The following is a 55,545-nucleotide window of genomic DNA, read 5'->3' as shown; positions in this document are numbered from 1 at the left end:
TCCTGACGCCAACAGTATGTCAATCGCTCATGTATTGGCGCTCTGGAAAGGAATCGAACCGAGAACCCGCGACGCAAGTCTGCTAAGTCGTTGCGAAGTCTCGAGACTAAGCCTTCCGACCCTTCAAGAATGAGACGAGCTGATGAGTAATCCCTATGAGGCCCTGCAGTTGGTCAACTGAGGGCTCAAGATCCACATTCCCATGGATGACTTGGTTGCGTATCGTGGCGAGATTTCGCAAAGTTTCTGCTTGGCTTGGAGTCACAAACCCGCCAGTCGCCAGCAGTTCAACCACACGTCCAGGGGTTTGTGCTTTTAGGGTTTCACTAGGCTCCAAGTGTCGAGCGATGGCTTCGAGAGATGCCCATGCGAGTAAAATTGAGGCTCGCGGATCAGTCAATTTGTCCAACGCTTCAACAGTACGTTCAATGGCGGCGACGCTTGCAATTGGGACCTGCCGTTCAGCTTGCCCACCATAAACGACCTCAAGCCTCCAGTCGGGGTGATCCGCCAATATTTCCCGCAATCTTCGAATCTTTGCTTGTGCAGTCGGGCTGCCTTTCGCCACAACTTCCACAATGATATTGCCCTTTGGACCAATCGCAACAGCGTCAGCTTTATAGTCGGCCAGAAACGCCGGAAGGTCTGATCTCGTGGGACTCCGCACGACCCTGTAACCCTGCGCACCAAGACGGGGCAGATAATCATCCAGCGCGTTTCTTTCGACTGCGGCAAAGTCAATCATTAGAAGCTTGGTTCCCCAGGGACTGCATCTACTCGAATATAGAGGATTGGGCCTTCCGATCCTAGTGCCTCCACCAACTTGTTGGACGGGTTGGCGAAAGCTGCGTTTGCATCCGGCCCGAACCTTTGAACCACAACCCGATCAATAAGGCTATCATCGAGATAAACCGATGGGATCATGGCGTCGAGAGTTAGCTTGATGATATTATCGACGTCGCCAATCATTGGCGCTTGAGGAAAATAAAATAATGTGACCGAGAGCCGAGTTTCGTCGAAGGACCACGCTCCCTCCGGCAATGCGGCCAAGGCCGCGTTTGCAACCCTGGCTTTCCATTCCTGGCGCGGTGCGGAAAGCTCGCTTTGAGAGCTGACCGGAGTTCCCATTACGTTAAACTCAAACGGCAAATCTGGCCACATGGCTCCTCGAGTCTTCGGTCAATAAAATATGCTCACTTTAGAACAGATACCTGCGCAATTTTCCACGCTTGAGTTTTCGAGGTAAGCGCCTTCCGCTACTGCTGCGCCAGTTGCCAGTCGTCCGGAATTCGCGCTCGCTTTTCAGCAAACGGCCATACGCTCATAATTGGCTCGAGCTCCGACAACACACATTCAAGTACATTACTAGCCGAATACAGAATTCGACGCGTGTGTGAAAGGTTGCCGTATCAAGAACGTTCCTTTGAGTGAGTTTTATAGCCCCTTCGGCAAATTCAGGATGTGTATCAAAACGGATTTTGAAATATTTTCTCTTTGATTTTTTGAAATATTTCGATCGAACCAAGACGCAGTATTCCACCGGCGCCCGTCCAAAGATATGGATTGGTGAAGCGAAAGCCCTGTATCTCCTGGTAATCTTTGGTCCCTTCGATCTGCTCACACAATCTGGCAGCGAACAAGTCCAGCGAGCCAGGAGGAAGGCGGCAGCAGTTGAGTCTAGGCGAGTGTTTTCGACAAGACGAGCATTCTCGGAATTAGTCGAAAAATAAAAAATCCCTTCGAAGCTATACAAATATAACTTGCATCGGAAGAGTAATTATACAATCTTGATCGCAAGGGCCCACTCATAATCAATGTTCAAACGCGCCGTCCTGTCGGCTCGCGTGTTCAATAGCTTTGTTATCGTCTTACGCATCCGGAGGGGTCTGATGCGGGCTTTGTTTGTTGCTTTAGTGGGCGCGGTTTTACTTTCATCATGCGCTGGAGTGCAGGTTAAGCGGGTTGTCTCGGATAATCAGTCAGGGCTGCGTTATTGGCGGCCAGCACCGTATTTGGCGTACGTGCGGACGACGACCGACAAGGGGTCAAGCTGTGAGTTGAAGGCGTTCTATCTTCCGGATAAGAGCGAGGAATATGCCATCACATTCACGGCTGGGATGGGCACAGCGAAAGTCAATCCGACTCTAGCTGATGGATGGAACCTCACGAGCCTCGACAGCGACGTGGATAGCAAGACCGCCGAGAACATCACCGCAATAGCAAGCCTCGTGGAGAAAACTGCCGCAGCCGTCGCCCCGACTGGAACACGCGGCACTGGGTCCGGCGGCACGGCTGGGCGAGCACCTGAACGTTGTGAAGGTGTGTTCCGCGTCACGTACGATGGGTCCGGCCATTTCGCGGGGTTGGCGCCGGTTTCTCTAAGCAAGTTATGAGGAACTCTCCCATGCGCAGGTTCGCCACGGTGAAAGCAATTTGGCTAAGCGTACTTCTCGCATTGTGCGCTGGGTCCTATGCGTTTGCCGCAAGCAATCCGTCCACGCCGCGCCGGTCTTGGACGATTATGATCTTCATGAATGGCAAGAATAATCTGGAGCGAGACGCACTCAACAATTTCCATGCGATGGCTTCCGTCGGAAGTACGGACGAGGTTGCAATTGTGGCTGAGCTCGGACGACCGAAGAACCCCTCGTCATCTGACGGCGGCTGGTCTGGCGTATACCGGTTCCTCGTCGGCAAAGATACACAACCGCGGCCGAAGAATGCAGTAGAGAAAGTTCCCGCCGGCAAATCAAGCGACATGGGCCGGGTCGATACCCTCACAGACTTTGTCGGATGGTCGAAGGCGAAATATCCTGCCGACCATTACATGCTCATCGTTTGGAACCATGGTCAGGGATATCGGCTGCAAATGTCGGCCGTGTTATCGCGAGCGTTGGGCGGAACTAGCGCTGCTCGGTTGAACAATGCGCCAAACGCCGTTTCTTTGGGCGGCTTCCGAGCCGTGTCGAGCGACAGCGACACCGGTTCGATTCTCTATAACTCGGAGGTGCAGCAGGCGATTGCGACACATTTCAAAAACGGCGAGAAGCTTGATGTTCTTGGCTTCGATGCCTGCCTCATGGCGATGCTGGAGACAGCCTATGCCTTCGAGACATCTACTCGGCTGATGGTGGCCAGCGAAGACCTAGAGCCCGGCGATGGATGGCAATACGCTGACTGGTTGGACAAAATTGTTGCCAATCCGGCAATGTCCGGCGAGGAAATCGGCAAAGCGGTGGTCAAAAGTTACGCCGATCACTATGGCGACAGCTACTTCACCACGCTTTCGCTCCTCGATCTTTCTCACGCACGGGACGCGGCAGCCGCTCTAACGACGTTTTCTGACGCTGTGCGAAAGGGAGGCAAGAGCGAACTCGAGGCGATGCAAAAGGCGAGGAAGGAACTTTCCTCATACGGAGACTGGGATACACCGCCCAGTCATCTTTCGGTTGATCTGACGACGCTGCTTGAGCGTTTCGCGGCATCTTCGTCGAGCGAGCCGCTCCGGCAGTTGGCGGCGCGTGCGGTTGAGAGCACTCAACTGATGGTTCTCGCCAACTATGCCAGCGCTCGGGCTCAGGGAGAACCTGGTGAAGATCTTTACGGCTCTAAAGGCGTCGCGATATACTATCCTCGATCAAGCCGCGACTACAAACAGGACCCGTTCCGCCAAGGCTATCAAAAAGACAATCGGGACCGGCCCATCACCTTTGTTCGCGATGAACGTTGGGCTGAGCTTCTCCATGTGCTCCTTGGCATTTAGGAGGTGGGCGATCGCCACCTTGCTCCTGGGGTGTATCGGGGCCCCAGCGTTCTCGCAGCTTCGCATTTCGCCTAATCTTGGCGGACCGACCCCGGCCCCCACCTGTCTGTTCAAAGCTGGGCCGTCGCATCAAAACGATCGTCTCGCCACGACGATCGTGGCACCCCCGGCGGATCGTGGAGTTGTCTTGGTTCGGACGGTAGAGGCAGGTGCTTCGGTTTTGCTGCGAGGTGATTCGGGAGACACGCGACAATATTCAGTATCGATCGCTTCGAAGTTTGCCCATGATGAAGATGCAGCATCTGCGGTCTGTCGTGACATGCGGTGGTCCCCGCGAAGAGGCGCGCTCCTCGCCAAGGATCTCCATCGGCTTGAAGGTTCAATCTGGATCATCGAGATACGAATACCGGCATCAAAGCGCGGACACCGAATCGAGATATGGTCCGACGACAGACCACGGTTCTCTGACGCTCAATCGGGACCCGGCAACATCGCGTTTGGTCTGCTTTGCGAGAGTTGGCAGCCCGACGGTCAGACGCAGCATCGCGCGGAAGGATTCTCAGAGAAGGTGCTTTTAGATGTCTTCATTCCATCCGCAGATCTCGGTGCGACTGGCCTTTCCGACCTGCGCGATACTGTGTTTGACGCTGCCGCGATCTGGGTTGAAGCATGCCGCGAATGTCGCCCAGAAAATCTTGCGGTTATTCGCTACAACGACGAAGTATTTGTCAGGCCACCGCTAGCGGACTGGCTGCTCGAAACAAAAGCGAACAGAAGCGCAAAGTCAGCAGTTGAGGCTGAAAAAGATCTGGCGGCGAGGCTCGAAGATAAAGTCTTTTTGAGCGCGGGAAATGAAGATCCGGCGGTGAAGGCACTTTCACGTTACGTACCGTTACCAGATCAGTCGCATTTCTGTAGCTTGCAAGGCACGGAGGCCACTCCAATCGTGTTCTCAATTCAGGGCGCTGTTTGTAGGCCCGGTTCAATGCCGCAGGAAAGGCGAGCCAGAATCGAGGTGGCAGTCCGAATGTCGGGGGCGACTCGTTGTGGGACAGACCCGGAAATTATTGCCTGCCGCGCCGACAACGTCCTGACGGAGCTGAACGGGAAAGACTATCGGTTTTTGTTCCAATCCGGAGCCACTCCTATTGGCGGCGGAAGCCTGGAGCTCGAAATCCTTCCGGTTTTCGCCCATGAGATGGGCCATTGGATCGGATTGGGCCATATAGACGGCGGAAACAGCCTGATGGCGTCGAGCGCCGAGCGGGCTCGATGCATCGACGAGAAAACGATTGCGTCCCTAAGCTCACAGTTAGGACAGGAAAGTGGAGCGGCGGAGGCATTTCGCTTACATGACGCGCCTTAGTCTTTGTCGAACCTGAAACGTTGGCACGAGGTCGCGCCGGAATGTCGCTAAGCCAGAACAAGTGAAGGCATGAGATGCAGACGCAGGGTTGTTCATTTTATGGAATACTGCATGGTGCTCTCCTCTTCGTTTTTTGTATTCGCGATTCAACATTAGCGGCCTGCTAACCTGCGACTTGCAAACCCCATGAGATTGGACGCATCTCATGGAAGAAGCTGGCCGGTTTCGACTTCGACTGACTTTTTTCGGTCGTGTGTCAGATGAGTTCTTGCTTAGGCTGCGGCCTTATCTGGGAAGAGAAAGTACTTTTCTTTTTTGACAAGCCGGGAGGCTTGCTCGATCGCCCCGAGAACACTCGCTCTGTCCGTCAATGCCGACGGCTGGATTTCGACCGGAAATGGGACCAGAGACGCGATGCGCTTACCGAGATCACCGACGAAATCGCCACCCGCGCGAACAAGTCCGCCCCCCACAATGATCTTGGCTGGATTAAGAACGCAGCACACAGCCGCAAGGCCGCGTGCGGTACGATCTAGCAGAACAGATACGATCTCTTGCGCTGCGTTGTCACCAGAACGGGCCGCAACGAAGACCATCTCCGCGTTGAGTCTGGAAAGATCACCTCCACACGCAGCCTTCAAGGAGGGAGACCGATCCTGCTCGACGACTTTCCTCGCGAGGCGCGCGAATGCAAGACCTCCCGCCGACCACTCAAACGACCCTAGACCGTCTGGAAAATCTTGGTCATCCGACGGCATGCTTCCAATTTCTCCGGCAAAACCCGAAGAACCTTCATATACCTCTCCCCGGACCAACATCCCCATGCCGATCCCATTTCCAAGATGAACATAGACAGCATCGTCAATGTCCCTCGCCGCGCCATGACGATGTTCCGCAAGCATTCCGAATTGGGCGCGACCACCCGCCATTACCGGACGACCAAAAGCATTTTCGAATTTCCGGAAAAGAACGTCGCGGAAGGGGAATCCCACCCAATGCTCGAAGCCGGGCGCGAGTTGGATCGTCCCGTTGGTGCGGTCGAGGAAGCCAGGAAGACCCAAAGCACCCGCCCAGATCCGAGCGTTTCCGACCGGAACGAGAGCGCACAACTTCGATGCGACTTCGATGAGTAAATCAAGAAAGACGTCCGCCTCAGGCGCCCTTTCAAAATGAATCTCTTCAGAAGCAAGAACTGTCCCTCGCAGGTCCGACAAAGACGCGCGCAAACGACTTTTGCTCAGGTCGTACCCGACTAATAGACCGGCAGTGGGATTAAACGAGATATGATTCGCCTGCGGTCCTGGGTTCACTCTCGCGATTTGCGGCGCGACGGTTTCGCGGAAATATTCCCGGGCAACAAGGTCGGCAACTATGGCGTTGACGGTCGGCTTGGACAGGCCGGTCATCCTGCCAATCTCTACTCGCGACAGACCATCATGCATCTCAACCGTCCTCAACACCGTCAGGGCGTTGGCTTCCCGCATAATTCCGGCAGAGGTCGCAACTGTCATAGCAATACTCCATAATTGTAAATGCTCTTAACTGTTAAGAGTGTTTACAGTCAAGCAAAATTTTGTAAGGTGCTCCAGAGGCCCTGAAACCGGCTTCGGGCGAGATGGATCGAGATGGAAAAGCTGCAACTGTTGTCGGATGAGCTACTCGTAGAGCCGCGCTGCGGAGCAATCTACGCGTGGCGGGTTTGCAGGAACAACAAGTCCAAGGACCTTTTTCGCACCCCGAGGGCCGACGCGACGGTTGAAGCCGATCCTCTTACTATGGGCTGCTTTCCATTGGTCCCCTATTCAGGCCCGGTCGTTGGTGGCAGCTTCCGATTTGGTGGCGAGAGTTTTGAGCTCGCGCGCACCCACTCTATGCTGCGTGAGCCGATCCACGGAAACGGATGGGTTAATGAGTGGGAAATCGTCGAACGGTCGGCGACGATGCTTGATCTTCGACTGCAATATCGCTGTAGGGATGGATTCCCATTTAAGTTTGATGCTCGACAAAAACTGCGACTAGTGCCGAGCGGCCTAGAAGCGGAGCTCTCGGTAACGAACGCTGATAATAAGGTGATGCCCGCGGGAATTGGTTTTCACCCATTCTTCCCGAAAGACAGCGACACGACATTGAAGGCTAAGAATCCTTACATTTGGCCTTGTGCTCTTGACGATGCCAATGGAGAGGCGCAATCGACCCCGCCAGATAAGGATTTCTCCGCTGGGCGCGTTCTTACTGGTCTGGTGGCCGATGACTGTTATTCTGGTTGGAACCGGCGAGCGACGCTGACTTGGCCAAGCCGTGGCTATCAAATCATCATTCGCGCGCACGGCCTCTTTGACAAACTGGTTGTCTTCGCGCCGAAAGACGAAGACTATTTTTGCGTCGAACCCGTCAGCAATATAGATAACGGGTACAACAAAATGGCCGCGGGTGTCCCAGGTCACGGAATCAGAGAGCTCGGGGTCGGCGGCACCATAGTCGGCCGGGTGCGCTTCGACGTGGGCGCGGCGTCGCCAACTTAATAGCAAGCAGGCGAAGCGGTGGCCGAACTCTTTTCCTGCTCTGTAGGAGGTACAGCTTCAGGCTTGAATACATCACGCGACATCGAGACGCTCGCCCGAAGCACGGTCAAACACATGCAGCTGGTGCATGACGGGCTTCAGCCGAATATAGTCTCCCGAACGGACGCGTCGTCCGCCGGTTTCGATACTGACAAGATGGTTGCCGTCTTCGGTGGAGGCATGGACAAAGGTCTGCGCCCCGGTAGGCTCGACTAGCGTTACCCTCGCCTGAAGGCCGCCCTCGTCGTCGAGGAGAAGATCTTCGGGACGGATTCCGACAACGACTTCGTTCGCCTTGCCCGATAAGGCAGCGTCTGAGCGAAATGCCACGTCAGGGCCTAGTGAAATGCTGCCGGTCCCATCACGCCGGGCATCGATGAAATTCATCTGCGGAGACCCGATGAAGCCCGCGACAAAGGTATTGCGCGGCCTGCGATAGAGTTCCATCGGGGAGTCGACCTGCACGATTTCTCCCTTGTCCATAATCACGATCCGATCAGCCATGGTCATAGCCTCGATCTGGTCATGTGTGACGTAAATTGTTGTCGTTTTGAAGCGCTGCTGCACCTCTTTGATCTCTGCGCGCATAATAACGCGAAGCTTCGCGTCGAGGTTGGAAAGCGGCTCGTCAAACAGAAAGACCTGCGGATCACGAACAATCGCCCGACCCATCGCAACGCGCTGTCGCTGCCCTCCCGACAGTTCCTTGGGTCGCCGCTCGAGCAGTGCTTCGAGATGCAGCGTGTTCGCCGCCTCCAGAACCTTCGACCTGATCTCGCCTTCCGGCCGCTTCTGCATGCGCAGGCAGAAGCCCAAATTTTCCGCCACAGTCATATGCGGGTAGAGCGCGTAGCTCTGGAAGACCATCGCAATGTCCCGCGCCTTGGAGGGCAGATGGGTAACATCGCGTCCGCCGATCCTGATCGAGCCGCCGTCGGCGCTCTCGAGGCCGGCGATGATCCGTAGCAGCGTGGACTTGCCACAGCCCGAGGGGCCGACCAGGGCGACGAACTCGCCGTCCTCGACATGCAGGTTGATATTCTTGAGTGTGTGGATGGCGCCGAAATGCTTGTTCAGGCCTTCGATGCTGACTGCCGTCATCGTGTACTCCCATGCGGCGCGAGAAGCCCCTGATAAAGTTCGGGCCGCCTGTTGCGCTCAAAGTTGAATTCCTCCGCCTTGCCGTTCAGGCAATCGTCGAGATCACAATCCGCGACCGCGATCTCGTCGCCCAGGCCGCCGGTCTCGGCGATAACGCGGCCGTCCGGATGGATGATGCACGATCCGCCCATGAGGTCGACGCCATCTTCCCTGCCCGCCTTGGCGACGCCGACGACAAAGGTGGAGTTCTGGTACGCTCCCGCCTGCATGCACAACCGGCTCTGGAACATGCGCAGCTCCGCCGACTGGTCGGCGCGGGGATTGTGGAGCGGGGTCGTGTAGCCGAGCACGATCAGCTCGACACCTTTCAGCCCCATCATCCGATAGGTTTCCGGCCACCGACGGTCGTTGCAAATGCACATGCCGACCCGACCGTCGAAGGCATCCACCACCGGAAAGCCAAGATTGCCGACCTCGAAATAGTATTTCTCCAGATTTTGAAACGGATCGGCAGGCCGATGATCCGTATGGCCGGGCAGGTGAACCTTGCGATACCTGGACACGATCCCGCCGTCTCCACCCACGAGGATCTGGGTGTTGTAGCGGTGGACGACCGCGTTCTCGACCGCAATCTCGGCATAGCCCAGGCTGAAGCCGATACCGCGGCCACGTGCGAGATCGAAGAGTGGCTGCACGTCAGCATTCGGCATCGCATGCTCATAGAAGCCGTCCGCTTCGACGAGATCGGCCAGATAGGCCCGGGGGAAAAAGGTGGTCAGGGCAAGCTCGGGAAAGACTGCAAGATCGCAGCCTTCATCCGCCGCCCGCTCGAGAAGCTGCATCATGCGCTCAACCGTTACCCGCTTCGGCTCGCCGGAATTCACCGGTCCCATCTGCGCCGCTGCGATCCTCACGACACGGGTCATCATGCCTTCTCCGTTATGGCGCCATAAGCGCGAACATGGGCGATCAACTCTGCAATGCCCTGTTCCATGGATATGCGGGGCACATAGCCCAGGTCGTTTTCGGCCGCCGCGATCGAGAATGGCGGATGGCGGTCTTCGCCGGGGTCGGTGCTCTCACCGATCTCGTAGTCGAAACCGGGAACGAGGCGGGAGACCAGCCCGGCTATGCTGTCGAGATCCCGGCGCTCGCCACCGGTGATCGTGTAGCTCGATCGCAAGGGCCGCTCGGCCTCGAGCGCCAGAACGATCGACGCGGCGGCATCGCCGACATGCACATATTGCCGGAAGTCGTGGAGCCCATGATCGAGCAGGCCCCTACGCCCTTGCACGGCCGCATCGACAAGGGTGCGGATGGCGCAGAAATGCCTGCGATCGGGGCCATAGACCGTGCTGATCCGAAGTGCGATCGTGCTGAACCCGAACTGCTGGCCGTAGCCGGCCACGACGAGTTCGCCGGCAGCCTTCGAGGCGCCATAGAGGCTCTTGGGCCTGAGCAAGACATCCTCGGCGACGGGACCGTCGCCGGAAATGTCGCCATAGACGCTGGTGGAGGAACAATAGACGAAGCGGCGAATGCCAGCTCTACGCCCAAGCTCCAGCAGGTTCATCGTGCCTCCGACATTGACGGGCGCGATCAACTCCGGATTGTTCCTGGCATCGGCGGGACCGGAAATCGCGCCACAGTGAACGATGGCATCGATACCGCTGTCGATGAGAGCGTCGGTCGCCCGCCTGTCGGTGAAATCGAGTGCCTGGCAATCGGCTGATGTGGTCCGGTCGGTCGCCAGGACCAGGTGGCCTTCGCGGCGCAGCGCGTGCGCGGCAGCCTTGCCGATGAGGCCCGCCGCACCGGTGACCAGCACGCGCAGACGCTTCGCGTCGGATTTCGGCTCGCTCATTTCACTGCTCCGAATGTGAGGCCGCGGACGAGATGACGCTGGCCTATCCAGCCCATGATCAGCACGGGTCCGATCGCGAGGACGGCGGCGGCCGACAACTTAGCCCAGAACAGGCCTTGGGGCGCAGAATAGGTGGCGATGAACGCCGCGAGCGTCGCGGCCTTGGTCGTCGTGAGATTGATGCTCCAGAATGCTTCGTTCCAGCAGAGAATGATGGACAGCAGCGCGGTGGAGGCGAGCGCCGGACCGGAGAGCGGAATGAGGACATATCGAAACTCCTCCCACAACCCAGCGCCGTCGATGCGGGCGGCTTCGAGGATATCGCGCGGGATATCGCGAAAGAACGAGTAGAGCATCCAGACCACGATCGGCAGATTGGCGAAGGTGAAGAGCACGACGAGCCCGACATGGGTGTCGATCAGTTTCATGTCGCGGTAGAGAATATATATTGGGACCAGGACCCCTACAGGCGGCATCATCTTGGTCGAGAGCAGCCAGAGCAGCGTGCCCCTGGTCTTCGCGGTCGGAAAGAACGCCATGCTGTAGGCCGCGGGAAAGCCGATCACCAGCGCCAGCACGGTCGCGGCGACCGAGGTGTAGATGCTATTGAGCGCGAAGCTCAGATAATGAGAACGGGCGAGAACCGTGCGGTAATTGTCGAGCGTCGGCCGGAAGATGAGCGACGCTTCGGGCGACAGTGCGTCGATCTCGGTCTTGAAGCTGGTCAGGAACATCCAAAGAATGGGGAAGATAAGAAGGATCACCGCGGCCCACCCGGCGATGAAGTTCAGGCTTGTCGAAGATGAAGATCCGGGCGTTGCCATTGGTCAAATCTCCAGCGAACGGGACACGGTCTTCGCCAGGAAATAGGCGACGATATTGGCGAGAATGATCGAGATCACGCCGCCGGCGGACGCGAGGCCGACATCGAAGCGCAACAGCGCCTGCACGTAGATCAGGAAGGAGAGATTGGTCGAAGCCAGACCCGGGCCGCCGGATGTCGTCACAAAGATCTCTGCGAAGACAGACAGGAGGAAGATCGTTTCGATCATGACGATGATGCCGATAGGCCGCGCCAGGTGCGGCAGTATGATGAAGCGGAACGTCGCGAAGGCGCCTGCACCGTCCATGCCTGCTGCTTCCTTTAATTCATGATCGAGCGATTGCAGGGCGGTCAGGAGGATGAGCGTCGAGAAGCCGATCCATTGCCAGGCGATGATGACGATAATCGAAAACATCGGAAAGCTTCCAAACCAGTCCACTGCCGGGAGCCCGATGAGACCGAGCAGCGTCGCCAACAAGCCATTGACCGGATCCAGTAGCAGGTTCTTCCAGATCAGTGCGGCGACCGTCGGCATGACGAAGAACGGTGAGATCGCGAGCACGCGAGCAAACTTTGCGCCTGCGAAATCCCGGTCGAGCAGCAAGACCAGGCCGATCCCGAGAACCACCGTGATCGCGATGACACCGAGAACCACATAGATCGAATTCAATGCGGCGATCGCCAGTGAACTCGAGCTAAAGAAATAGAGGTAGTTGTCGAAGCCGACGAATTCCCGCCCGGCCGTATTCACTAGATTGTAGTGCTGGAAGGAGAACCAGAGGGTCATGACGGTCGGGACAGTGGTCCAGACCAGGAGCGCCGCGATGGAGGGCGCAACGAGATAGGCCTTGGGCCTGCTGCGCTCCGCCTGGGCGGAAGGCTCCGCTCCGGCCATGCCGTGGTGGGCTGCGGTCGATGTCGAATTCAATGCACGATCTCCAATGCGATCCGGAACCTGCGCCCGACCAATTGGACGGCCGAGCGCAGCTCCGGGAGGAAAAGCTGACTACTTCTTCAAGTAGCCGGACTGCTCCATTGTCTTCTCCGTGAAGGCCTGGCCGGCCGTCAGCGCCTGGTCAACCGTTTGCTGGCCGGTCAGGGCGGCGGCGATCTGCTGGCCGACCTCGGTGCCGATGCTTTGGTATTCCGGGATCGAAGCGTAGGTTATGCCGGTATAGGGCACGGGGTCCTTGCTTGGCTTGGTCGGATCGGCCGAAAGGATCGCATCCTTGACGAAATTCGCGAAGGGCGCGACATTCTGGTACTCGGCCAGGTCATAGGTGGATTGGCGGGTGCCGGGCGGGATCAGGATCCATCCCTTCTTCTCGCCGACCCCGCGGATATATTCCTTCGACGTCGCCCAGGCGATGAAGCTTTTGGCCACATCGGCCTTGGCGGACGACTTGGGGATCGCAAGTGCCCATGCCCATTGCAGTGCTGCGCCGTTCGGGACGTCAGCAATTGGCGCCTTGGTAAAGCCGACCGAATTGGCGACCTTGCTTTCTGCCGGATCGTACAGGTAGCCTGCGGCCACAGTCGCATCGATCCACATCCCGCAATTGCCGCTGGCGAAGAGTGCGCGGGTTTCGTTGTAGCCGTTGGACGTCACGCCCGGAGGGCCGTATTTGTTGAGCAGATCGACATAGAGGTTCACAGCCTTGTGCCAGGGCTCGCCATTGATCTGGGGTTTCCACTCCATGTCGAACCACTTGCCGCCATGGGTGTTGACCGACGTCATGATCGGAACCATGTTTTCGCCCGAACCCGGCTTGCCCCGAAGGCAGATGCCGTAGACCTTGTGCTCCGGGTCGTTAACCTTGGCGGCGAATTCCGCGATCTGGGAATAGGTTGGCTGCTCAGGCATGGTGATGCCTGACTTCTCGAACAGGTCCCGGCGGTAATATGTCATCGAGCTTTCGGCATAGAACGGCAGCGCGAAGATCTTTCCGTCGACCGAAAGCCCCTTCCTTACCGTCTCGAAGATATCAGCGTAATCATACTGCGCGCCGAGATCATCGACCGGAATGAGCCACCCATTCTTGCCCCAGATCGGCGCCTCGTAAGAGCCGATTGTGATGACGTCGAACTGGCCGCCATTGGTGGAAATGTCGGTCGTGACGCGCTGGCGCAGCACATTCTCTTCGAGGACCAGCCAGTTGATGGTGTTGCCGGTCTTTTGCTCCCACTCGCCTGAGAGCTCCTGCATAATCACCATGTCCTGGTTATTCACCGTCGCGATGGTGATCTCTTCGGCGAATGCCGGCGATAATGCCAGCGCTGCGAGACCGGCGGCGAAGACCGAACTCTTCGTACCGCGCAGACGGGCAGCTGATTTCGTTTGTTTTACTGTGGTGGACATTTTCGTTCCCCTCCTCACAAAATTCTATATACAGAATGACGTTCTGTATGTGGATCATTCAACCATCTGGAATTTTTCTGTCAAGAGGGTTTTTGCGGCGGCCTCGCCGATATTTGTTCGCAGCCGGTAGCGTCCGCGACTTTCGGGCGTGCATAATCCCCGCTGCACGCGGATCAAATCGGGCGCCGGCCGCACCGAAATCCGCCCTCTCGCCGGTCACGCCGTCGAACGACAGCGACGATTCAACCCGCAGGCCGTCTTCACCCATGTGGTCGAGGGACTGGCGAAGTACGATCTCGCCTATATCCATATCGTCGAAGGCGGCACCAACCCCTCCTTCGACTACGCAGCGCTGCGCGCCGCTTATGAAAAGGCTGGCGGCAAGGCGCATTGGGATGGTCAACAACGGCTACGACGGCGACCTGGCGATCACCGCCGTCGAAACCGGCCGCTCAACTCGTCGCCTTCGGCAAGCCCTTCACCGCCCCTCGGATCTCGTCGAGCGCCTTCAGAAGAACCTGCCGCTCAACGCCGGCGACCAGGCTACCTTCTCCGGCGGCGGCGCTAAGCGCTACGCGGACTACCCGCTGATCGACAAGGCCGCGTAACGACTTTCAGAACCGAGAAATCCCGCCCGTCGAGGCGGAATTTCTTTTTGGGCGGCCGACATCTCCCCCACTTCCCTCATTCCGTTGTTTGTCACAAGAATCCAGTGCGCCCCAATCCTGGGCGCGGGAGCCGTCCCCGCTTGATGAGACATTCACGGCGCAGACGCGCCGTGGCTGGCCCTTCCTCCCGCAGCTATTAATCACAGGTCAGACACATAGGATTCCTGTGACGAGCACAGGAATCCAGCCACGGCGCGTCTGCGCCGTGAGTGACTCTTTCGATTAGGCTTGCCGAATGCGGCTTGCCCGTCTGTGTCAGCATTTTTGCGCACTATCTGCCGCCCGCATCCCGTGACCTCCCCTGCAAGCAGCTCACCTGCGACCCTCCTCTCCGCCTCCGCCAACCTCTCACCCACCCCGCGCATACCGCGCCGGCGGCATCCCCGCATAGCGGGCAAAGGCGACGCTGAAGCTGCTGGCCGACCCGTAACCGACGCGCTCGGCCACCGCGTCCATGCTGAGCTCCCGGCGGCGCAGCAGCTGTTTGGCCAGTGCCATGCGCCAGGCGAGCAGATATTCCATCGGCGCCACGCCGATGACGCGGTTGAAGCGGACGAAGAAGGCGGAGCGGGAGAGGGCTGCCTCGGCGGCGAGATCGGCGACCGTCCAGGGATGGGCAGGGCGGGCATGCAGGGCGTAGAGGGCGGCCGCTAAGCGCTCGTCGGCGAGGCCGCGGCTGAGGCCAGGCGCGTCCGTCGTATCCGTTCCGGAGCGCAGCGCCTCGATCAGCAGCACTTCCAGCAGGCGCTCGAGCACCAGTTCCCGGGCGGGGCGCCGCCCGCGCGTTTCCTCGCCGACCAGCTGCATCAGCGTCGCCAGCCGCGGTTCGCCGCGAACGATCACCACCTCGGGCAGCAGCGGCACGAGCAGCGCCGCATCCGGCGCGCCGAAGCTGCAATGGCCGATCCGCATCCTGAGATCCGCCGGTCCCTCGGCCCGCCCGGCGCGAAAACGACCGTCGGCGAGCTGCGCCGGGATCGTATCGGGCAGATCGGCAGAGGCATCGAGGCTCTCGTTGACGAGATCGCGCATCGCCGGCACCAGCACGAAATCGCCGGCCTGAAGGATGAAGGGCGGATCGTCGCCGAACGTCACGCGGCAGGCGCCTTCGAGGACGGCACAATAGAAAGGCTCGCCGGTCGCCTCGCGCTGGATGCGCCAGGTACCGGCGCATTCCACCAGCTTCGAGAAGCGGGCTGCCGGCTGCAGCAAGGTGACGATTTCGGCAAGCGGATCGATAGTCATATCAGGACCAACGCTAAAGAAATGGAGACTTTAGGCTATATAAAGTCTTGTCTCTGGTCACTACCATCGCTGCATTCCTTTTCACATGGAGAAGCACATGCCCAGGATATTGATCACCGGCTGCTCGTCCGGCTTCGGCCTCGAGACTGCGAAACTGTTCCTGCAGCGCGGCTGGGAGGTGATCGCCACAATGCGCACGCCCGATACCAGCCTACTGCCGGTCTCCGATCGCCTGCGCCTCCTGGCGCTCGACGTCACCGATCCCTCAAGCGTCGCTGCGGGGGCAAAGGCCGCCGGTCCTGTCGACGTGCTCGTCAACAATGCCGGTTTCGGCGCGCCGGCGCCGGTCGAGCTGACCGACCCCGAAACCGCGCAGTCTCTGTTCCAGACCAACGTGATCGGCACATTGGCGATGATCCAGGCCTTTCTACCCGGGATGCGCCGGCGCAGGGCTGGGGTGATCGTCAACGTCACCTCCACGGTGACGGTCAAGGTGCTGCCTGTTATCGGCGTCTACCGGGCGAGCAAGGCAGCGGTGAACGCCCTGAGCGAGTCCCTCGCGGTAGAGGTTGCGCCGTTCGGCGTGCGGGTCCATATCGTCCTACCCGGCCGCTCGCCGGAGACCCGCTTCGGCCAGAACGCCCGGCCGCATCTGCGCGGCGCCGACGATCCCGATTACGCGCCGCTGATCCAGCAATTCGTGAAAAGCGTGCAGGAAGATGCGGGTCCGGTGACCCATGCGCCTGACGTTGCCGACGCCATCTGGCGCGCCGCCACCGATCCAGCCGCGCCGTTGCGCATCCCCGCCGGCGCGGATGCGGAGATCTGGATGGCCGAGGCGGGGTTGTAAGTAAGAGGTTCCATGACCGCTCTTCTCTGTTGATGGCCCCACCGTTTCACTCTCCCTCATCCCTGTGCTCGTCACAGGGATGAGGGAGGCGAGTAGGCTCTGCCCCCTTCAAACCGGTCCTTCCGCCCCCTACCTTCCACCCCATGTTCGAACCCTACCTCTCCAGCTGGTCCCTCACGCTCGACGGCCAGCCGATCGTCACCCATAGCAGCAAGCTCCTGCCAGTCCTCTGGCGCGGCAAGCCGGCCATGCTGAAGATGTCGGAGGACGAGGCGGAGCGGGCCGGTGGCGCGGTGCTGGATTGGTGGGATGGCAAGGGTGCGGCGCGCGTCTATGCCCATGACAGCCACGCCGTTCTGATGGAACGTTCGCTCAGCCCGCAGTCGCTGCTCAATATGGCACATGATTGGCGGGACGATGAGGCGACGCGGATTATCTGCCGCACCGTCAACGCTCTCCACGCCCCGCGCCAAAAGCCGCTGCCGGTGCTGATCCCGCTGGACCGATGGTTCCGCGAACTGGCGCCCGCGGCAGCGGCCCATGGCGGCACACTTGCCGATTGCGACCGCATTGCCAGGACATTGCTCGCCGAGCCGCAGGCCGTGGCAGTCCTCCATGGCGATATCCACCACAGCAATATCCTCGATTTCGGCGAGGATGGCTGGCTGGCGATCGATCCGAAGGGGCTCCATGGCGAACGCGGCTTCGACTTCGCCAATACCTTCGCCAACAGGGATCTTGACATCATCGCCGCCCCTGGCCGCCTGCAGCGCCAGTTGCCGATCGTCGCAGCCGAGACAGGCATCGAGCCCCGCCGCCTGCTGCAATGGATCGTTGCCTATTCCGGCTTGTCGGCCGCCTGGTTACTGGGCGATGGCTCGACGGCGAGTGCAGATCTGCAGCTGACGGTCGCCCGCATCGCGCTTGCCGAACTCAGCTAGTCCGGGATCGCCTCGCGATTTGGGAGCAGCCCGGCGGTCCTCGACAGGCAGCCGAGCGCCACCAGCGAGGCACGCACGGCTTCGTCAATCGGCGTCTGCGGCTCGCAGCCGAGCTCAGCGACCAGCTTGGCATTTGACATGCGCAGCGGCTTTTTCCAGAGGTAGCGCATTCCTTGACCTCCCGCATGACGGTGACGAAGGGCGTCGCCAGCGACACCATCTACTAGCGAAACCGTATCGTCCGCCGGGCGCCCCCGGGATCAGGACATCAAAAAACGGTCAAGGAACGGACGATGGCAGCGAGGACAGCGGGCAGCCGCGTGCACGCGAATCTGTACGATGGGCATTCAGGGGAGCTTGATTCGGAACCTCACGAAGGAATGAGGCGGCCGTGCCGCCCTATCCTGCGAAGTCGCGTGGAAGCCGCGCAAGGGTCTGCTGGTGGATTTTCTGCACCGCCTGCCGCATTGCCGCCGACACCTCGCCTTCGAGACCGCTCATCACATCGATGGGTGCCGAGCAGTTGACCACGAACTCCACCTCCCCGCTCTTCCCGAAGATCGGAAGGGCGAGCGCCATCAGGCCATCGGTGAACTCGGCGCGGCTACGGGCATATCCGCGCTTCCTAGTGGCCTGCAACTCGGCAAGGATTTCCTTCTGTGTCGTCAACGTCGCGGCGGTATACCGGACCGGCTTCCAGTCCTCGAACCAGGTGTGGACTTTTTCGTCCGGCATCCAGGCGAGATAGGCCCGCATTTGCGCCGAAGCATCGCGGGGATAACGAAAGCCAATCGGCAGCGAGACCTCGATGCGCATTGGGTCGTGAAACTTGTCGATCAGCATGAACGTCTGGTCGGGCATCGGTTGCGAAACCACGCAAGGAAGCCGGATGGAGGACACCAGGCTGGAAATCTCGGTCCGGATGATGTCGATCATCGGGATTGCCAGGAGCTTCGAAACGCTGCCCAGCAGCCCGGGATGCAGGGCATAGGTCTTGGCGCGCTCGTCGAATCGCAGCCAGCCATGCTCCTGCAGCGTCTTGAGGATCGAATGGCAATGGCTCTTCGTGATTTCCAGCGCCGACGAGATATTGGCGAGCGTCGCCTGCTCAGCCGGCTGCCAGTTCAGATACTCGATGATGGCGATGGCCTTATCCAGCGCCGGCACCAGACCGAGACCCGGTTTCTTCCCCTCCCCGGCGCTCGACGTGACCATCCAGTGAGTGCCGTCATGGCTCAGCTTTTCGGGTGGCTGCAAAGACGAGTCAGAATCGGAAGTTACCGGTGGGCGAGAAGACGTCATGATGTGAACCTTGCGCGAGTGTCGAGGCCTAACACAGCTTTTCGATGTTTGTAATCCAAAAGCCGTTGACCGGGCGCAGGCATCACCCTATGTTCTATTTGAAGTATGATGTTCTGCATAAAGAATGAGCTACATGATCGACCTAATTGTTGTCAACGGAACAATCGCTACGAACGCAGGGACATTCAAGGCTGATATCGGCATCGATAACGGCCGCATCGTGCAAATCGGCGGGACGCCTCCGGCGGCGCGACGCACGCTATCGGCGGCAGGCCTGCTGGTGCTGCCCGGCGGCGTCGATGTCCATACCCATCTCGACGCGCCTTCGCTCGACATGATGACGGCTGACGACTTCCGCTCCGGAACAATTGCCGCGGCCTGCGGCGGCACGACCTCGCTCATCGACTTCTGCCAGCAGACGCCTGGCGGCACGCTCGCGGACGGCATAGCGAACTGGAATGGCAAGGCCGAGGGCAAGGCCGCAATCGACTATGGCTATCACATGCTTATTCCTGACTTCAGCGACAGCATCGCGGCGGAACTGGAGACATTGCCTGAGAAGGGGATCACCAGCTTCAAGCTTTTCATGTCGGGCAAGGGCGGGGCGATGGTGGACGACCAGGCACTGGTCACGGCTATGGAAATGGCGAAACGCTGCGGCGCGATGGTAATGGTCCATGCTGAAAACGGCGATGCGATCGACCACCTGCAACGGAAATATCTGCGAGAGGGCAAGACGGCGCCAAAATACCATGCCGAGAGCCGGCCTGCCCGCGCCGAGGCCGAGGCGACGGCCCGCGCCATCGCCCTGGCTGAGATGACCGGCGCACCGCTCTACGTCGTTCACGTCACCTGCGCTGAAGCACTCGAAGAGGTCGTGCGCGGCAAACTGCGCGGTGCCCCGGTTCTCGCCGAGACCTGCACCCATTATCTCTTCCTGACTAAGGACAGCCTCGACCAACCTGGTTTCGAGGGCGCGAAATATGTCTTCTCTCCACCCGCCCGGACCGCGAAAGACAAAAACGCGCTCTGGCTTGCCCTGCGCCACAACATTCTCGAGACCGTCTCGTCCGATCATTCCTCGACCCGCTTTCACGACCAGAAGCAGGGCGGGCGCGACGATTTCACGAAGATCCCCAACGGCCTCCCCGGCATCGAGGAGCGTTTCGTCATGCTGTATCAGGGCGTCGTCGAGGGCCGAATCACGATCGAACAATTCGTCGACCTCGCTTGCTCGCGCCCGGCACGGACTTTCGGGCTGGCACCCCGCAAGGGTACGATCGCGGTCGGCAGCGACGCCGACATCGTTCTCTTCGACGCCGATGCCGAACGCATCGTCCGGAACCGCGATCTCCATCATGCCGTGGATTATTCGGCCTACGAAGGCATGAAGGTCAGAGGACGGGTGGTGTCGGTCCTGCTGCGCGGCGAGGTCATCGTCGACAATGGCGAATTCTGCGGAGAGCCCGGTTACGGCCGTTTTCTACCGCGGGCGCGGGTGGAGGCTTGACCATGCGAGGCATCGAAGACCGCACCGCGCTCGTCTTCGGGGGAAAATCCGGAATCGGCGCGGCCGTGGTCAACCTCTTCGAAACGTCGGGGATTCGGGTCTGCACCGCCGACATGTTCAGCGCCGGGGAACTGCCGCTGGGCGAGACGGACAGCCGCATCGCCTGCGATGTCACCGATGCCGATGCTGTTCGATCGGTGGTCGAACGCGCAATCGAGCAGCTCGGTCATATCGATATCCTCGTCAACAATGCCGGCACGGGCACGCCAGCGTGTGATCTCAACGCGGTCACGTACGAGGAATGGCGGCGCGTGTTCGACGTAAACCTCGATGGTACGCTGCACGCCATACAGGCCGTGCTACCTCATATGCTGGAACGGCGCTTTGGGCGCATTATCAACACGGCTTCGCAACTAGCCCACAGGCCGGCCCCTCGGCAGGCAGCATATTGCGCATCGAAGGCAGCTCTCGTCGCATTCAGCGCCTCCCTCGCCCAGGAGGTCGCGTCGAGTGGGATTACAGTGAACTGCGTCTGTCCAGGGCCGACCGACACGCAGATGTGGCATGCCAGCGATCCCGCCTGGAAGGAATGGAAAGTTGCCCAATTGCCGATTGGACGAATTGGCACGGTCGAGGAGATCGCTTCTGCCTATCTCTACCTCGCAAGCGACGAAGCAGCGTTCATGGTCGGGCAGAGCCTGTCGCCGAACGGCGGCGACGTCATGTGGTAAGAAGGCCCGGAGCCCATGATATGACGAAAAGAAAGGCTCTATTCATCGGCGAAGCGATGATCGAGATTTCGGGCCAGGCCAGCGCGCTAAAGTTTGGCTTTGCCGGGGACGTCTTGAATACCGCGTGGCATGTGCGGCGACTTCTGCCTGTTTCCGATTGGGACGTTGTCTTTTTTACTGCGACAGGATGCGATGTTCACTCTCGCTCCATGCGTGATTTCATCATCCGCAGCGGGATCGAACTCGCGGGGAGCCCCGCGCTCGGGACGCATCACCCTGGCCTCTATATCGTCCATCAGGAAAATGGTGACCGCCAATTCACCTACTGGCGAAAAAACTCCGCTGCGCGACACCTCGCTGACGACGACGATGCTCTTTGGGATGCGATGTCGGCCGCAGATATCATTTACCTCAGCGGCATAACGTTGGCGATACTACCGCTCACCCGGCGGCTCTCCTTCCTTCGCAACTTAAAGCGTGTCAGCAAGAGGGGCACCCGCGTAGCGTTCGACCCGAACATCCGCCGTGCGCTTTGGAATTCGCCGAGCCAGATGCGGGCGGGCGTCATGGCCGCCGCAAGACTGGCAAATGTCATCCTGCCTACCTTCGCCGACGAGCGCGAGCACTTCAAGGATGCTTCGCTGCTTGCCTGCGCTAGTCGGTACGTTGGTTTGGGCGCCGAGGAAGTCATCGTTAAGAACGGCTCAGGCCCAATGATCGCGGCATTCGAAGGCATGACAAAGGATATTCCGGTTGTGCCAGCCACCGAAGTCGTCGATCCAACTGGAGCGGGCGATGCTTTCAATGCGGGCTATCTCGCCGCCCGCTTAGACGGGCAACCAGTCCTCCCCTCCGTGGAGGCTGGCCACAGGCTGGCACTTGACGTCATCGGCCGTCACGGCGCGATCGGCTCGTGAACCGAAGTTCCAGCCGCATCTGCCAGGCCCGCGTTGCAAAATCTCAAATAGCTAGGGCGGCGTGCCACAGGTGATGCAATCTGTTGCGCTAGCCGCAAAGCGCCCACCACCGGGGGATCTTGCACCAACAACGCGATAACCCTGTGCCGTTGCCGGATGAGCCGGCTTACCTGGTTGAAGAAACTAGGCTGATTTTCGAATATGCCACCGGCAGCGAACACCGGCCCTGGTACTCCCCGCCCCAGAAGCCGGCCGACGAGGTCGGCAAGGTGAGAAGCTCCATCCGCCAGCACGAGGCGGGCCGCGGCTGACCCCTGAGCGGCTGCGGCGAAGACGACCGGCGCATGGCGCGCCATCATTGCCGCCGATGGTGCGACAGACAATCTCTCATTGGCCTGCTGTAGTTTCGGTATTCCGAGGCTCTCCTTGAGCGCGTGTGACAACATTTCGTCAGGCCTGCCGCTATCCTCGGCCGCAAGCGCCTCCTGGAGGGCCCGTCGTACCAGCCCCGCCCCGCCGCCGTCGTCACCCACAAGCCATCCCCACCCACCGGACGAATTGAGATAGCCGGCACGATCTCTCGCGACGGCGATGGAACCAGTGCCGGCAATAAGGGAAATGCCCCGTCCTCCGCCTGTGGCTGCGACGAGTTCGGCGTCGTTGACGACGCGGACGTTCCAGTTTGTCGCCCGCTGGAGTGCACTCTCGCATCGCTCCAGGGCCTCGTCGTCGCTGCAGCCGTTCGCTCCCAAGGCGACCCGGTCAGGCCCAGGACCATCGAATGTCGCGGTGACGATCTGCTTGAGACGAAGACAGTCCTCGTCTGAGAAGGCTCCTTGCCTCCAGGCCGGTGTTGAGACCTGATGATCTGCAATCAGTACGCCATCGCGGGTGATCATCCACCGCGTTTTGGTGCCGCCGACATCAATGCCAAGCGCGACTCGGGGAACCTTCATTGGGCCGCCTGTCCCGCACGCAGCCCTTCACCAAAAACGACGACGCCCCCGATGACGACCGATTTCACATGCAGGTTCCGGTCCAGGATCGCGAAGTCCGCGAGTTTTCCTGGCTCGATGCTCCCAATATCTGCGTCGACACCAGCTAGTTGTGCCGGCGTCAGTGACGCCATGCGAACTACGGACGGCAAGTCCTTGCCCACCGCCATGGCCATCGTCCGCACCATTCTGTCCATGCCGTGCATGGAACTCGCTAGACTTCCGTCCTCCCCCCTAACGGATTGACCGTCGCTGTACACCCACGTTCCGTCAAGCCTGGAGCCAAATCTATATGTTCCTGGAGGCGCATCCATCGCGCGATTTGCATCGGTGACGAGGCAGGTCCTGTGCGGGCCGATCATCTCGTAGGCAAAGCGCAGCAGGTCGTCGGAGAGATGAATGCCGTCTGCAATTACTTCCGTGCTCATTTCTTCGTTTAGGAGAACATACTGTTCCATACCGGCCTGCATTGGTGTGCCGAACCGACTTCTGAGAGAAGCAACCGAGCTCATCGCACACCAAAAATGATCGACATGCCGCATGCCCCGGGCGAATGCGGCATCTAGTTCGCCCCACACTGCGTTTGAGTGTCCACAAGTGATGAAACATCCGCTCGCGCGGGCGAAGTCGAAAAACTCCAAAGCGCCGGGCAGTTCTGATGCACAAGTCGCAATCCTGACGATGTTTTTGGAAAGGAAGTATTCGTACTCCGCTCGTACCGGATCGCGCCGGCCTTCTGGCGAATGAACACCGACCTTGTCCTCAGCGAAGTAAGGTCCGTAGAAATGGACGCCCGCAATCCGTGAGCCGTGCTCCGGCTGCCAGTTTGATTGCACGTTTTCGCACGATTTAACCATCGCATCCAACTGCTCGAACGATCCGGTCGTGGTCGTTGGAAAGAGAGAGGTCGTGCCATGCTGAGCATGGGCTACATTCACGGTTCTGACCGCTTCGTCAAATCCGTCCATGTAGTCTGCACCCGCGGCCCCATGAACGTGGATATCAACGAATCCGGGGCAAATGAAGTGATCGGACATGTCAAGAGTGCAAACAGTGCCGGTTTCACCATCGCCAGCACCGACTGAAACAATTCGGTCATCGCGGCATCGCACCACGGCATCCTCCAGCACCCTGTTTGGGAGGACAACATTTCCCCTCACATTAAAAACGCTCATCATCGCAACCCTTGTTCAGCTTTTATGATTCCGATATATGCACGAATGGGTACATTCTTGCAACGGAGATCACGGATTTGGAATCAACTCCGGACGAGCGCCGCCACTTCATCCTTGCGGAACTTAGATCCAAGGGGCGGCTCTCGACCGCCGATCTCGCCGATCGCTTTTCACTTTCGGAGGACACCGCCCGCCGCGATTTCCGCGAACTCGCGGCCGCCGGTCTTATCAAGCGTGTACATGGAGCCGCACTTCCCATCACGCCCGGGGAGCAGCCATTCCGAGGCCGATATAAAATTGCCCGCGACATGAAGATGAAGCTGGCGCGGGTAGCGGCGAAGATCGTTCTTCCCGATCAAGTGATCATGATTGATGGCGGCACGACAAATCTGGAATTTGCCAGACAATTGCCGCTGGACCTCAGGGCGACAGTCATTACTAATAGCCCGGCGATAGCCACCGCCACCTCCGATCATCCACATCTCGATGTCATTCTGCTGGGCGGGACGTTCGACAAGCGGAGCCAAATGACAGTGGGTGCGCGCGTTCTCGAGCAGATCCAGGCACTAAGTGCCGATATCTGCTTCATCGGAGTGCATGGGTTGCACAAGGACTTTGGCCTAACGACAGCTGGCTACGATGAGGCGTCGATCAAAGCGGCGATGCTGGAGGCCTCGGCGGAGGTGGCGGCGATCGCAACGCCCGACAAGATCGGTACGGCGGGGGCATATAAGTTTGCGCCGCTTTCGAGAATCGACATTCTCGTGACCGATAGCAGCGTTCGCGACAATCCCACTTTCAACGACGTTCACGCCAAGATCCTCACAGAATGAGGGGTTCGGGTAGGGCCCATGCTGGTAGACCCTACCCGTCGCGCATTAGAGCGGTGCGTTGATCCACTCGACAAGCTTCGCATTGGCCTTCAGCTTCTGGAAGTAGACCTCTTCCAGTGCTTTATCGTCGGCCTTAACGCCGGCTGGCAGGTCAGACGCGTTCTTTTGCTCATAGAAGCTCACGGATCGCTTCCAGTAGAGATCACTTTCGGGATTGAACACGGTCTTTCCCGCGACGTCGAGAGTCGGGAAGGTCAGCAGGCCGAACATGATCTTAAAATCTTCCGGCGTAAACGAGGCGGCGGCGCGCTCATTGTTCACCGCAATCAGCTTAGGCGCCGTCTCGTCATATTTCTCGTTCATGTAGCGCGCCAGCCGGGACCAGATCGCCGACATTTTGAGGACGGTGTCTTCATTGGCGTTCAGCCATTCCTGCGACGAAACCATGGTTGAATACCACAGACCGGCTGGACCAAGGATCTCTTGGCCGCCGACATTCACGTACTTATCGGGCCTGGCCAGGAGTTTGATCTCCTGGGTAAGACTGCCCATGTAATAATCGCCCTCGCCGCGCTGGAAGGCCAGGGCTGCCGCAGCGTCGTCGCCGAACTCGAGGATTTTGACATCCTCGTACTTCATACCAACCTGCGAAAGGGCAGAGGAAAGGAGCGGTCTGAAGCTTGCTGGCATCAAGGCAAAAGTCTTGCCAGAAAAGCCCTTGAGGATTTTTTCCTTGGCTAGTTGCGGGTCGCTGCCGGCCACCACGCTCTCGTAGGTTTCGGTGCCTGTGCGTCCGATAATGATGAAGCCTTTGAACTGATCCGTGATCAACCAGCTTCTGAGAGACGGCACCGATTTATAGAGCGGAAAATCGCAAACATGGCAGGAGGAAACGACGTCGACGCTTCCTTGACGCATTGCGGCAACGCCTTGTGGCGTAGTCGCCACAGTGACCAACTCAAAATTCAAACCAAGCTGTTGGTCGAGCCCCATGTCCTTGGCCAGCACCCAAGGCATGTAGTCAAAATAGGGGGTGATGCCAATTTTGACGGTTTTTAGTTCTTCTGCATTGGCCGCATTTGCGGCAAATAACATACCCGCTGACACGGCAATGCCGGTCAGGACTTTCAAGATCCTGTTCATATCTGTTACCTCTGGTTGGTTCATTGCTGGCTTATCGTTATGAGCGCCGCCAATAGCGCTTTATTAAGCTCCGGTGATCGACGTAACGACACCGCGACCGGCGGTCTTCTCCGTCCACCGCGTGAGTGGCCGCTCGAGCGCCACGACCAGTTTGTCGAGGGCTACTGCCAGCAGGCAGTAGATCGCCACAATGACCATGATCCCTGATGTGTCGAGATACTGGACGCGAATGATCATTAAATGTCCTAGGCCTACCTGCGCTCCTATGTATTCGGCAGCAACGTCGAGGCCCCAGGATGCCGCTGCGGCGACCCGGATCGCCCCGAGTAGATGTGGGAAGATGGCTGGCAGTATTATGGATTTATAAATCGTCCAGCGAGTGGCCCCTAGTACCAGACCGGCACGGATGTAGACTGCAGGCACGTTCTTGATTGCCTCGATCGTTGAGACGCCGATCACCAGCGACGTTCCCAACATGATCATGGCGATCTGCGGGGTTTTGCCGAGGCCAAACCAAAGAATGAAGAGCGGTATGAGAGCAAAGATCGGCACCGGTCTGAAAAAATCCAGGACGCCGCCGAAAACTTCACGAGCCATCCGACTGTAAGCCATCACCAGACCGATCGCGAGCCCAAGCCCGGTGCCCCCAAGGAAGCCGCCTAGAGTCATGACCAGGCTTGCCGTGAAGCTTTCCGGTAAAAGGGGCCAGAGCGACACCACGGAATCGCGGATATCGGCGGGAGACGGCAGGAAGATGGGATCGATCATACGATCCCACGTTACCGCGAACCAAAGTAAGACGATCGCCGTTGGCACCAGAAGGCGCCTGAGCAAGCCACCCCAATCCACGGACATCGACGACCCTTGCGTTGTCGCAGCGGCCTCGGTTTCTGCATCCATTTCCTTAACCGCCATGCTTCACCTCCTAATGGATAAGATCGGCGATTTCGCCGCGTAGATGCTGCAATTCAGCGGAGCGCTTGAGATCGAGCGTTCGCTTCTTGCCGAACGGGACGTCAATGACATGGACCACCCGCCCGGGATTGCGCCCGAGGACGACGATGCGATCGCCGACAAAAAGCGCTTCCTCGATGTCGTGGGTTACGAATAGCGATGTCGCCGAAGTTGTTCGGCAGACGTCAAGAAACTGCACCTGCAGCCTCTCCTTGGTCATGGCATCGAGTGCGCCATAGGGCTCGTCCATGAGGATCATGCTTGGATTGACGGCAAGCGCCCGAGCGAGATCTACGCGCTTGCGCATACCGCCGGAAAGCTGGCGCGGGTAGAGATCCTCTACACCGGTGAGTTCGACAGCGCGAAGCTTGTCATCGACGATCGCCTTGCGCTCCGCGGCTGGCACGCCTTTGACCTTAAGGCCGAACTCCACATTCTGCCGGACCTTCATCCAAGGAAACACCGCATCTTCTTGGAAGACCATGACGCGGTCCGCCGATGGTCCGGTGACCACCTCGTCGTCCAACCGGATTGAGCCGGACTTGAGCGGAACGAGCCCGGCGACAGCATTCAGCAGCGTCGACTTGCCGCAGCCGCTCGCACCGATCAGGCAGATGATCTCGCCGCCGGAGATGTCCAGGTTGATATCCTTCAAAATGACTTTGCTACCGTAGGCAATGGACAGGTTTTCGATCTTGAGGCTCTGCATCATGCGATAGCTCCCCTTCGTGTAAGACCGGCGGTACGCAGGGACCGAATCTCGGCGGCGTCGATACGATCCTTCCGGCCATGCATGAGCTGCCAGCTGGCCACGTCGCATCCAAACTGAGCAGCGTCAACGGGGGTCAGGCGCTGCACGGCGAGTGCATGGAGAAAGCCGGCATTGAAGCTGTCGCCTGTACCAACTGCAGCTCGCGGTTCCGCGACCCTGAACGCAGGAATGTTTGTCGGCGACATATGTGGAACGTCGAGCATTGCGCCTTCCGAACCACGTTTGACGATGATCATCATGTCGGCTCCAAGGTGCGCTCGAAGGCTCTCCATCACCGCGGGGAGGTCCGTGCGGCCGGTCAGGGCTGCCGCCTCATCAATGTTCATGATCACGATATTCGCCCGGCTAAGCGCGCCAAACAGCTGGTCCCGCACGAGCCAGCTCGCCTCCGACCAGGCGAGGTCGATGACGACAGTGGTTCCGCGGGCGCGGAGTCGGTCGAAGCATGCGGCCAGAACGGGTGCGGCCACTCGTGGCGGCTGACACCACCCGGAGAACAAAGCATAAGTAGCGGCGGGAAAATTGCCTCGCGCGACCATGTTCTCGAGGTGTGCAAGGGCGCCGGGATAGGTGACAAACAGGCGCTCGCCATCTTCCTTTACAAGTGCTACCGAGACACTCGTACCGAGATCGCTGCAGACGTGGAGGTGTTTCGTCGTCAGCCCGTGTCGTTCGAGCTCGGCCCGGACCCATCTGCCATTGCTGTCCCGGCCAATCGGTCCCATGCACGCGACTTCGAGGCCGAGCGCGTTTGCCGTCAGGGCGAAATTTCCGGTGTTTCCGCCGAGGCGGATTTCAAGGTCGTGGACTTCGGCCTCCTCGCCCCACCGCGGCAGGTCTTGGAGCGGCGCCATGATCTGGTCGATGGTGAGATCCCCAATAGCAAGGATTTTTGTGCTCATTCGACCCTCGTCACCTTAGGAATGAGGACGGGTTCTATCGCGCTCATTCCCAAAGCCTCCGCAAGGGCGACGTTCAGGCGCTGCAAGGCCACGGCGAAGACGATGGGCGCGAGTTCGATACCGAGGTCCGGCACCCGGATTTCGACCGAACCGGCCGGCGAAGGCACTTCACTAGCCGAGAAGATGATCACTGGGGTACCGTTGGCGATCACATCCTGCGCCGCCTGTATCATCGTAGCGGCCATATGGTCGTTCGGCAGCAGCATGATCATGGCGCTGTCCGCGAGGCGGATCAATTCGAGGGGTCCGTGACGCAAGAGGCCGCCTGGCACCGGCAGCGCCGCAAGGCGCATTCCTTCCTGCAGGTCCAGCGCCGCCTGCTGAGCTACCCCGAGCAGATGGCCACGGCTCGTAATCAGCGCGACACGGGCGCCCGAAAGCGCCGCTGCCGCCTCTTCAAATGCGCCGGACGTCTGCGAAACAATACCAGCCACCGCATCTGCTGTCTTCTTCACCCATGCCACAGGGGCGAGGTCGCGCCGCCCGCTTACACCTGCCGCCGACGCGAGCGCCACGGCTAGCGTCATCAGGAATGATTGCGTGTTGCAAAAAGCCGCTTCCTCGGCGCGGAACGCCAGGATGTGCGATGACCGTTGGGCCAGCGTGGATCCCGCGGTGGCCGTCACGCCGATCACGCCACGGCCTGGCCGCAACCGATCGAGCACCTTGACGATCTCGGCGGACTCGCCCGAACGGCTGGTGATGACGATCGGGCTAGCATCGTCGGCAACCGGGCCGTAGCGCAGGTATTCACTCGTATCGACCAGCGTCAGACGCGCGGCTGCAGACTGGGCGACGATTGTCGCCGAATGCCATGCCCAAAGTGAGGTCGCCATGCCGGTTACGACAAAATCTCCGCTGTCGATCCAGGCCGGAAGTTCGGCGTAGGCGCGTTCGAGAACTGCGGCGTTGTCAATCAACGCCGCCGGTTGGCCTTCAATGTCCCGGATGAGGTCAAGCATTCGCGCGCTTCCCCGTCTGCGGCTGCTCGTAATACGAGGCCATCTGTTCCGTCACCTTGCCCGATGCAAGATCATCGGCGACGAGTCCGCGATCACGCGTTGCCGGATCGCCATAGCCTGCCCCGCCGCCAATTGCGACTTCGAGGTGGTCGCCACGGTTGAGGGTCGCTGCACCCTTCGGAGGCAATTGTTCGACACTGCCGTCGCGGCGAGTAATCTTTATATAGGCGGTCGACCCATCATGCCCGCCTTGCACCCCGGGTGCCTTGTTCTCGAAACGGTCGGAGTAGACGCTCATATGCACGCCGTCCTCAAGGAAGCGATAGGTGCGGATCGCGCCGAGACCGCCACGATGGCGGCCGGCCCCGCCGGAGTCCGGCCGTAGTTCGTAGCGTTCCACGCGGAAGAAGGATTGCGAAAGCTCCAGTGCCTCGACCGGGGTATTACGGCAATTGCCGAGAGGATCGTCGAGCTGGTCGGCACCGTCATTCTGCGGACCGGCCCCGTAGCCGCCGCCGAGCTGCTCGCTAATCGCGTGATAGGTGCGCCTGCCCTGCCAGTGCAGGTCCACCTCCGTGCGCGTGTCGTAGCCGGGCGCGGGGATGCGGTCTGGCAACGCCTTGGAAAGCGCCAGCAGGATGGACTGGAAGACCCGCATGACGACGACGTTGCGGCCCTCGACGGGTGCGAAGGGAATGGGATTGACGATGCTGCCCTCCGGGGCCGCGATGGTGATCGGCCGGTAGGAGCCGTCGTTGAGCGGGATCGACGGTTTGGTCAGCAACATCTTCAGCGCGGAATAGGCCGAGGAGATCGTCGAGGCGCGAGGGCAATTGATCGCGGTTTTCACCTGCGGCGCAGTACCTTCGAAGTCGAGATGAAGACTGTCGCCCCTGACGGTGACCGTGACGCAGACCTTGAGGTTCTTCTGGTCCAGGCCATCCGTGTCGATATAGTCTATACCCTGGTAGACGCCGTCCGGGACCTCCGCGATCGCCTCCCGCATGAAGGACTCGGCATAGTCGAGCAACTGGTCTGAGGCGGCGATTACCGTTTCCACCGAATAGCGGCCGATCAGTTCTTTCATTCGCCGGCGGCCGGTTTGGTTGGCGGTGATCTGTGCATTGAGATCGCCGATCGTATCGCGCGGGATCCGGACATTGGCACGGATGAGCTGTTCGAGGATGCCACCGTTCCAGTCGCGTGACAGTGAAAACACCATCGGTGTGAAGCGCATGCGCTCCTCGAATACGTCGCGGGCATGAAGATTGTAGCCTGGAGAGTGACCGAGATCGACATGGTGACCTACGGAACCGGAGAACCCGATCAGCACGCCGTCATGGATGATCGGCGAGAACAGGTAGATATCAGACAGATGCTGGCCGCCATTGTAGGCGTCGTTGAGGATGATGATATCGTCCTCCGTCAGCTTGTCGACCTGCGTCTTGGCAAGCGCACCTTGCACCGCTGGACTCACTGAATTGAGATGCAGCGGGATGTTCTGCGCCTGCGCCAGCACCCTGCCCTTGCGGTCCACCAGGCATGTCGAGCAATCAGCCGCCTCGCGAATGACGGTCGAATAGGCCGTGCGGATGAAGTCGTTGCTCATCTCCTGCGCGATTGCCTGGACGCTGTTGGTGAATATGTTGAAGGTGACGGGATCGACCTTGCTCATGAGCTCGTCCTTTCGAGGAGAATACTTCCGCTTTCGACGATCCGCGCCGTCCAGCCTTCCGGCACGAAACAGGTCGAGGTGTCGGCTTCCAAGACCGCCGGTCCGGAGACTGGCGTATCAAGTTTCAGGGTTTCGCTCTTATAGAAAACCGTGTCGAGTTTGGCGCCGCGGAGCAGGATGGATCCTGCCTCGGAGGCAACTTCGTCATGATGGTTGACATGGACGGCGACGTCTTTGGTCTTGCGCGGAATGACGACCTTAAGCCGGTAGTTCACGACTTCTGCGCTCTCATTCTCGAAGGCGAAGCCATAGCGCTTGCGGTGGGCCTCGTGCAGCCTGCTGGCAACAAGCTCGGCACCGACGGTGGCGGGATCGATCGAAATGGGCAATTCAAAGGCCTGGCCCTGATATCGGACGTCCAGTCCAGCAAAGAGTTTCAACTCCGAGGCATTGAAACCCTGGCTCAGGAACTCCCGCTCGGCCTTGTCGACCAGTGCCGCGATCTTGGCGCGGAAATCTTGCGGCGACAGATCGTCGGCCAGCGCAACATCCGTCTGCACATAGTCGCGGGCGATATCGGCGACCAGCAGACCGAAGGCGGAGAGGACGCCGGCATGCGGCGGCACCAGCACGCGGCCGATGCCAAGCTCGTTAGCCACGGATGCGGCATGGATAGGCCCGGCGCCGCCGAACGCGACCAGAACATAGTCGCGCGGATCGTAGCCGCGCTGCGTCGAGACCAACCGGATCGCTTGCGTCATGTTGGCTTCGACAATTCGGGTGATCGCTTCCGCAGCGCCACCGGGCGACATGGAAAGCTGATCGCCCAGCCGGGCGATCACGGCATCGGCCGCAGGCGCATCGAGCTTGAAATTGCCCCCGGCAAAAGTCTTTGCTCGGATGACGCCACGGGCAACATTGGCGTCCGTCACCGTGGCATGGGCGCCGCCGTGACCATAACAGGCCGGCCCGGGATCGGCGCCGGCGCTCTCCGGCCCGACATGCAGCATGCCGTAACGGTCGACGGCCGCAATGCTGCCGCCGCCGGCGCCCACGGTTGCGATGTCGATCATCGGCACGGCGACCGGCAGGTTGTTAAGCTGGTTTTCCGTCGTGATCAGCGGCTGGCCGTCGTTGATCAGGCATACATCAGTGCTCGTTCCGCCCATGTCGAAGGTGATAATATTGCGGAAACCGGCTCGCTCCGCCGCATAGATGGCGCCGGTGACCCCAGCAGCGGGCCCGGACAGCAGCGTTCGGACGACCTCTCGTCTGATGGCGTTGGCCGGCAGCACGCCGCCATTCGACTGGGTGATGAAAAGGCTGCCGCCAAAACCCCTGTCTTCGAGCTGTTCCGTCAGCTTGTCGACATAGTGCGACATGATCGGCGAGATGTAGGCGCTCATGGCCGCGGTGCTGGCGCGTTCATATTCGCGAAACTGCGGGAGAAGTTCGGAGGAGGTCAGCACCAGCAGTCCGGGCGCCATGTCCTCGATGATGGCGCGAACGCGATCCTCGTGCATAGGATTCTGGTAGCTGTGCAGGAAGCAGATCGCCACCGCCCTAATGCCGCCCTGGACCATCCTGGCTGCCGCTGCCCTGACCTCGTCTTCGGCGAGCGCGGTCAGCACCTCGCCGCGGGCATCGAGTCTCTCGGTGATCGGGATCACCCATTGCCGCGGTACCACGGGAACAGAGCGCTGGTAGAAGATATCATAGATATTGGTCTTGTCGCCGCGCTGGATTTCGAGGATGTCCTGGAACCCGCGCGTCACGATCAGCGCCGTCGGCACGCCCTTGCGCTCAAGCACGGCGTTAGTCGCTACGGTCGAACCGTGCAGAACGTCATGGAGACTTGACCAGGCGATGTCGAGCCGGTCGACGCCAGCCAGTACGCCTTTTTCGGGCTGGCGTGGTGTGGAAGGCACCTTCAAAGTCGTCATTCTTGGTTCCGCACCGTCATCCTCGAAGAGGATAATATCGGTGAACGTGCCGCCAATCTCGACAGCAAGTTTCTGTGGCGATTCAACCATCGCACTCTCCGTCAGTTATGTTTCGTCGCAAAGTAGCTAGTCGATCAAGCGGGCATAGGTGGACAGACTGCCCAGCTCGATGATGAATTCCATCATGTCGGATCGAAACCAGGATTCCTCGACTTCAACAGGTGTCCCGGCGTCCGTATAGCTGACGCCTGCTACCCGCATCACGGCCGAGCCTTCTGTTACGCCAAGCGTAGATGCAAGAGCGCTGTCGGCTAATGCTGCGCGCAGCGCCTGGTGCGCCGCAGTGATTTTCAGCCCATACCGGTCAGCAAGTACGCGATAGACCGAACCGCCAACGTCAGCTTCGCTCAGGTTCACGCAGATCTCCTGCGGGATCCAGATTTTTTCCAGCACCATCGGAATGCCGTCGGCCAACCTAACGCGTTCGAAGTGAACGACGAGATCATTCTCAGCAATGTCCAGCTGTTCGGCAATCCGGGCAGACGAGGGTTCAATCGAGAACGCCAGAACCTTGGTGTCAACTCGCTTGCCTGCGGCTTCAAGGATATTCGTCGTGCTCTTTACATCCGACATGTCGCGGCTGAGTGGCTGAATCTCGTCAACCTTTAGCAGGCCCTTCGGGTTCACAAACGAGCCGACGCCTTGCTGCCGACGTATGAAGCCTTCATTGACTAGCTTCGCAAGTGCCAACCGCACCGTCGTCCGGCTTACCCCGTAAGTCGAACAGATCTGATCTTCAGTTGGGAAGGGCTCGTTTGTTTGAAGTTCGCCGTTAGCGATTTTATGGCGGAAGATCTCGCTCAGTTGATAGACAAGCGGAACTCCGCTTTTGACCAATCGATTGGACATGTTCACCCCTATTCTCCACCGTCGTTGGAGAAGCGATATACGGTTGTGGCCCTAAAGGTCTCGCCAGGCCTCAGCACCGTCGACGGAAATGTGGGTTGATTTGGCGAATCAGGCAAATGGCGCGGCTCAAGCGTGAAAGCATCCCCTTGTCGATACTGTCGGCCTGTCGCGCCGATTAAGCTGCCGTCGAGGAAATTTCCAGAGTAGAAGGCGAGGCTGGGTTCAGTCGTTTCGACGTCGAGGATCCGCCCGGAAACGGGATCATAAACGTTGGCGACATGCCGCAAAGCACCCCCTCCATCCAGCACATAGCTACAATCGTAACCTTTGGCGAAACGCGTCAGCGGATGATTGCTGCGGATGCGCGCGCCAATCTCCTGCGGCTGGCGAAAATCTAGCGGCGTGCCCTCTACGCTGAGAAAACGACCGGTGGCGATCAATTCGCTGTCAACCTCGATAACGCTATCTGCCTTCACCGTCAGCACATGCCGTTCCACCGATCCACTGCCTTCGCCGGTTAGATTGAAATAGGAGTGATTGGTCAGGTTGAGCACGGTTGGCTTATCGGTCGTTGCTTCGTAATCGATCTGCAGGGCATTCTCTTCGGTGACCGTATAGCTTACTGCGACCTGTAGATTGCCAGGAAACCCCTCCTCGCCGTCGACGCTGCGATAGGTCAGACGTGCCGAGGCATTCGACAACAGATCCACATTCCATAACTTCTTGTCGAATCCTGAAAAACCGCCGGCGATATGGTTGCGACCGGTATTGGCCGAGAGCGAGTATTGCTTGCCATCTAGTGTGAATTGCGCCCGGGCGATGCGGCCGCTGAAGCGCCCAACAAGGGCCCCAAAGTATGGATGATCGCGATGGTATTCCTCTTCGGTCGCAAATCCGAGAACGACGTTCGCCATAGCGCCCCGCCTATCTGGAACTTTCACCGATTTGATTGAGCCACCGTGATCGAGAAACTCGACCGAAATGCCGCGGCTGTTTGTAAGGTGATAGAGCATGTTCCTCCCGCCGTTCCTCGTTGGCGTGTCGTCATATTGTTACTACAATACAACGTCATTGCAATACATCTGCAAAAATAATTTTCGGCGGAGCTAAAGCCCGCTCCTCCCGCGTAATTATCGGGCCCAGAAATCGAACGAAGGCAAAGGACGGCTGGCGGACTCTGCCTACAGTCGGCTCGTAGGGACAGAGTACCCGGACACGCCAATGCTTTGCTTCGGCTTGTGATGTGGCTTTTGTCGCTAAAGGTTTGCGTCACATCCGAAGAATGACTTTCCCACAACGCCCCGGAATGCTGACATGGGCGAGAGCCTCGCGAAAAGCCGGAAGGGTGAACTCAAAGGCGATGGTTGATGCCGAGCATCCCCTTCGAATATCATCGAATACGAGAGCCATAGCCGATCGTGTCCCGAGGAGTGGTGTAGTTGGATTTCATAGCCATCGGTGATTTCCGGTAGGGTCGGGTTGCTTAGAGCCAACCTGAGGGACACCACCGATGGCTATGAAATCCAACTACACCACTCCTCGGGACACGATCCGAGTACAAGCTTGAGGCGGTGAAGTTGGTGCGAGAGCGCGGGGTCAGTGTTGCGCAGGCAGCCCGCGACCTGGATGTTCATGAGAATGTCCTGCGCAAGTGGGTCAGGGAACACGGTTCGGACCCGGCGCAGGCGTCTCCTGGTCACGGGCAGATGAAGCCCGAGCAGGTTGAGATCGAGAGGCTTCGGCCCGGTATGTCGGTCACGACACGTATCGCCACCAAGGGTAAAGACCATGTCTGACACCCTGCCAAGACGTGACCTTCCCCGCCAAAGCTATATCGCCGTGGCGATGATCATGGCATCGCTGTTGACGGCCTTCGACGTTCGCACTTCTAGCATCGGACTTGCGGATCTCCGCGGCGCCTTCGGGCTCGGCTTCGATGAGGGCGCGTGGCTGAGCAACTTCTCAACGGCACCCCAGATCCTCATTGCCCCGTCGATCGGGGGTAGTGTGCTGAAGGTTCTGCAAATTCACTGAGATGGGCGGTCATGGCAGGCTGGTGATGTTCAAGTCACCTGATTCCCTCACGAGGAACGCCACCATGACCAAGACTGAAGATAAGACTGCTGTCGCGGCCGTCAAAGACATTCTACTGTCGAACCCGGATGGGCTTCGGGAGGTGATCCGCGCCGTCATGCAAGAGGTACTGGAAGCCGAGATGGACGAAGCCCTGGGGGCTCAGAAAGGCGAGCGGACACCGGAACGGCTGGGCTATCGCTCGGGCTATTACGGCCGCACGCTGTTGACGCGGGTCGGCAAGCTGGAGCTCAGGGTGCCTCAGGATCGTTCGGGGCACTTCTCCACCGAACTGTTCGAGCGCTACCAGTATTCGGAGCGGGCACTGGTAGCGACACTGGCGGAGATGTATGTCCAAGGCGTGTCGACGCGCAAGGTCAAGGCGATCACTGAAGAGCTGTGCGGCCACGCCTTCTCGGCATCCTCGATCTCGGCGATCAACAAGCGGCTCGACGAAAGCCTGAAAGCCTTTGCCTGCCGCCCGCTTCAAGAACCCTTTGCTTATCTGATCCTCGATGCCCGTTACGAGAAGGTGCGTGAGGCCGGCGTCGTCAGGAGCCAGGCGGTGCTGATCGCCGTCGGTATCGATTGGGACGGCCGGCGGCAGATTCTCGCTGTCGAAATGGCCAATCGCGAAAGTCGCTCGGCCTGGAAGGATTTCTTGGTCAGTCTCAAACATCGCGGCCTCAGGGGCGTCGAATTTGTCGTTTCCGATGACCATGCCGGCCTCGTCGCGGCGATCGGCGAGGTCATTCCGGAGGCGGCCTGGCAGCGCTGCTACGTGCATTTCCTCAGAAATGCGCTCGACCATCTGCCACGCAAGCACCGCGACGATTGCCTGCAGGAACTACGATGGATCTACGACCGGCGCGATCTCGCCGAGGCCAGGACCGATCTCGCCACCTGGCTTTCCAAATGGTCAGGCAAATATCCGCGGCTAACCGGCTGGGTCGAGGAAACGATCGAGCAGACGCTCACCATCTTCCGCCTGCCGCGCACCTATCACAAGCACCTCAAAAGCACCAACATGCTCGAGCGCCTCAACGAGGAAATCCGCCGCCGAACCGATGTCGTGCTCATCTTCCCCAACGCTGAGAGCTGCCTGCGCCTCGTGCGCGCGCTCGCCGTCGAAACCCACGAGAACTGGATGGAGGCCAATCGCTACATCAACATGGACGATCTCAGAGAGCACAAGAAACTCGCTCTCCGCCAAGCCGCATGACCAGCTCCATCGCCGCCCCAATTTGCTGAACTTGACGCACAGAACCAACCGTCGCCAACAGCCGCGTCGGCATTCCCATGTCCTCGCCTTGCCTGACAACGATCCGCATACCAGGCTGCTCGCCCAGCGACCGTAGGTACCCGGCAAAGGCCGCGGCCGCCGAACCGGTAGCTGGATCCTCGTAGACGCCTCCCGAGGCGAACGGATTTCTCGCGTGGAACAGGTCGGGACTCTCCCGGTGGACGAGCATGATGGTCGCGAGGCTTTCGTGCGCCATCACTTCTCGGCCGCGTTCGAGGTCGTAAGACATCGCGGCAAGCGTCGCCCGGTGCCTCAGTGCAATCAGCACATGAGGCGAGCCTGCATTAATGAGGGCCGGCGGAATGGATTCGTCCAGATGTCCTTTGGAGAAGCCGAAGAGGTCCATGCAGGCCTGCAGATAGTGCGCTTCGAGATCCTCGTGCGATGCGGGCACGGATTCGAAGGCTGCGGCAGGATCTTCGCCCGCGCGCCCTTCGACCGTGATCGCGCCGCCGTTGATCCGCAGATCGAAGCGCTCCGAGCCCCTGTGTTTCGCCAAGGCGACGCCGAGCGCGATCGTAGCATGCCCGCAAAAGGGGATTTCGATCTCCGGCGCGAAGTAGCGCACCCGCCAGCCGTCTCCCTCGGGCGCGGCGAAGACAGTTTCGGAATAGCCGACCTCGGCGGCCGTCCGCTGCATGTCGGCGGCGTCGGGCAGAGCCTCGCAGATCACGACGCCCGCGGGGTTGCCTCCCGCGCCTTCGCAAGTGCATGCAGCATAGCGTTCGACGTTCATGTAGATCTCCTGTTGAAACTAAAACTTCGACGAACCGTGCGGCAGGTTTTCTAGCGTGTCCCGATCGACCGCATCTTCCTCATGGTCTCCATCGTCTGCGCCTCGTCGCGCACGACGTCAGTGCAACCCTGCACCTCCGGATGCTGGCGGCAGAACTGGATGGCGGATCTCATGTTCGCTTCCCGCTCGTCGGCCGCCTCGGCGGAAGTCGCCTGCCGCTGCATCGCCATGCTCTGCTGCCGGTGCGCCTCGAACTGGGCCATGGCGGCCGTGCCCGTCGGGTCTGCTCCCGTGACGCCGCAGCCCGTCAGCCCCGCGGCCACCACCGCCAAGGCGAGAAGATCGAGGACGTGGCGTCCATCCCGCGGCCTCTGGACTACGCAGCGCCTCATCGGATGACCTCACCGAGCTTGAAGAGGTTCAGGGCCGCGTACTGCAGCAGCATGATAGTCTTTCCGTCACGGATACGCCCGTCTTCGATCATTTGAAGCGCTTCCTCGATCGTCGGCTCCAGCCGTTCGATGTCCTCGCCTTCGTCTGCATTGCCTCCTCCATCCGACACCTTGTCCGCGGTCGAATAGGCGCCGACAAAGAAGTGCAGCCGCTCCGTCACCGAGCCTGGACTCATGAAGGCGTCGAACACCTCACGGACGTCCGAAACACGGTAACCGGTCTCCTCCTCGACTTCCGCCCTGATACGTTCCTCCGGAGTCGCCTTGTCGAGAAGCCCGGCAGGCGCCTCGATCAGGAGATCGTCATGGCCGTTGACGAAGGCGGGGTAGCGAAACTGCTTCGTCAGCACGACGGTTCGCCGGTCCGCGTCGTAAAGGAGGATCACGGCGCCATTGCCGCGGTTATAGGTTTCGCGGCTGAGCCTCTGCCAGGTTCCGTCAGCCCTCAAGAAGCTGAACGTCGTCTTTTTCAGCACATACCAGTCATCCGACAGCGTTCGGACGTCTTCAATTTGGACGCGGTGGGATATCGTCATCTTGAACTCCATGTTGCGACGTGCACGATATTACACATATGTTATGGTCGTGCAATATCGTGCAAAAAGGAGATGCCGATGCTTACGACGGAACGAAAGGCCCTCATCCTGCAGCGCCTTGGCGACAATGGACGGATCGTGGCAAAGGAGCTGAGCCAGGAACTGGACCTCTCGGAAGACACGATCAGACGAGACCTGAGAGAGCTTGCTTCGGAGGGTCTCTTGCAGCGAGTGCATGGCGGAGCGCTTCCCGCCTCGAAGGCGCTTGCCGACATCCCAACGAGACGCAAGATCTCACCGGACGACAAGACCGCTATAGCCAAGGCTGCCGCAGGAATGGTCAAGAACGGACAGATCATCTTTCTGGACGGAGGAACCACCGCGGTGGCAGTTGCTCGCGCAATGCCGTCCGACCTTTTGGCGACTGTCGTCACTCACAGTCCCGAAGTAGCTTTGGCTCTGCACAACAATCCAGGTGTCGCGGTGGAGCTCGTGGGCGGAAGGCTCTACAAGCACTCAAATGTTGCGGTGGGGGCCGTCGCGATCGAGGCGATCTCTTCTATCAGGACCGACGTCTACTTCATGGGCGTGACCGGCATTCATCCTGAACATGGCCTGACGACGGGCGACCGGGAGGAGGCGGCGGTCAAGCGCGCCATCAGCCGGCGGTCGGCCGAAACCATAGTGCTTGCCTCCCGCGAAAAGCTGGGCGCGGTTTCGGCACACAGCGTGGTACCGCTCATTGAGATCGACGGCCTGCTTGTTGCAAGGAGCTGCCCGCCGGAGCTGCTCGAGCCGATGGCGAGCCTCGGCATTCCGATAACGCGCGCGAACGGCTAGGACGGGCGAACATCGCGACCCGACAGTACCCGCGCTGATCCGACCACGCTCACGGAACCAGGACAAGACTGCCATTAGTGTTTCCGCTTTCGAGGTCTGCCTGAGCGCGGGCCGCCTGATCGAGCGGATACGCCTTCACCGAGGCCTGCAGAACTCCGGCAGCCAGCAGGGAGAAGACCGCCTCTGCCGCCTGCTTGTAGAGCGCCTCGTCAGCGACGTAGGCCATGACGCTCGGACGTGCGAGAGCGATTGAGCGCCGGATAGCGTTTCTGCGGCGGCTGGAGATCGATCCGGAACTGCAGGCGCGCGTATCATCCGGACGGTGGGACCAGATGGTCCGGGAGGGCAACGCAACGCCGGCCTGGCTTGCCAACGACTTCAACGCCAGCCGTCGCCACGCTCTGATCCTGGCTCAAGTCATCAAGCTTTGCCAGAAGCTCACGGACGATGCGGTAACGATGTTCATCAAGCTGATGGGCAAGCTGTTCTCGCAAGCCAACAATCGAAAGAAGCAGCGACAGATGGACTGCCGAGCGAACACCGCCAAAGCGCTGCGCATGTTTCTCGATACGATCACCGCACTGCAATCCGCCAACGACTATGGTCGGAACGCATTGGATGTTCTCGACCAAAGAGTTGGCTGGGACCGGCTGCTTCGGATGAAGCCTGAGCTTGAGTCGATGGTCGACGACAACGAGGCACCGCCGTTGACCGTGGCAGCCGAGCAATATGCGACCGTCCACAAATACATTGGTGCGTTCCTTCAGGCCTTCACGTTCCGCTCGGCGCATCGCCACGACCCGCTTCTCGCAGCAATTGCGCTGCTGAAACGGCTTTATGCGGAGAAGCGGCGAACACTCCCGGATCGCGTGCCGCTCACCCACCTCAGCCAAACTGATCGACGGCTTATCTTCGAACAAGGGAAACCTGATCGCCGTCTCTACGAGATCGCCACGCTAGCGGTTTTGCGAGACCGGCTCAGATCTGCGGACATTTGGGTCGACGGCAGCCGATCTTTCCGTCCGATTGACGAGCATCTGATGCCGCGGTCGGCATTCATCACGATGAAGGAGGAGGATCGTCTCGGTTTGGGGGTCGAAGGTGACGGCGCACAGTGGCTTGCCGAAGCCTGTCAGATGCTCGAGTTCAACCTGCAGCGTCTCGCGTACAGAGCACGATCCGGAAAGCTCGAAGGAGTTCGTCTTGAGGCCGGAACGTTGATCGTCACACCAACCGTCGGCGAAGTCCCCGTGGCAGCCGAGGAACTGAATGCCGAGATCAGCGACATGTATCCGTTGGTCGAGGTTCCCGATCTGTTAAGGGAAGTGCATGAATGGACCGGCTTTGCGGATCACTTCACGCATGTTCGCACCGGCGACATCCCGAAAAATGTCTCTGCCATGCTCGCTGGTGTACTGGCCGATGCGACTAACCTCGGCCCGAAACGAATGGCGGGCGCATCCAAGGGGATCAGCGCTCACCAGATTGGGTGGATGCGCACATTCCATGCTCGATCGGAGACCTACCGCGCGGCGCAAGCGTGCATCACCGATGCCCACACCCAGCATCCGCATTCCCGCCTTTGGGGCAATGGCACAACGTCATCGTCCGATGGCCAATTCTTCCGTGCGAGCGACCGAGCTGCAAAGCGCGGCGAAATCAACTTGCATTACGGCAGCGAGCCTGGATCGAAATTCTATAGCCATCTGTCAGATCAATATGGCTACTTTAGCATTTTGCCCATCAGTCCGACCGAGAGCGAGGCGGCCTATGTGCTCGATGGGCTCTTCGATCAGGACACGGCCCTCGACATCCAGGAACACTTTACCGATACGGGCGGCGCGAGTGATCACATCTTCGGGCTATTCGCCCTGATCGGCAAGCGGTTCGCACCGCGACTGCGCAATCTCAAAGACCGGAAGTTCCACACGTTTGAGAAGGGCGATGCATATCCGGTCCTGTCGAACCACATCGGGGCGCCGATCAACACCACCCTGATTCTCGACCATTGGACGATCTGCTCCATCTCGCGACGTCGATCACGACGCGGTCCGTGGTGCCGTCTACGATCTTGAAGAAGCTGTCCGCATCTCCAAAGCAAAGCCATCTGGCGAGGGCGCTCCGCGAACTCGGTCGGATTGAGCGTTCGCTCTTCATGATCGAATGGTACTCAAGCCCGGCACTACGGCGAAGATGCCAAGCCGGTCTCAACAAGGGCGAGGCCGCCCATAAGGTGAAGCGCGCTGTCTTCTTCCATGAGCGGGGCGAGATCCGCGACCGGTCGTACGAAAGCCAGGCGTTCCGCGCCTCTGGTCTCAACCTTGTCGTCAGCGCAATCGTCCACTGGTATACGGTCTATATCGAACGGGCCATCACCCACTTACGCAAGGCGCGTGGCGAGATTCCTGATCATGTGCTCAAGCACGTCTCGCCTCTGAGTTGGGAGCATATCAACCTTACCGGCATCTACACCTGGGACGCGGAACATCAGATGCCCGAAGGCTTCCGGTCGCTCAGACTTCCGGCTAGGCTAAGGGACGCTGCGTAAGTTCTCATTCCGTTCGCCCTTAGCGTTCGTGTGTGGAAGGCTCCCGCGTTGAGGGAAATTGGCTTCGTTATGCAGCGCATCTCGAGTGCAGTCGTGTGTCCGGCCTTTGATGCAGTCATCTACCGACTGCTGGCCTTGAAGGGTTCCGCCAGGATCGTGCCCCCAATCGATTAGACGGACTTTTGACGTCCGCTACGCTAAACGGGTTCGGCTGATCCATCGGGATCGAGTTGCTGCCTTCACTTACCTTTTTCGCCTCAAACTTCGAACGGCCTCAGCAATTTACGGGCTGAACCGCTCTCAGATCGTTGATTTCCTCGTATTCGCCGCCTCGCTTCATGATCGACCATGCAATGCGTGCCATCTTGTTGGCAAGAGCAACGGCTGCGACCTTTGGCGGCCGGCGGCGCAGCAAGCCGCCAATCCACCCAGTACCGCTGCCTCCATCCCGGCGAATGTAACGCAAGACCGAGGTGGCGCCGAGTATCAATAATTGCCGGATATATCGATTTCCTTGTTTGCTGATGCGGCCGAGACGGGTCTTGCCGCCGGATGAGTTCTGTCGCGGCACCAAGCCGAGCCAGGCGGCAAAATGCCTCCCCGACTTAAAAACCTGCGGATCGGGGACGATCGAAGAAAGTGCCGACGCCGTGACAAAGCCCACCCCTGGGATGGTTTCCAGCCGATTCGACAGATCGTTTCGGTAATGCCAGGAGATCAGTTTCTTTTCGATCGCTTGAAGTCGCTGCGCCAGATCGCAAACCAAATTGGCTAGCGCTTCCAGCACGAACCGAGCAAGCTCCGGCAGATCCGAGCGCTCACCTTGCGCAAGTTCCCGCACGACACGCGCCATCTGGCTGATGCCCACACCGATCGAAATGCCAAGTTCGGCAAGCTGGGCTCGGATCGAGTGCAGGAGCATCGTGCGCTGCTTAATGAGCAGGGCCCTTGAACGGTGCAGCATCGCTGCAGACTGTTGCTCAACGGATTTGACTGGCACAAATCGCATCGTCGGCCGCATCACGGCTTCGCAGATCGCTTCGGCGTCCGCGGCGTCATTCTTCTGCCTTTTCACATAGGGCTTCACATAGGCCGGCGGCATCAGCCGCACGTCATGCCCCAGGGCCGAAAGTTGTCGCGCCCAGTAATGGGCGGTCCCACAAGCCTCGATACCGATGAGGCAAGGCGGAACCTGCGCGAAGAATTTCAGCATCTGTTGGCGACGTAACTGTCGCCGCACAACTACATTGCCATCGACATCAATCGCATGAACCTAGAACACCGATTTCGCTATATCGATGCCTACCGTAGAAATCTCTTCCATTCGAACGCTCCCGGTTTGTCCATCCTAAACGATGCTATCCTAGCACCGGCGGAGCGGGAGCCTTCCATCCCATCGATTTCGGACTGCTCTTGTTCTGACCCCCATGCTGTCGACGCTGAAGGACTCCGGCAGTAGAGCTGTGCCGAAATTCAATGGCATGACCATCCTGACGAGCAAGACGGCACAGGCAGGATCGGCGTCGTGCCCGCCACAAAAATGCGGTCCTTGTCGCTCGACTAGTCCGAGCGATGTCGCGTCCGCTATCGCATGACAGCCAGGGCGCAGCATTCAACGTTTTGAGCTCGGCGACCTGGACATTCGCAGATATCCATCATCCGGATGATCCGCCATCAGTCGAGCGAGCTGTTGATTACCAGAGAATTTCTGTCCCATGCCAAGTCCAGTACCTGCCGCTATGTTCGCTGTTTGCAGTCTCGATGAACGACTGAACACCGTGGGCAGACATTTCTCTGTCGGGATCGCCAACGAGGGCTTTGTCATGATGATCGAGCTCAAAAAGAAGGGTGATGCAGCCCCAATGCTTCCATTCTACCGAGAGATTGCGCCACATTTGATTCAGCGCTGATTTCGATGCACGGTAGGCGAAACGGCCGGGTTCCTTGAAATTGGAGAGCGAGGCGACGTAGCTGGAGGCCGCGGCTAGGATCTTGCGTTCTCCCTTCCGAAGATTGGGCTCCAACAGGCCGGCAAGGTGAAGCGGCGCAAATGTGTTTGCGAGCATAATCGGCCGCCAGTGCTTGGGCGTGATGGCCTCCGGCCGCAGCCTGTCGGTGTCCGGCACGCCCTCATTGATGAAAACCACGTCGATGGCGCGGCCGTCGAGCTGTTCGACCAGCCTGCTCGCCGAATCATCATCGAGGGGATCGTAGATGACGGTCCTGATACGCCCACCGGACGTCTCCGTCAGGGACGTGTCGAGCGGAGTGCTGCTGGCGGCAATAACATGCCAGCCGTTCGCCAGATATTGCATGGCGAGTTGCAGGCCGAAGCCTTCATTCGCTTCTGTGATCAGGATTGTCGGCATCGGATCAAACCTTTCTTCTTACCATGGCACGTCGATGCCGTCGTAGCCGATGATCCGGCCGGAATCGCTCATCGTCAGCCCGCTGACCACCGCCTTCATCCCGGCAACGCTCGTCTCGACCGGAATGCCGCTGAAATTAGTCATCCGGGTTGCGACCAAGCCCGGACGCAGCAAGGTGCAGATGATCCCGTCAGGCCTCCATTCGGCCGCAAGCGACGACCAGACGGCATTCAATCCCGTCTTGGACGCACGGTAGGTATATTGTGATCCCCAATCATTGGCGCCGATCGAGCTCATGAGGCTAGACATGGCGGTGGCGATCTTGAGCTCTCCGGCCAGGAGATTCGGTTTCAGCGCTGCGGCAAGTGCAAGGGGCGCGAAGGTGTTTGTTTCGACGACCTTCAGGAAATCCTCCCGCGTCACCTCCGCCGGCTTTGCCTCCAGGTTGAACGCAATGCCAGCATTGGCAATCAGTACATCGATTGGCCGGCCATCAAGGTCGTCGCAAAGCGCTTCGATGGAAGTGCCCTTCGTGACCTCCAGCGGCAGCACCGTCACCCCCGAAATCGCGTCGAGTTCGCCAGCACCGGATGGGTCACGAGCCGTTCCGAGAACTGTCCAGCCGTCTGCCGCGAATTGCCGCGCCAGCTCGAAGCCGATGCCGCGGTTTGCACCTGAAATAAGGATTGTTGACATTGAATTTGACTTTGTGCGAATTGGAATGTCAACGGTATACCAGAATAGGAATCACGCAACCACCCCTGACGATTTTAATCGGCGCGGCCCGCGGCATGGCAGCGCCCGCTTCATCAAGACGTCAGACGGATTGCCACTCGCCAAGAACGGATCATCCAATGTCCCTGATCAATAGCAACAGCAAGGGCGTTTACGTCATCGCTGTCACACCATTCGCCGAAGACGGCACGATCGATTCTCCAAGCATCGACAGTGTCACCGACTTCTATCTCGAGGCCGGTGCCGACGGGCTGACTATTCTCGGCATGATGGGTGAGGCGCCGAAGCTGACACATGCGGAAGCCTTGGCCGTGACCAGGCAGACACTTTCGCGCGCAGCAGGCAAGCCGGTTGTCGTCGGCGTATCAGCGCCGGGCTTGGCTGCAATCAGCGAGTTGACGAAGGCGGTGATGGATTTCGGCGCTGCCGGTGTCATGGTGGCACCGCCCGGCAATCTGAAAACCAACGAGCAGATCATAAGCTATTATCAGCAAGTCGCGGACACGCTCGGCAGCGACGTTCCCGTCGTGCTGCAGGACTTTCCGCTGTCCAGCGGCGTGTCGATCAGCAATGATACCATTGGCCGCATCATCGAGACCTGCCCGAGCATCGTCATGGTCAAGCATGAGGACTGGCCGGGGCTTGCAAAGATCACCGCGCTGCGCGAAGCCGAGGCCAAAGGTCGCCGACGCGTATCGATCCTCTGCGGCAATAACGGCATTTTCCTGCCTGAAGAGATGGCACGTGGCGCGGATGGCGCAATGACCGGCTTTGGCTACCCCGAGATGATGGTCGAAGTCTGTGCCCTTGCCTGCGAAAACATGGACCGGGCGCAGGACATATTCGACACGTACCTGCCGCTCGTGCGCTACGAGCAGCAGCCAGGCATCGGGCTCGGCGCCCGCAAATACGTGCTTGCGCGACGCGGCGCGATCCGCAACGCGGCGCAGCGCCGCCCCGGCGCACCGCTTTCCAAGACCGCGATCGAGGAGATCGAACGGCTGATCTTGCGGCAGGAGCGGCGTCTGGCCGAGCTCGGCAGATAGGCTGGCGTCAGCCTCTGCGCCGCCCGAGAATGAAGTCGATGATGGCGTCGCGTACATTATCGAGGTGCTTGCCCATCAGCCGCCTCGACAGTTCCGCGTCACCGCCGGCAACCGCATCGATCAGCGCCATATGTTCGCTGCCGCCCGGCTGCAGGCGGTGGGGCATACGCGCCGTATTGAAGATATGCGTGCGTCGGCGAAGATCCCGGATGGCTGCGGCGACCATCGGATTTCCGGCAGCCTCCGCAATCGTGCCATGCACGAGGTCGTCGACGGACCAGTGATCGGCCGGCGTGATCTTGGGGAGCTGCAGCAGCCAGCGTATGGCGCCCCGCACCCTTTCCGCATCGTCGGCCGCGAGCTGGCTGGTGGCACGGGCGGCAACCTCGACCTCCAGTATGCGGCGCATGTCGAGCAGGTTCATGTAGGTCTCGATGCTCACGTCGGCGACGACGAGCATTCGGCCCTGGCGGCGCATGGCAAGCGATTCGGTTTCGAGCCGACCGAGGGCCTCTCGGACGGGCGTGCGCGAAATCGACAGCATATCCGCGAGCTTGCGTTCTTGCAAAACGGCTCCGGCCTGCAGGCGCCCGGACAGAATCAGATCCAGAACCTGCGCGTAGGCAAACTCGCTGAGGCTAAGCTCGCTCTCTGCTGCAAGCGGCAAGACGCGTCCTTCCGCATCCGGATCTGCAAATGTCATTCGAACCTCATTTCCTGGTGGACCGGCGATATACCAATATCTTTGGCCAAGCAATCCATTTCCTCGGCCGACACTTGATCGGCAGCCGATGACATATTGACGATTGCGTGCCAATGGTATTCCAATGGAACACCTAAATCAATGAAGGAGGTATCGATGCCGGTTCAGCTGTGGAGAGCGACTTGTGTCCAGATGGACAGCAAGATCGCCAGCAACGCCAAAACGCGAGAGGAAGCATGGCAAATCATCAAGGAGAATCTTGATGTGGCGGTTCAGCTGATCGAGACAGCATGCAAGAGTGAATTGCCGCCGAAACTCGTCGTGCTGCCGGAATTCGTCTTTCAGGGTCCGCCGCGCGCCACCCCGGTCAGCGAGTGGATCGATCGCGCCTGCACCACTATTCCAGGTCCGATCACCGAGCGCCTGGCAATGGTCGCGCGCCAATACGACATCTACATTGCCGGCAATCATTTCGAGGTCGACCCGCGCTGGCCAGACCGCTACTTCAATTCCTCCTTCCTGCTCGATGCCAGGGGAGAGATCATTCTGCGTTACCGGCGCATCAATACGGCAAGCTGGACCTCGCCGCACGATATCCTGAGCCAGTATCGCGACGCCTATGGCGAAGACGGCATCTTTCCCGTCGCCGATACCGAGCTTGGCCGGCTGGCGATCTTCCCCTGTGGAGAGGTCAGTGTTCCGGAATTGTCCCGCGTCTTCATGATGCGAGGTGCGGAAGTTCTGCTGCATCCGTCCAATGAACCCGCCAATGCGCGGTCCGATGCCGCTAAGATCTGCCGTGCGGCGGAAAATATGTGTTTTCTGATCAGCACGAATGTGTCCGGCCAGATCGGCTTTTCGGATCAGGAGCGCGGCGGCCATTCGCAAATCGTCGACTTCAACGGAAACTATCTGGCCTTCGAGAAATCCGACGCCGAGAGCCTTTCGGCGAGCGCGGTCATCGATATCGCAGCGCTGCAGTCCGCCCGCCGCGACACTAACATGGGCAATGCCCTGCTGCGGACGCGCTGGGAAATGTATCGCGATTATTTTGCGGCCGCACAATTCTATCCCGTCGATGCCTTGGCCAAGAAAGCTTTCGAAACCTATTCCGAGCTCTCGCCCGTCCACGAAAAGGCGATCTCCAACCTGACGGCCGCACGGATCATTCGCAATATCGATGCCTGAGCATCGCCGCCATCGCGATGAGTGCGGCCAGATTTTTGGCTGCACCCGTATAAGGCTTATTAAGGGCTCATGAGGAACGCGCCGAGGCACCAGCTTTGTCGCCCTCTTCAGACGCTGACATGAGCAATTGCAGGCGCAATTCGGCCGTATTGCGCCCTTTCCAACATTGCTTTGCATATAAAATAATCACAGAATGATGGTGCTCAATATTGCAACAACGGCGCATTGACATGCGATATTCCCTTGGCATACCATTTGAATGCCAACCAAGATTGGGGAACGAGATGATGAAAAAAATGAAGCGTCTGGTGATGCCGTTCGTCGGATTGACGATGCTCTGTGCGCCCTTTGCGGGCAGCGCCCTCGCACAGGAACATGAGAAGATTAACCTCCGGCTGGCCTGGGTCGCCGGCGGTGTGGATGCGCCGATTTTCGTTGCTGTCGCCAAGGGCTACTTCGCCGAGAAGGGCCTCGACGTGAACGTCGTCGACGGCAACGGCAGCACCGGCACCATCCAGGCGGTCGGAAGCGGTGATTTCGAAATCGGCATTGCCGGTCTTGGAGCGCTGGCACAGGCCCAGCAGGCAGCCGGCGCCGATACGATCATTGCAGTGGCGGGCCTTCTCCAGAAGGACCCGACATCGATCATCAGCCTCAAGGGCTCCGGCATCAATAGCCCGAAGGATATCGAGGGCAAGCGCCTCGGCACCGACGCGGGCAACTTCGAGGACGGGATGATCAAAGCCTTCGCCGAAGCCAATGGCGTCGACATGAACAAGGTCAAGGTCATCATGATCAATGGCGGCGGCGACCGCGTCGCGCTGTTGAAGGGCGACGTCGACTTCATCAATGGCTGGGCCAATCCGGATGGCGACAAGGTCGCCGAACGGGCCGCCATCGAGCCGCCCATGCTGTTTGCCGACTACGGCGTGAACATTCTGGGTTCGAGCGTCATCGTTCGGAAGGACTATCTCGCAAAACATGGCGATGCCATTCGCGGCTTCCTGGCGGCCCTGCAGAAGGGCAAGGCCGAAGCGGCCGCCAATCCCGACGAAGCGCTGAAGATCCTGATGGAAGCCCGCCCCGATTCCAACGAGGAGGGCATCAAGGGCGAGATCAAAAATATGCCGAAATACGAACACACGGCCGCTTCCGAGGGCAAGCCCTATGGCTGGATCGCCGAGCAAGACGTTACCCTGACGATCTCGCTTCTTGAGAAATACAGCGGCATGGCGCCCGGCCTGACCCCCGCCAAGATCTATGACGGCTCCTATCTGCCGGCCAATTGACGAGTATCCGGGTGGCGCTTGCCGCCACCCTCATCCCATCGAAATGCCTGCACGGGCGCGGACGTCCACATGGATCTCGGACTGAACAACAAACACGCATTGGTGCTTGGCGCCAGCCAGGGTCTGGGCCTTGCCGTCGCCAAGGCACTTCTGGCCGAGGGCGCGAGCGTCACGCTCAGCGGCCGCTCGTCCGACCGTCTCGAAGCCGCGCGACAGAGCCTGCCCGAAGACCAGCAGGTTCGATGCCATCTCGCACTGGCGGATTTATCCGGTCCCGACGCTGCCCGCACAATCAGCGAGGCCGCGCGAAGCAACGGCAACGTCGATATCCTCGTCAACAATACCGGCGGCCCGCCACCCGGCCTCCCCTCCGGGGTTGATGTCGATATCGTCTCCGCCCAGTTCGATGCCATGGTGCGCCCCGTCCTGTCGCTGACGCTTGACTTCGTCGCGTCAATGCGAGCGCAAAAATGGGACCGGATCATCACCATTGCTTCAAGCGGCGTCGTGCAACCCATTCCACATCTGCCGATTTCCAACGCGCTTCGCTCGACCCTGGTCGGTTTCATGAAGACCTTGGCCAGCGAGGTGGCGAAGGACGGCGTGACCGTCAACATGCTGTTGCCGGGGCGCATCGCGACATCAAGAACCCGATCGCTCGACGCGGCCCAGGCTGAGCGCAGTGGACGACCGCTGGAGGATATCAGCGCTGAATCAGCCGCAACCATTCCGGCCGGACGTTATGGCACCGTAGAGGAATTCGCAGCCGTCGCCGCATTTCTTGCCGGCGTTCCGGCAAGTTACGTCACCGGCAGCATGCTGCGCGTCGACGGCGGAGCCATTCGTTCGATCTGAACGGGCAGGCTCGCCTGCGTGGATTTTTACTCGGCCCACGGGCCTCACAGGAGATGGGCTCGACCCAGATGCAGAGATGAACGCCATTCCAGCACAACACAGCATTCCCAAGGTGACATCGAAGCACATCGCCATTTCCGGCGTCTCGAAAACCTTCGAGACCCGGAAAGGCACCGTGCATGCCCTTCAGGACATCAATCTCTCGATCGGCAAGGGCGAGTTCGTTTCGGTGCTCGGACCGAGCGGCTGCGGCAAGAGTACGCTGATGATGTTGCTTGCGGGCCTGACATCCATTTCGCTCGGCCGCATCATGGTCGGCCACAAGCATATCGACGGACCCAACGCGGAGGCCGGCGTGGTCTTCCAGCAAGATGTGCTGCTCGAATGGCGCACAGCGCTGCAGAATGTCCTCTTGCAGGCAGAGATCCGCAAATCCGACATGGCCCAGGCGAAAGACAGGGCGCGTCAGCTTCTCAAGATGGTCTCGCTGCAAGACTTCGAGGATGCCTATCCGAAAGAGCTGTCCGGCGGCATGCGCCAGCGCGTGTCGATCTGTCGGGCGCTTCTGCACCGGCCGCCGCTTCTCCTGATGGACGAGCCGTTCGGCGCACTCGATGCCATGACCCGCGACCAGTTGCAGATCGATCTCTTACGTCTGTGTGCCGATAACGAGATGACGGTCTTCTTCATCACGCACTCGATCCAGGAGGCGATTTTCCTCAGCGACCGCGTGGTCGTGATGTCGCCGCGTCCGGGCCGCATCGAGCAGATCATCGATATAGACCTGCCGCGTCCGCGGCGACTTGCCATGCGCGAGGATCCGAAATTTTCCGCCTATACGCGGGAGCTGACGGCGATCTTCAAGGGACTTGGCGTTTTCCGCGAGGAGTATTGATCATGGCACCGATCACCGACACCCATTTCGAATACAAACAGAGCTTCCTCTCGCGCGCCATCGGGGCGGTTCCGCCAGCGCTCTGGGCGCTCGCCGGCCTGCTCCTCATCTGGGAGCTCGCCGTCCGCCTTGCCGACATTCCCTCCTTCATCCTTCCGCCGCCTTCGGCAATCTTCGAGGAGATCGTCAACTACGGACATCGCCTGGCACCGAACGCTCTGGTCACGATGGGCGAGGTGCTGCTCGGCTTTTTATGTTCCGTCGCTGTCGGCGTGCCGCTTGCCGTCATGATCGTCTATTCGCGCTTCATGGAAAAGGCGATCTATCCGCTGATCGTTGCCAGCCAGACCATTCCAAAGGTCGCCATCGCCCCGCTGATGCTGACCTGGTTCGGCTACGGCATGGCCCCGAAGATCGTGATCGTCGTCCTCCTGTCCTTCTTCCCGATCGTCATCAATTCGGTCATGGGGCTGAAATCAGCCTCGCGCGAAATGATCTACCTGTCACGCTCGATGGGTGCCAGTGGATGGCAGACATTCTGGAAATTCCGCCTACCGCAGGCCCTGCCCAGCATTTTTGCGGGCCTCAAGCTTGCAACGGCCCTGTCAGTCATCGGCGCGATCGTCGCCGAGTTCATCGGCGCCGATAAGGGCCTCGGCTACCTGATCCTGATCGCCGGCGCGAATTTCGATATTGCTCGGCAATTTGCCTCTGTCGTTGTGATCTCGCTTATCGGTGTGGTGTTCTTTGCCGTGCTCGAACGGATCGAACGGATTGCCATTCCCTGGCGGACGAACACGGCTGTCTCCGACAGGGGCTGAGAAACGAATGACCGATTGAGTACCGCTCCCACTGGGCGCGTTTTCCTTTGCACGCCTTGATCTCGGATCGATTGCAATCCCATGACCGCCCAAACGACAAAGCCCGGCTTTCCGCCGGGCTTTGTCGTTGACGGACGCGGAGTGGTGAAATCAGAGATCGAGAACCAGCCGATCGCTCTTGGCACCCGAGCAGCAGATCATGATGAGTTTGTTGGAAGCCTGTTCGCGTGCAGAAAGAACATTGTCCTTATGATCGGGAACGCCCTCGACGACACGGGTCTCGCAGGTGCCGCAGACGCCCTCCCGGCAGGAATAGGCCACCCGGATGCCCGCCTCCTGCAGGACGTCCATGATCGTCCTGCCCGCCGGGATGAGAAATTCCTTGCCTGAGCGCTTCAGCACGACCACGAAGGACGTGGTCGACTGTTCGACCGTGGCCGAAAAATGCTCGACATGGACGGTCTCGTCCCGGCGAGTGGCCGCCGCATTCTTGAAGGCATCGATCATTGGGGCGGGGCCGCAGCAATAAAGATGCGCATCGCCCGCGGAGGCTGCGACGAGGTCTGCAATCGGCAGAACGGAGCCCTTCTCGTCGTCGAAATGGAACAGGACGCGCCCCGGCTGGATCGTCTCCAGCCGCTCGAGTTCTTCGACGAAAGCCGCGCTTGGGCGGCTGCGGCCGGCATAGATCAGCTTCCAGCTCTTCGAAAGCGCCTCCATGCGGCGGATCATCGAGACAACCGGCGTGATACCGATGCCGCCTGCGAAGAACACCGAATGATCGGCTTCCTCGTTAAGAACGAAGTTGTTGCGTGGCGGCTGCACCGTGACGACATCGCCGACCCTGGCGGTTTCGCAAAGGTAGGCGGAGCCGCCGCGGCTCGACGCATCACGGTTGACGGCAATAATGTAGCTTCTCGGCCGATCACCGTCGCTGGTCAGAGAATAGCTGCGCCAGAGATCACCCGGCAAAGCAAGATCGATATGGGCGCCCGGCTTGAACGAGGGCAGAAGACCACCGTCGGGCGAGACGAGTTCGAAGGAGCGGATCGCTTCCGCTTCATAGCGGATCGCCAGAATCCGTAGGCGAAGAGCCGTGGGTTCAGCCATCTCGCTCCTATTCTCCTGGAGGCTTTCGCTCGTCATGCAGGTTGTGACCGGCGCATTTGCCGTACCGGTCACGTAAAGGTAGCTGCCGTCCATCACTCTGCGGCCGACAGCTTCGGTCGATAGCCCTTGATCGCGGCCATCTTTTCCTCATAACCCTCCAGCCAATCGGTGCCATAGGGCACGACGATGTCGCCGCCGCGGGCATCGCGCGCCAGTTCCGGCTGGCGAACGATATCGGGAAGCTTGCCGCTTTCGGCATATTCCTTCGCCGCGTCGAGCATGACACGTCGGGTCAGGATGACCATGCGGTCGGAAGCGGCAAGGTGCTCCATGTCGCGATCGACGACATAGCCCATCGATTCCTGGATGGCCTGGTCCTGCAGCGGCACGCCGACGATGCCGGTATAACTGTCGCCGTTACGCTGCCACTCGCGGTCGATGCCGTAATCGTTGGAGCGATCCTTGACCGGGCGCCAGCGACCTTTCCAGTCGGTCGTGTTCGGATGATATTCGAGCGGCCGGGCAAGGCCGCCGACCGGCGTGCCGTCCTTGTATTTCAGGTTCTTCTTGCGGCCATCCTTGCGACCGAGATCGATGTTGAAGATCATCGTCGAGGTGTCGTCGATCGGGACCCAGGCATTGACGGTGACATTGCCTTCGATCTCGCCGCCCGGGTAGGTGACCCAGAAGGGAAAGATATAGCTCGCGAAACGGTGGTGTTCGGTGCCTTCATAGGCATTTCGCTGCGCCGAATACATCGTCCCGAACGGCATGACCGAGACGTTGATCTTGGGCGCCTTCTCTGTGACGGTGAAGACTTCCGGATCGCTGAGATCAAGTTTCTCGCCATCGATGCCGCCGACATGCAGAAAGCCGAGATGGGAGGTGTCGATGTCGCCTTCCAGCGCCTGCATGTAATTGCAGTCACGATGGGTCAGCGCGATATTGCGGTCGTCACCCTGGGCCATGATCGCTTCGATCTCCGGCAGTTCCGGTGGATTGGCCTGCTCCTCGCCCATATAGGCAAAGACGAGACCACCGGATTCCCTGACGCGATAGGCAATCGCCGGCGTGCCGGCCGGATATTTCGATTTGTCCTCAAGGTTCGGCTGGTCGAGACATTTTCCAGTGACATCGAATTTCCAGCCGTGATAGGCGCAGCGAATGCCGCCCATTTCGTTACGCCCGAAAAACAGCGACGCACAGCGGTGCGGGCAGCGATGGTCGAAGACGCCGACCCTACCCTCGCTGTCGCGGAAGGCGACCAGCTTCTCGCCGAGGATCATCAGGCGAACCGGATCGCCGTCGGCCTTCAGCTCCGACGACATGCAGACCGGTATCCAGAACTGGCGGAAGAAATTGCCCATCAACGTGCCCTTGCCGACGCGGCAGAGCTGTTCGTTTTCCTCGGCAGTAATCATGCTTGTCTCCTTGATGTCATCAGCTGGGAAGAGGTTCGAGAACGCGCACGCGTTCCAGGTTGGCGCGTGAGATATCGACGGCCGCTTTGGTCTCGGCAGCGTCGCTCATGGGCGCATCGTGAAAATGGTCGGGCGGATAGAAGGCCGCCTGCTGGTAGTAGGGCCGGTACATTTCGAAACGGGCACGCAGCAGCGGGTTATGTGTTCCCGTGTCAGTGCGGCGATCGAGGCGAAGCTTTTCGAGATCGATGATACCGGAGACGCCGAGCCCTTCTTCGGCCCCTTCCTCGAAGGCGATCGT

The 55,545-nt window shown here is 59.6% G+C and carries 53 protein-coding genes and 4 pseudogenes (2 of these 57 running past the window's edge); 23 read left to right on the top strand and 34 right to left on the bottom strand.

Annotation, left to right across the window (positions count from 1 at the left end):
- A protein-coding gene (locus FHX08_RS26090; protein WP_184327885.1) for a helix-turn-helix domain-containing protein crosses the window boundary here: on the top strand, nt 1-6 show its 3' portion. 261 nt of this gene lie to the left of the window's left edge; only the last 6 of its 267 coding nucleotides appear in the window; the start codon falls outside the window, past its left edge; it ends in the stop codon at nt 4-6.
- 100 nt (nt 7-106) lie between these two features.
- Here the strand turns inward: FHX08_RS26090 and FHX08_RS26085 are convergent, their stop codons facing one another.
- Together FHX08_RS26085 and FHX08_RS26080 are read right to left on the bottom strand one after the other, a co-directional pair.
- Nucleotides 107-745: a hypothetical protein gene (locus tag FHX08_RS26085; RefSeq protein ID WP_184327884.1), complete on the bottom strand. Its 639-nt coding sequence runs from the start codon at nt 743-745 to the stop codon at nt 107-109.
- On the bottom strand, nt 745-1,161 hold the full coding sequence (locus tag FHX08_RS26080) for a RusA family crossover junction endodeoxyribonuclease (protein WP_184327883.1): 417 nt from the start codon (nt 1,159-1,161) through the stop codon (nt 745-747). The genes FHX08_RS26085 and FHX08_RS26080 overlap by 1 nt, the downstream gene beginning before the upstream one ends.
- A 728-nt stretch (nt 1,162-1,889) precedes the next feature.
- Between FHX08_RS26080 and FHX08_RS26075 the strand changes: the two genes are divergently transcribed.
- The 3 genes from FHX08_RS26075 (at nt 1,890) to FHX08_RS26065 (ending at nt 5,129) form a co-directional block, all read left to right on the top strand.
- Nucleotides 1,890-2,393, top strand: a complete 504-nt coding sequence (locus FHX08_RS26075) for a hypothetical protein (RefSeq protein ID WP_184327882.1) — start codon at nt 1,890-1,892, stop codon at nt 2,391-2,393.
- Nucleotides 2,394-2,404: 11 nt separating this feature from the next.
- Nucleotides 2,405-3,763: a clostripain-related cysteine peptidase gene (locus FHX08_RS26070; RefSeq protein WP_184327881.1), complete on the top strand. Its 1,359-nt coding sequence runs from the start codon at nt 2,405-2,407 to the stop codon at nt 3,761-3,763.
- A 187-nt stretch (nt 3,764-3,950) separates the two neighbouring features.
- A complete protein-coding gene (locus FHX08_RS26065; RefSeq protein WP_184327880.1) occupies nt 3,951-5,129 on the top strand; it encodes a hypothetical protein in 1,179 nt (392 codons plus the stop codon).
- Between the two features lie 272 nt (nt 5,130-5,401).
- On the opposite strand, the gene FHX08_RS26060 is transcribed toward FHX08_RS26065, so the two are convergent.
- Nucleotides 5,402-6,640 carry an ROK family transcriptional regulator gene (locus FHX08_RS26060; protein ID WP_184327879.1) on the bottom strand — a complete coding sequence of 413 codons (1,239 nt, stop codon included), beginning with the start codon at nt 6,638-6,640 and terminating at the stop codon, nt 5,402-5,404.
- 114 nt (nt 6,641-6,754) lie between these two features.
- Between FHX08_RS26060 and FHX08_RS26055 the strand changes: the two genes are divergently transcribed.
- Complete coding sequence (locus FHX08_RS26055) at nt 6,755-7,651, top strand: aldose 1-epimerase (RefSeq protein WP_184327878.1); 897 nt, start codon at nt 6,755-6,757, stop codon at nt 7,649-7,651.
- 72 nt (nt 7,652-7,723) lie between these two features.
- Here the strand turns inward: FHX08_RS26055 and FHX08_RS26050 are convergent, their stop codons facing one another.
- From FHX08_RS26050 to FHX08_RS26025, 6 genes are all read right to left on the bottom strand, one after another.
- A complete protein-coding gene (locus tag FHX08_RS26050; RefSeq protein WP_184327877.1) occupies nt 7,724-8,791 on the bottom strand; it encodes an ABC transporter ATP-binding protein in 1,068 nt (355 codons plus the stop codon).
- Nucleotides 8,788-9,720 carry an N-carbamoyl-D-amino-acid hydrolase gene (locus FHX08_RS26045; RefSeq protein WP_246698379.1) on the bottom strand — a complete coding sequence of 311 codons (933 nt, stop codon included), beginning with the start codon at nt 9,718-9,720 and terminating at the stop codon, nt 8,788-8,790. The genes FHX08_RS26050 and FHX08_RS26045 overlap by 4 nt, the downstream gene beginning before the upstream one ends.
- On the bottom strand, nt 9,717-10,655 hold the full coding sequence (locus FHX08_RS26040; RefSeq protein WP_184327876.1) for an NAD(P)-dependent oxidoreductase: 939 nt from the start codon (nt 10,653-10,655) through the stop codon (nt 9,717-9,719). Before FHX08_RS26040 ends, FHX08_RS26045 begins: the two co-directional genes overlap by 4 nt.
- Nucleotides 10,652-11,479: a carbohydrate ABC transporter permease gene (locus FHX08_RS26035; RefSeq protein WP_184327875.1), complete on the bottom strand. Its 828-nt coding sequence runs from the start codon at nt 11,477-11,479 to the stop codon at nt 10,652-10,654. The genes FHX08_RS26040 and FHX08_RS26035 overlap by 4 nt, the downstream gene beginning before the upstream one ends.
- Before the next feature lie 3 nt (nt 11,480-11,482).
- Complete coding sequence (locus FHX08_RS26030) at nt 11,483-12,373, bottom strand: carbohydrate ABC transporter permease (RefSeq protein WP_184328041.1); 891 nt, start codon at nt 12,371-12,373, stop codon at nt 11,483-11,485.
- Between the two features lie 111 nt (nt 12,374-12,484).
- Nucleotides 12,485-13,837, bottom strand: a complete 1,353-nt coding sequence (locus FHX08_RS26025) for a sugar ABC transporter substrate-binding protein (RefSeq protein ID WP_184327874.1) — start codon at nt 13,835-13,837, stop codon at nt 12,485-12,487.
- A 181-nt stretch (nt 13,838-14,018) separates the two neighbouring features.
- Between FHX08_RS26025 and FHX08_RS26020 the strand changes: the two are divergent.
- A pseudogene (locus tag FHX08_RS26020) lies at nt 14,019-14,445 on the top strand (alkene reductase); the annotation flags it as partial.
- Nucleotides 14,446-14,853: 408 nt separating this feature from the next.
- Here FHX08_RS26020 and FHX08_RS26015 read toward each other — a convergent pair.
- Nucleotides 14,854-15,750 carry an AraC family transcriptional regulator gene (locus FHX08_RS26015; RefSeq protein ID WP_184327873.1) on the bottom strand — a complete coding sequence of 299 codons (897 nt, stop codon included), beginning with the start codon at nt 15,748-15,750 and terminating at the stop codon, nt 14,854-14,856.
- A 97-nt stretch (nt 15,751-15,847) separates the two neighbouring features.
- Between FHX08_RS26015 and FHX08_RS26010 the strand changes: the two genes are divergently transcribed.
- Nucleotides 15,848-16,600 (top strand): SDR family oxidoreductase, encoded by a 753-nt coding sequence (locus tag FHX08_RS26010; RefSeq protein ID WP_184327872.1) that lies wholly within the window; start codon nt 15,848-15,850, stop codon nt 16,598-16,600.
- A 143-nt stretch (nt 16,601-16,743) separates the two neighbouring features.
- Nucleotides 16,744-17,541: an aminoglycoside phosphotransferase family protein gene (locus FHX08_RS26005; RefSeq protein WP_184327871.1), complete on the top strand. Its 798-nt coding sequence runs from the start codon at nt 16,744-16,746 to the stop codon at nt 17,539-17,541.
- Here FHX08_RS26005 and FHX08_RS26000 read toward each other — a convergent pair.
- Nucleotides 17,538-17,761 (bottom strand): annotated as a pseudogene (locus tag FHX08_RS26000) (hypothetical protein); the annotation flags it as partial. The gene FHX08_RS26005 and the pseudogene FHX08_RS26000 overlap by 4 nt on opposite strands.
- Nucleotides 17,762-17,940: 179 nt before the next feature.
- Nucleotides 17,941-18,798 (bottom strand): IclR family transcriptional regulator, encoded by an 858-nt coding sequence (locus tag FHX08_RS25995; protein ID WP_184327870.1) that lies wholly within the window; start codon nt 18,796-18,798, stop codon nt 17,941-17,943.
- 178 nt (nt 18,799-18,976) lie between these two features.
- Here FHX08_RS25995 and hydA point away from each other — a divergent pair, with 178 nt between their 5' ends.
- From hydA to FHX08_RS25980, 3 genes are read left to right on the top strand one after another with little or no spacing between them, the layout of a single operon-like run.
- A complete protein-coding gene (gene hydA / locus FHX08_RS25990) occupies nt 18,977-20,353 on the top strand; it encodes a dihydropyrimidinase (RefSeq protein ID WP_210288398.1) in 1,377 nt (458 codons plus the stop codon).
- 2 nt (nt 20,354-20,355) lie between these two features.
- Entirely contained in the window at nt 20,356-21,084 is a 729-nt protein-coding gene (locus FHX08_RS25985) for an SDR family NAD(P)-dependent oxidoreductase (protein WP_184327869.1), read from the top strand.
- Nucleotides 21,085-21,140: 56 nt separating this feature from the next.
- Nucleotides 21,141-22,001, top strand: a complete 861-nt coding sequence (locus FHX08_RS25980) for a sugar kinase (protein ID WP_184327868.1) — start codon at nt 21,141-21,143, stop codon at nt 21,999-22,001.
- On the opposite strand, the gene FHX08_RS25975 is transcribed toward FHX08_RS25980, so the two are convergent.
- Both FHX08_RS25975 and FHX08_RS25970 read right to left on the bottom strand, forming a co-directional pair.
- A complete protein-coding gene (locus tag FHX08_RS25975) occupies nt 21,980-22,957 on the bottom strand; it encodes an N-acetylglucosamine kinase (RefSeq protein ID WP_184327867.1) in 978 nt (325 codons plus the stop codon). The two genes, FHX08_RS25980 and FHX08_RS25975, sit on opposite strands and share 22 nt — an antisense overlap.
- Nucleotides 22,954-24,174 carry an N-acetylglucosamine-6-phosphate deacetylase gene (locus tag FHX08_RS25970; protein WP_210288397.1) on the bottom strand — a complete coding sequence of 407 codons (1,221 nt, stop codon included), beginning with the start codon at nt 24,172-24,174 and terminating at the stop codon, nt 22,954-22,956. The genes FHX08_RS25975 and FHX08_RS25970 overlap by 4 nt, the downstream gene beginning before the upstream one ends.
- A gap of 74 nt (nt 24,175-24,248) precedes the next feature.
- Between FHX08_RS25970 and FHX08_RS25965 the strand changes: the two genes are divergently transcribed.
- Nucleotides 24,249-25,004, top strand: a complete 756-nt coding sequence (locus FHX08_RS25965; protein ID WP_184327866.1) for a DeoR/GlpR family DNA-binding transcription regulator — start codon at nt 24,249-24,251, stop codon at nt 25,002-25,004.
- A 45-nt stretch (nt 25,005-25,049) separates the two neighbouring features.
- On the opposite strand, the gene FHX08_RS25960 is transcribed toward FHX08_RS25965, so the two are convergent.
- From FHX08_RS25960 to FHX08_RS25920, 9 genes are all read right to left on the bottom strand, one after another.
- The gene (locus FHX08_RS25960; protein WP_184327865.1) at nt 25,050-26,147 is read right to left on the bottom strand and encodes an ABC transporter substrate-binding protein; all 1,098 of its coding nucleotides are present in this window, start codon (nt 26,145-26,147) and stop codon (nt 25,050-25,052) included.
- Between the two features lie 63 nt (nt 26,148-26,210).
- Nucleotides 26,211-27,062 carry an ABC transporter permease gene (locus FHX08_RS25955; protein WP_184327864.1) on the bottom strand — a complete coding sequence of 284 codons (852 nt, stop codon included), beginning with the start codon at nt 27,060-27,062 and terminating at the stop codon, nt 26,211-26,213.
- A gap of 10 nt (nt 27,063-27,072) precedes the next feature.
- Nucleotides 27,073-27,813, bottom strand: coding sequence for an ABC transporter ATP-binding protein (locus FHX08_RS25950; protein ID WP_184327863.1), 741 nt, complete (start codon nt 27,811-27,813; stop codon nt 27,073-27,075).
- Complete coding sequence (locus tag FHX08_RS25945) at nt 27,810-28,775, bottom strand: carbohydrate kinase family protein (RefSeq protein WP_184327862.1); 966 nt, start codon at nt 28,773-28,775, stop codon at nt 27,810-27,812. The genes FHX08_RS25950 and FHX08_RS25945 overlap by 4 nt, the downstream gene beginning before the upstream one ends.
- Entirely contained in the window at nt 28,772-29,797 is a 1,026-nt protein-coding gene (locus FHX08_RS25940; RefSeq protein ID WP_184327861.1) for an SIS domain-containing protein, read from the bottom strand. The genes FHX08_RS25945 and FHX08_RS25940 overlap by 4 nt, the downstream gene beginning before the upstream one ends.
- Nucleotides 29,790-31,472 (bottom strand): hydantoinase B/oxoprolinase family protein, encoded by a 1,683-nt coding sequence (locus FHX08_RS25935; protein ID WP_184327860.1) that lies wholly within the window; start codon nt 31,470-31,472, stop codon nt 29,790-29,792. Before FHX08_RS25935 ends, FHX08_RS25940 begins: the two co-directional genes overlap by 8 nt.
- Entirely contained in the window at nt 31,469-33,505 is a 2,037-nt protein-coding gene (locus FHX08_RS25930; protein WP_184327859.1) for a hydantoinase/oxoprolinase family protein, read from the bottom strand. Before FHX08_RS25930 ends, FHX08_RS25935 begins: the two co-directional genes overlap by 4 nt.
- 36 nt (nt 33,506-33,541) lie before the next feature.
- Nucleotides 33,542-34,324 carry a GntR family transcriptional regulator gene (locus tag FHX08_RS25925; protein WP_246698406.1) on the bottom strand — a complete coding sequence of 261 codons (783 nt, stop codon included), beginning with the start codon at nt 34,322-34,324 and terminating at the stop codon, nt 33,542-33,544.
- 8 nt (nt 34,325-34,332) lie between these two features.
- A complete protein-coding gene (locus FHX08_RS25920; RefSeq protein ID WP_184327857.1) occupies nt 34,333-35,337 on the bottom strand; it encodes an aldose epimerase family protein in 1,005 nt (334 codons plus the stop codon).
- Between the two features lie 540 nt (nt 35,338-35,877).
- Here FHX08_RS25920 and FHX08_RS25915 point away from each other — a divergent pair.
- From FHX08_RS25915 to FHX08_RS25905, 3 genes and pseudogenes are all read left to right on the top strand, one after another.
- A pseudogene (locus FHX08_RS25915) lies at nt 35,878-36,066 on the top strand (transposase); the annotation flags it as partial.
- Nucleotides 36,067-36,112: 46 nt separating this feature from the next.
- Nucleotides 36,113-36,358 (top strand): hypothetical protein, encoded by a 246-nt coding sequence (locus tag FHX08_RS25910; protein ID WP_246698378.1) that lies wholly within the window; start codon nt 36,113-36,115, stop codon nt 36,356-36,358.
- A 64-nt stretch (nt 36,359-36,422) separates the two neighbouring features.
- Nucleotides 36,423-37,619: an IS256 family transposase gene (locus FHX08_RS25905; protein ID WP_184327856.1), complete on the top strand. Its 1,197-nt coding sequence runs from the start codon at nt 36,423-36,425 to the stop codon at nt 37,617-37,619.
- Here the strand turns inward: FHX08_RS25905 and FHX08_RS25900 are convergent.
- The 3 genes from FHX08_RS25900 to FHX08_RS25890 are packed head-to-tail and all read right to left on the bottom strand — an operon-like array spanning nt 37,579 to nt 39,424.
- Nucleotides 37,579-38,436, bottom strand: a complete 858-nt coding sequence (locus FHX08_RS25900) for a PhzF family phenazine biosynthesis protein (RefSeq protein ID WP_184327855.1) — start codon at nt 38,434-38,436, stop codon at nt 37,579-37,581. The two genes, FHX08_RS25905 and FHX08_RS25900, sit on opposite strands and share 41 nt — an antisense overlap.
- Nucleotides 38,437-38,486: 50 nt before the next feature.
- Nucleotides 38,487-38,828, bottom strand: coding sequence for a hypothetical protein (locus FHX08_RS25895; RefSeq protein WP_184327854.1), 342 nt, complete (start codon nt 38,826-38,828; stop codon nt 38,487-38,489).
- Nucleotides 38,825-39,424: an NUDIX domain-containing protein gene (locus FHX08_RS25890; RefSeq protein ID WP_184327853.1), complete on the bottom strand. Its 600-nt coding sequence runs from the start codon at nt 39,422-39,424 to the stop codon at nt 38,825-38,827. Before FHX08_RS25890 ends, FHX08_RS25895 begins: the two co-directional genes overlap by 4 nt.
- 78 nt (nt 39,425-39,502) lie before the next feature.
- Here FHX08_RS25890 and FHX08_RS25885 point away from each other — a divergent pair, with 78 nt between their 5' ends.
- On the top strand, nt 39,503-40,264 hold the full coding sequence (locus FHX08_RS25885) for a DeoR/GlpR family DNA-binding transcription regulator (protein WP_184327852.1): 762 nt from the start codon (nt 39,503-39,505) through the stop codon (nt 40,262-40,264).
- Between the two features lie 49 nt (nt 40,265-40,313).
- On the opposite strand, the gene FHX08_RS25880 is transcribed toward FHX08_RS25885, so the two are convergent.
- A complete protein-coding gene (locus FHX08_RS25880) occupies nt 40,314-40,490 on the bottom strand; it encodes a zinc-binding dehydrogenase (protein ID WP_184327851.1) in 177 nt (58 codons plus the stop codon).
- 22 nt (nt 40,491-40,512) lie between these two features.
- On the opposite strand from FHX08_RS25880, the pseudogene FHX08_RS25875 reads away from it, so the two are divergent.
- Nucleotides 40,513-42,812 (top strand): annotated as a pseudogene (locus FHX08_RS25875) (Tn3 family transposase); the annotation flags it as partial.
- Between the two features lie 274 nt (nt 42,813-43,086).
- Here the strand turns inward: FHX08_RS25875 and FHX08_RS25870 are convergent.
- From FHX08_RS25870 to FHX08_RS25860, 3 genes are all read right to left on the bottom strand, one after another.
- On the bottom strand, nt 43,087-44,076 hold the full coding sequence (locus tag FHX08_RS25870; protein ID WP_312862205.1) for an IS110 family transposase: 990 nt from the start codon (nt 44,074-44,076) through the stop codon (nt 43,087-43,089).
- Between the two features lie 430 nt (nt 44,077-44,506).
- On the bottom strand, nt 44,507-45,181 hold the full coding sequence (locus FHX08_RS25865; protein ID WP_184327850.1) for an SDR family NAD(P)-dependent oxidoreductase: 675 nt from the start codon (nt 45,179-45,181) through the stop codon (nt 44,507-44,509).
- An 18-nt stretch (nt 45,182-45,199) separates the two neighbouring features.
- Nucleotides 45,200-45,877, bottom strand: coding sequence for an SDR family oxidoreductase (locus FHX08_RS25860; RefSeq protein ID WP_184327849.1), 678 nt, complete (start codon nt 45,875-45,877; stop codon nt 45,200-45,202).
- Nucleotides 45,878-46,035: 158 nt separating this feature from the next.
- Here FHX08_RS25860 and FHX08_RS25855 point away from each other — a divergent pair, with 158 nt between their 5' ends.
- Nucleotides 46,036-46,962: a dihydrodipicolinate synthase family protein gene (locus FHX08_RS25855; protein ID WP_184327848.1), complete on the top strand. Its 927-nt coding sequence runs from the start codon at nt 46,036-46,038 to the stop codon at nt 46,960-46,962.
- A 7-nt stretch (nt 46,963-46,969) separates the two neighbouring features.
- Here FHX08_RS25855 and FHX08_RS25850 read toward each other — a convergent pair whose 3' ends face one another.
- Entirely contained in the window at nt 46,970-47,665 is a 696-nt protein-coding gene (locus FHX08_RS25850; RefSeq protein ID WP_184327847.1) for a GntR family transcriptional regulator, read from the bottom strand.
- A 156-nt stretch (nt 47,666-47,821) separates the two neighbouring features.
- On the opposite strand from FHX08_RS25850, the gene FHX08_RS25845 reads away from it, so the two are divergent.
- The 5 genes from FHX08_RS25845 (at nt 47,822) to FHX08_RS25825 (ending at nt 52,713) form a co-directional block, all read left to right on the top strand.
- On the top strand, nt 47,822-48,853 hold the full coding sequence (locus FHX08_RS25845) for a nitrilase-related carbon-nitrogen hydrolase (RefSeq protein WP_184327846.1): 1,032 nt from the start codon (nt 47,822-47,824) through the stop codon (nt 48,851-48,853).
- 284 nt (nt 48,854-49,137) lie between these two features.
- Nucleotides 49,138-50,142, top strand: a complete 1,005-nt coding sequence (locus tag FHX08_RS25840) for an ABC transporter substrate-binding protein (RefSeq protein ID WP_184327845.1) — start codon at nt 49,138-49,140, stop codon at nt 50,140-50,142.
- Nucleotides 50,143-50,211: 69 nt separating this feature from the next.
- The gene (locus FHX08_RS25835; RefSeq protein ID WP_184327844.1) at nt 50,212-50,997 is read left to right on the top strand and encodes an SDR family oxidoreductase; all 786 of its coding nucleotides are present in this window, start codon (nt 50,212-50,214) and stop codon (nt 50,995-50,997) included.
- 76 nt (nt 50,998-51,073) lie between these two features.
- Nucleotides 51,074-51,892: an ABC transporter ATP-binding protein gene (locus FHX08_RS25830; protein WP_184327843.1), complete on the top strand. Its 819-nt coding sequence runs from the start codon at nt 51,074-51,076 to the stop codon at nt 51,890-51,892.
- A 2-nt stretch (nt 51,893-51,894) separates the two neighbouring features.
- Complete coding sequence (locus FHX08_RS25825; protein WP_184327842.1) at nt 51,895-52,713, top strand: ABC transporter permease; 819 nt, start codon at nt 51,895-51,897, stop codon at nt 52,711-52,713.
- A gap of 150 nt (nt 52,714-52,863) precedes the next feature.
- On the opposite strand, the gene FHX08_RS25820 is transcribed toward FHX08_RS25825, so the two are convergent.
- The 3 genes from FHX08_RS25820 to FHX08_RS25810 all read right to left on the bottom strand — a co-directional run.
- Nucleotides 52,864-53,823 carry a PDR/VanB family oxidoreductase gene (locus FHX08_RS25820; RefSeq protein WP_246698377.1) on the bottom strand — a complete coding sequence of 320 codons (960 nt, stop codon included), beginning with the start codon at nt 53,821-53,823 and terminating at the stop codon, nt 52,864-52,866.
- 92 nt (nt 53,824-53,915) lie between these two features.
- On the bottom strand, nt 53,916-55,244 hold the full coding sequence (locus FHX08_RS25815) for a Rieske 2Fe-2S domain-containing protein (protein ID WP_184327841.1): 1,329 nt from the start codon (nt 55,242-55,244) through the stop codon (nt 53,916-53,918).
- A 19-nt stretch (nt 55,245-55,263) separates the two neighbouring features.
- On the bottom strand, nt 55,264-55,545 hold the 3' end of the coding sequence (locus FHX08_RS25810; RefSeq protein ID WP_184327840.1) for a nitrilase-related carbon-nitrogen hydrolase. 759 nt of this gene lie beyond the right edge of the window; the window shows 282 of its 1,041 coding nt (coding positions 760-1,041); its start codon lies off the right edge, out of view; the stop codon is at nt 55,264-55,266.

It is taken from the genome of Rhizobium sp. BK529, assembly GCF_014194105.1.
Classification (GTDB): domain Bacteria; phylum Pseudomonadota; class Alphaproteobacteria; order Rhizobiales; family Rhizobiaceae; genus Rhizobium.
Note: the sequence above shows the minus strand (reverse complement) of the source record. Positions and strands in the feature narration are given on the sequence as shown.

What these genes read in the sequence shown, in the direction of transcription:
- FHX08_RS26085 (WP_184327884.1), bottom strand. Translation starts at nt 745, where the DNA reads ATGATTGACTTTGCCGCAGTCGAAAGAAACGCGCTGGATGATTATCTG.
- FHX08_RS26080 (WP_184327883.1), bottom strand. Translation starts at nt 1,161, where the DNA reads ATGTGGCCAGATTTGCCGTTTGAGTTTAACGTAATGGGAACTCCGGTC.
- FHX08_RS26075 (WP_184327882.1), top strand. Translation starts at nt 1,890, where the DNA reads ATGCGGGCTTTGTTTGTTGCTTTAGTGGGCGCGGTTTTACTTTCATCA.
- FHX08_RS26070 (WP_184327881.1), top strand. Translation starts at nt 2,405, where the DNA reads ATGCGCAGGTTCGCCACGGTGAAAGCAATTTGGCTAAGCGTACTTCTC.
- FHX08_RS26060 (WP_184327879.1), bottom strand. Translation starts at nt 6,640, where the DNA reads ATGACAGTTGCGACCTCTGCCGGAATTATGCGGGAAGCCAACGCCCTG.
- FHX08_RS26055 (WP_184327878.1), top strand. Translation starts at nt 6,755, where the DNA reads ATGGAAAAGCTGCAACTGTTGTCGGATGAGCTACTCGTAGAGCCGCGC.
- FHX08_RS26050 (WP_184327877.1), bottom strand. Translation starts at nt 8,791, where the DNA reads ATGACGGCAGTCAGCATCGAAGGCCTGAACAAGCATTTCGGCGCCATC.
- FHX08_RS26045 (WP_246698379.1), bottom strand. Translation starts at nt 9,720, where the DNA reads ATGATGACCCGTGTCGTGAGGATCGCAGCGGCGCAGATGGGACCGGTG.
- FHX08_RS26040 (WP_184327876.1), bottom strand. Translation starts at nt 10,655, where the DNA reads ATGAGCGAGCCGAAATCCGACGCGAAGCGTCTGCGCGTGCTGGTCACC.
- FHX08_RS26035 (WP_184327875.1), bottom strand. Translation starts at nt 11,479, where the DNA reads ATGGCAACGCCCGGATCTTCATCTTCGACAAGCCTGAACTTCATCGCC.
- FHX08_RS26030 (WP_184328041.1), bottom strand. Translation starts at nt 12,373, where the DNA reads ATGGCCGGAGCGGAGCCTTCCGCCCAGGCGGAGCGCAGCAGGCCCAAG.
- FHX08_RS26025 (WP_184327874.1), bottom strand. Translation starts at nt 13,837, where the DNA reads ATGTCCACCACAGTAAAACAAACGAAATCAGCTGCCCGTCTGCGCGGT.
- FHX08_RS26015 (WP_184327873.1), bottom strand. Translation starts at nt 15,750, where the DNA reads ATGACTATCGATCCGCTTGCCGAAATCGTCACCTTGCTGCAGCCGGCA.
- FHX08_RS26010 (WP_184327872.1), top strand. Translation starts at nt 15,848, where the DNA reads ATGCCCAGGATATTGATCACCGGCTGCTCGTCCGGCTTCGGCCTCGAG.
- FHX08_RS26005 (WP_184327871.1), top strand. Translation starts at nt 16,744, where the DNA reads ATGTTCGAACCCTACCTCTCCAGCTGGTCCCTCACGCTCGACGGCCAG.
- hydA (WP_210288398.1), top strand. Translation starts at nt 18,977, where the DNA reads ATGATCGACCTAATTGTTGTCAACGGAACAATCGCTACGAACGCAGGG.
- FHX08_RS25985 (WP_184327869.1), top strand. Translation starts at nt 20,356, where the DNA reads ATGCGAGGCATCGAAGACCGCACCGCGCTCGTCTTCGGGGGAAAATCC.
- FHX08_RS25980 (WP_184327868.1), top strand. Translation starts at nt 21,141, where the DNA reads ATGATCGAGATTTCGGGCCAGGCCAGCGCGCTAAAGTTTGGCTTTGCC.
- FHX08_RS25975 (WP_184327867.1), bottom strand. Translation starts at nt 22,957, where the DNA reads ATGAAGGTTCCCCGAGTCGCGCTTGGCATTGATGTCGGCGGCACCAAA.
- FHX08_RS25970 (WP_210288397.1), bottom strand. Translation starts at nt 24,174, where the DNA reads ATGATGAGCGTTTTTAATGTGAGGGGAAATGTTGTCCTCCCAAACAGG.
- FHX08_RS25960 (WP_184327865.1), bottom strand. Translation starts at nt 26,147, where the DNA reads ATGAACAGGATCTTGAAAGTCCTGACCGGCATTGCCGTGTCAGCGGGT.
- FHX08_RS25955 (WP_184327864.1), bottom strand. Translation starts at nt 27,062, where the DNA reads ATGGCGGTTAAGGAAATGGATGCAGAAACCGAGGCCGCTGCGACAACG.
- FHX08_RS25950 (WP_184327863.1), bottom strand. Translation starts at nt 27,813, where the DNA reads ATGATGCAGAGCCTCAAGATCGAAAACCTGTCCATTGCCTACGGTAGC.
- FHX08_RS25945 (WP_184327862.1), bottom strand. Translation starts at nt 28,775, where the DNA reads ATGAGCACAAAAATCCTTGCTATTGGGGATCTCACCATCGACCAGATC.
- FHX08_RS25940 (WP_184327861.1), bottom strand. Translation starts at nt 29,797, where the DNA reads ATGCTTGACCTCATCCGGGACATTGAAGGCCAACCGGCGGCGTTGATT.
- FHX08_RS25935 (WP_184327860.1), bottom strand. Translation starts at nt 31,472, where the DNA reads ATGAGCAAGGTCGATCCCGTCACCTTCAACATATTCACCAACAGCGTC.
- FHX08_RS25930 (WP_184327859.1), bottom strand. Translation starts at nt 33,505, where the DNA reads ATGGTTGAATCGCCACAGAAACTTGCTGTCGAGATTGGCGGCACGTTC.
- FHX08_RS25925 (WP_246698406.1), bottom strand. Translation starts at nt 34,324, where the DNA reads ATGTCCAATCGATTGGTCAAAAGCGGAGTTCCGCTTGTCTATCAACTG.
- FHX08_RS25920 (WP_184327857.1), bottom strand. Translation starts at nt 35,337, where the DNA reads ATGCTCTATCACCTTACAAACAGCCGCGGCATTTCGGTCGAGTTTCTC.
- FHX08_RS25910 (WP_246698378.1), top strand. Translation starts at nt 36,113, where the DNA reads ATGTCTGACACCCTGCCAAGACGTGACCTTCCCCGCCAAAGCTATATC.
- FHX08_RS25905 (WP_184327856.1), top strand. Translation starts at nt 36,423, where the DNA reads ATGACCAAGACTGAAGATAAGACTGCTGTCGCGGCCGTCAAAGACATT.
- FHX08_RS25900 (WP_184327855.1), bottom strand. Translation starts at nt 38,436, where the DNA reads ATGAACGTCGAACGCTATGCTGCATGCACTTGCGAAGGCGCGGGAGGC.
- FHX08_RS25895 (WP_184327854.1), bottom strand. Translation starts at nt 38,828, where the DNA reads ATGAGGCGCTGCGTAGTCCAGAGGCCGCGGGATGGACGCCACGTCCTC.
- FHX08_RS25890 (WP_184327853.1), bottom strand. Translation starts at nt 39,424, where the DNA reads ATGACGATATCCCACCGCGTCCAAATTGAAGACGTCCGAACGCTGTCG.
- FHX08_RS25885 (WP_184327852.1), top strand. Translation starts at nt 39,503, where the DNA reads ATGCTTACGACGGAACGAAAGGCCCTCATCCTGCAGCGCCTTGGCGAC.
- FHX08_RS25880 (WP_184327851.1), bottom strand. Translation starts at nt 40,490, where the DNA reads ATGGCCTACGTCGCTGACGAGGCGCTCTACAAGCAGGCGGCAGAGGCG.
- FHX08_RS25865 (WP_184327850.1), bottom strand. Translation starts at nt 45,181, where the DNA reads ATGCCGACAATCCTGATCACAGAAGCGAATGAAGGCTTCGGCCTGCAA.
- FHX08_RS25860 (WP_184327849.1), bottom strand. Translation starts at nt 45,877, where the DNA reads ATGTCAACAATCCTTATTTCAGGTGCAAACCGCGGCATCGGCTTCGAG.
- FHX08_RS25855 (WP_184327848.1), top strand. Translation starts at nt 46,036, where the DNA reads ATGTCCCTGATCAATAGCAACAGCAAGGGCGTTTACGTCATCGCTGTC.
- FHX08_RS25850 (WP_184327847.1), bottom strand. Translation starts at nt 47,665, where the DNA reads ATGACATTTGCAGATCCGGATGCGGAAGGACGCGTCTTGCCGCTTGCA.
- FHX08_RS25845 (WP_184327846.1), top strand. Translation starts at nt 47,822, where the DNA reads ATGCCGGTTCAGCTGTGGAGAGCGACTTGTGTCCAGATGGACAGCAAG.
- FHX08_RS25840 (WP_184327845.1), top strand. Translation starts at nt 49,138, where the DNA reads ATGATGAAAAAAATGAAGCGTCTGGTGATGCCGTTCGTCGGATTGACG.
- FHX08_RS25835 (WP_184327844.1), top strand. Translation starts at nt 50,212, where the DNA reads ATGGATCTCGGACTGAACAACAAACACGCATTGGTGCTTGGCGCCAGC.
- FHX08_RS25830 (WP_184327843.1), top strand. Translation starts at nt 51,074, where the DNA reads ATGAACGCCATTCCAGCACAACACAGCATTCCCAAGGTGACATCGAAG.
- FHX08_RS25825 (WP_184327842.1), top strand. Translation starts at nt 51,895, where the DNA reads ATGGCACCGATCACCGACACCCATTTCGAATACAAACAGAGCTTCCTC.
- FHX08_RS25820 (WP_246698377.1), bottom strand. Translation starts at nt 53,823, where the DNA reads ATGGCTGAACCCACGGCTCTTCGCCTACGGATTCTGGCGATCCGCTAT.
- FHX08_RS25815 (WP_184327841.1), bottom strand. Translation starts at nt 55,244, where the DNA reads ATGATTACTGCCGAGGAAAACGAACAGCTCTGCCGCGTCGGCAAGGGC.